Origin of the sequence: Daejeonella oryzae DSM 19973, assembly GCF_000422945.1 — a bacterium.
GTDB lineage: Bacteria > Bacteroidota > Bacteroidia > Sphingobacteriales > Sphingobacteriaceae > Daejeonella > Daejeonella oryzae.
In genome coordinates, this window is record NZ_AUHA01000002.1 from 519,041 (window position 1) to 576,711 (window position 57,671).

47 protein-coding genes and 2 tRNA genes (2 of these 49 running past the window's edge) are annotated in these 57,671 nt (G+C 35.4%); 11 read left to right on the forward strand and 38 right to left on the reverse strand.

The annotated features are described in order from the left end of the window. Positions 1-585, reverse strand: the 5' portion of a protein-coding gene (gene lipB / locus G521_RS0102605; protein ID WP_026897131.1) for a lipoyl(octanoyl) transferase LipB. 114 nt of this gene lie to the left of the window's left edge; only the first 585 of its 699 coding nucleotides appear in the window; the start codon lies at positions 583-585; its stop codon lies beyond the left edge, outside the window. After that, entirely contained in the window at positions 575-1,231 is a 657-nt protein-coding gene (locus G521_RS0102610) for a 4'-phosphopantetheinyl transferase family protein (protein WP_026897132.1), read from the reverse strand. The genes lipB and G521_RS0102610 overlap by 11 nt, the downstream gene beginning before the upstream one ends. A gap of 145 nt (positions 1,232-1,376) precedes the next feature. Between G521_RS0102610 and dcd the strand changes: the two genes are divergently transcribed. The 7 genes from dcd to G521_RS0102645 all read left to right on the forward strand — a co-directional run bounded on the left by dcd (position 1,377) and on the right by G521_RS0102645 (position 9,804). Then, a complete protein-coding gene (dcd, locus tag G521_RS0102615) occupies positions 1,377-1,913 on the forward strand; it encodes a dCTP deaminase (RefSeq protein WP_026897133.1) in 537 nt (178 codons plus the stop codon). Positions 1,914-2,001: 88 nt separating this feature from the next. Then, positions 2,002-4,710, forward strand: a complete 2,709-nt coding sequence (locus G521_RS0102620) for a TonB-dependent receptor plug domain-containing protein (RefSeq protein WP_026897134.1) — start codon at positions 2,002-2,004, stop codon at positions 4,708-4,710. A 112-nt stretch (positions 4,711-4,822) separates the two neighbouring features. Then, positions 4,823-5,584: an enoyl-CoA hydratase/isomerase family protein gene (locus G521_RS0102625; protein ID WP_026897135.1), complete on the forward strand. Its 762-nt coding sequence runs from the start codon at positions 4,823-4,825 to the stop codon at positions 5,582-5,584. Between the two features lie 5 nt (positions 5,585-5,589). After that, positions 5,590-6,474 carry an SDR family oxidoreductase gene (locus G521_RS0102630; RefSeq protein ID WP_026897136.1) on the forward strand — a complete coding sequence of 295 codons (885 nt, stop codon included), beginning with the start codon at positions 5,590-5,592 and terminating at the stop codon, positions 6,472-6,474. Positions 6,475-6,491: 17 nt separating this feature from the next. After that, positions 6,492-6,863: a RidA family protein gene (locus G521_RS0102635; RefSeq protein ID WP_245580821.1), complete on the forward strand. Its 372-nt coding sequence runs from the start codon at positions 6,492-6,494 to the stop codon at positions 6,861-6,863. A 44-nt stretch (positions 6,864-6,907) separates the two neighbouring features. Continuing rightward, positions 6,908-7,189, forward strand: coding sequence for an ATP-dependent Clp protease adaptor ClpS (locus tag G521_RS0102640; RefSeq protein ID WP_026897138.1), 282 nt, complete (start codon positions 6,908-6,910; stop codon positions 7,187-7,189). A gap of 122 nt (positions 7,190-7,311) precedes the next feature. Next, positions 7,312-9,804: a TonB-dependent receptor domain-containing protein gene (locus G521_RS0102645; RefSeq protein WP_026897139.1), complete on the forward strand. Its 2,493-nt coding sequence runs from the start codon at positions 7,312-7,314 to the stop codon at positions 9,802-9,804. Between the two features lie 122 nt (positions 9,805-9,926). Here the strand turns inward: G521_RS0102645 and G521_RS16315 are convergent, their stop codons facing one another. The 24 genes from G521_RS16315 to G521_RS0102765 form a co-directional block, all read right to left on the reverse strand. Continuing rightward, positions 9,927-10,367, reverse strand: coding sequence for a helix-turn-helix domain-containing protein (locus G521_RS16315; protein WP_051189401.1), 441 nt, complete (start codon positions 10,365-10,367; stop codon positions 9,927-9,929). 140 nt (positions 10,368-10,507) lie between these two features. Next, positions 10,508-12,430: a nucleoside-diphosphate sugar epimerase/dehydratase gene (locus tag G521_RS0102655; RefSeq protein ID WP_026897140.1), complete on the reverse strand. Its 1,923-nt coding sequence runs from the start codon at positions 12,428-12,430 to the stop codon at positions 10,508-10,510. A 28-nt stretch (positions 12,431-12,458) separates the two neighbouring features. Further along, positions 12,459-13,607 carry an aminotransferase class I/II-fold pyridoxal phosphate-dependent enzyme gene (locus G521_RS0102660; RefSeq protein WP_026897141.1) on the reverse strand — a complete coding sequence of 383 codons (1,149 nt, stop codon included), beginning with the start codon at positions 13,605-13,607 and terminating at the stop codon, positions 12,459-12,461. A gap of 252 nt (positions 13,608-13,859) precedes the next feature. Next, entirely contained in the window at positions 13,860-14,909 is a 1,050-nt protein-coding gene (locus tag G521_RS0102665) for a GNAT family N-acetyltransferase (RefSeq protein WP_026897142.1), read from the reverse strand. Between the two features lie 32 nt (positions 14,910-14,941). Continuing rightward, positions 14,942-15,976, reverse strand: coding sequence for a GNAT family N-acetyltransferase (locus G521_RS0102670; protein WP_036678024.1), 1,035 nt, complete (start codon positions 15,974-15,976; stop codon positions 14,942-14,944). A 33-nt stretch (positions 15,977-16,009) separates the two neighbouring features. Beyond that, entirely contained in the window at positions 16,010-16,555 is a 546-nt protein-coding gene (locus G521_RS0102675; RefSeq protein WP_026897144.1) for a GNAT family N-acetyltransferase, read from the reverse strand. Positions 16,556-16,592: 37 nt separating this feature from the next. Continuing rightward, the gene (locus G521_RS16320; RefSeq protein ID WP_051189404.1) at positions 16,593-17,234 is read right to left on the reverse strand and encodes a sugar transferase; all 642 of its coding nucleotides are present in this window, start codon (positions 17,232-17,234) and stop codon (positions 16,593-16,595) included. 57 nt (positions 17,235-17,291) lie between these two features. Beyond that, the gene (locus G521_RS0102685; protein WP_036678027.1) at positions 17,292-18,437 is read right to left on the reverse strand and encodes a glycosyltransferase family 4 protein; all 1,146 of its coding nucleotides are present in this window, start codon (positions 18,435-18,437) and stop codon (positions 17,292-17,294) included. Positions 18,438-18,595: 158 nt separating this feature from the next. Then, positions 18,596-19,711 (reverse strand): hypothetical protein, encoded by a 1,116-nt coding sequence (locus G521_RS17635; RefSeq protein ID WP_051189406.1) that lies wholly within the window; start codon positions 19,709-19,711, stop codon positions 18,596-18,598. Positions 19,712-19,738: 27 nt separating this feature from the next. Beyond that, positions 19,739-20,866, reverse strand: a complete 1,128-nt coding sequence (locus tag G521_RS17640; protein ID WP_026897146.1) for a glycosyltransferase — start codon at positions 20,864-20,866, stop codon at positions 19,739-19,741. Then, the gene (locus tag G521_RS0102700) at positions 20,856-21,413 is read right to left on the reverse strand and encodes an acyltransferase (protein ID WP_036678030.1); all 558 of its coding nucleotides are present in this window, start codon (positions 21,411-21,413) and stop codon (positions 20,856-20,858) included. Before G521_RS0102700 ends, G521_RS17640 begins: the two co-directional genes overlap by 11 nt. A 71-nt stretch (positions 21,414-21,484) precedes the next feature. Next, positions 21,485-22,471 (reverse strand): glycosyltransferase, encoded by a 987-nt coding sequence (locus G521_RS17645; protein WP_081675004.1) that lies wholly within the window; start codon positions 22,469-22,471, stop codon positions 21,485-21,487. A 14-nt stretch (positions 22,472-22,485) separates the two neighbouring features. Continuing rightward, a complete protein-coding gene (locus G521_RS0102710) occupies positions 22,486-23,589 on the reverse strand; it encodes a glycosyltransferase (protein WP_081675005.1) in 1,104 nt (367 codons plus the stop codon). 182 nt (positions 23,590-23,771) lie between these two features. Next, positions 23,772-25,418 carry a malectin domain-containing carbohydrate-binding protein gene (locus G521_RS17650; protein ID WP_051189409.1) on the reverse strand — a complete coding sequence of 549 codons (1,647 nt, stop codon included), beginning with the start codon at positions 25,416-25,418 and terminating at the stop codon, positions 23,772-23,774. Positions 25,419-25,612: 194 nt separating this feature from the next. Next, positions 25,613-27,334, reverse strand: a complete 1,722-nt coding sequence (locus G521_RS17655; RefSeq protein ID WP_051189412.1) for a malectin domain-containing carbohydrate-binding protein — start codon at positions 27,332-27,334, stop codon at positions 25,613-25,615. 243 nt (positions 27,335-27,577) lie between these two features. Beyond that, positions 27,578-28,630: an NAD-dependent epimerase/dehydratase family protein gene (locus G521_RS0102725; RefSeq protein WP_026897149.1), complete on the reverse strand. Its 1,053-nt coding sequence runs from the start codon at positions 28,628-28,630 to the stop codon at positions 27,578-27,580. Between the two features lie 58 nt (positions 28,631-28,688). Then, positions 28,689-29,906 carry an O-antigen ligase family protein gene (locus tag G521_RS0102730; RefSeq protein ID WP_026897150.1) on the reverse strand — a complete coding sequence of 406 codons (1,218 nt, stop codon included), beginning with the start codon at positions 29,904-29,906 and terminating at the stop codon, positions 28,689-28,691. Positions 29,907-29,982: 76 nt separating this feature from the next. After that, the gene (locus G521_RS0102735; RefSeq protein ID WP_162141781.1) at positions 29,983-30,900 is read right to left on the reverse strand and encodes a putative nucleotide-diphospho-sugar transferase; all 918 of its coding nucleotides are present in this window, start codon (positions 30,898-30,900) and stop codon (positions 29,983-29,985) included. A gap of 68 nt (positions 30,901-30,968) precedes the next feature. Next, the gene (locus G521_RS0102740; RefSeq protein WP_026897152.1) at positions 30,969-32,411 is read right to left on the reverse strand and encodes a lipopolysaccharide biosynthesis protein; all 1,443 of its coding nucleotides are present in this window, start codon (positions 32,409-32,411) and stop codon (positions 30,969-30,971) included. Between the two features lie 116 nt (positions 32,412-32,527). After that, entirely contained in the window at positions 32,528-33,568 is a 1,041-nt protein-coding gene (locus tag G521_RS0102745; protein ID WP_245580822.1) for an SDR family oxidoreductase, read from the reverse strand. Between the two features lie 25 nt (positions 33,569-33,593). Continuing rightward, positions 33,594-34,895: a nucleotide sugar dehydrogenase gene (locus G521_RS0102750; RefSeq protein ID WP_026897154.1), complete on the reverse strand. Its 1,302-nt coding sequence runs from the start codon at positions 34,893-34,895 to the stop codon at positions 33,594-33,596. A 10-nt stretch (positions 34,896-34,905) separates the two neighbouring features. Next, positions 34,906-35,433 carry a UpxY family transcription antiterminator gene (locus tag G521_RS0102755; protein ID WP_036678033.1) on the reverse strand — a complete coding sequence of 176 codons (528 nt, stop codon included), beginning with the start codon at positions 35,431-35,433 and terminating at the stop codon, positions 34,906-34,908. Positions 35,434-35,580: 147 nt separating this feature from the next. Then, positions 35,581-37,899, reverse strand: coding sequence for a GumC family protein (locus G521_RS16350; protein WP_036678439.1), 2,319 nt, complete (start codon positions 37,897-37,899; stop codon positions 35,581-35,583). Between the two features lie 22 nt (positions 37,900-37,921). After that, entirely contained in the window at positions 37,922-38,659 is a 738-nt protein-coding gene (locus G521_RS0102765) for a polysaccharide biosynthesis/export family protein (RefSeq protein WP_026897156.1), read from the reverse strand. A gap of 571 nt (positions 38,660-39,230) precedes the next feature. Here G521_RS0102765 and G521_RS16355 point away from each other — a divergent pair. After that, positions 39,231-39,614 carry a response regulator gene (locus tag G521_RS16355; RefSeq protein WP_036678036.1) on the forward strand — a complete coding sequence of 128 codons (384 nt, stop codon included), beginning with the start codon at positions 39,231-39,233 and terminating at the stop codon, positions 39,612-39,614. Between the two features lie 43 nt (positions 39,615-39,657). On the opposite strand, the gene G521_RS0102775 is transcribed toward G521_RS16355, so the two are convergent. The 5 genes from G521_RS0102775 to G521_RS0102795 all read right to left on the reverse strand — a co-directional run bounded on the left by G521_RS0102775 (position 39,658) and on the right by G521_RS0102795 (position 43,311). Next, on the reverse strand, positions 39,658-40,626 hold the full coding sequence (locus G521_RS0102775) for a zinc-binding alcohol dehydrogenase family protein (protein ID WP_026897157.1): 969 nt from the start codon (positions 40,624-40,626) through the stop codon (positions 39,658-39,660). A 248-nt stretch (positions 40,627-40,874) separates the two neighbouring features. Then, positions 40,875-40,948: transfer RNA gene (locus tag G521_RS0102780), tRNA-Asp, on the reverse strand. A gap of 61 nt (positions 40,949-41,009) precedes the next feature. Next, positions 41,010-41,082, reverse strand: a tRNA-Lys gene (locus G521_RS0102785). Positions 41,083-41,292: 210 nt separating this feature from the next. After that, complete coding sequence (prfA, locus tag G521_RS0102790) at positions 41,293-42,366, reverse strand: peptide chain release factor 1 (protein ID WP_026897158.1); 1,074 nt, start codon at positions 42,364-42,366, stop codon at positions 41,293-41,295. A gap of 162 nt (positions 42,367-42,528) precedes the next feature. Continuing rightward, the gene (locus G521_RS0102795) at positions 42,529-43,311 is read right to left on the reverse strand and encodes a UDP-2,3-diacylglucosamine diphosphatase (protein ID WP_036678038.1); all 783 of its coding nucleotides are present in this window, start codon (positions 43,309-43,311) and stop codon (positions 42,529-42,531) included. 208 nt (positions 43,312-43,519) lie between these two features. Here G521_RS0102795 and G521_RS0102800 point away from each other — a divergent pair, with 208 nt between their 5' ends. Continuing rightward, positions 43,520-45,562, forward strand: a complete 2,043-nt coding sequence (locus tag G521_RS0102800; RefSeq protein WP_245580842.1) for a prolyl oligopeptidase family serine peptidase — start codon at positions 43,520-43,522, stop codon at positions 45,560-45,562. A 55-nt stretch (positions 45,563-45,617) separates the two neighbouring features. Here the strand turns inward: G521_RS0102800 and G521_RS0102805 are convergent, their stop codons facing one another. The 3 genes from G521_RS0102805 to G521_RS0102815 form a co-directional block, all read right to left on the reverse strand. Next, complete coding sequence (locus G521_RS0102805) at positions 45,618-46,598, reverse strand: DUF1028 domain-containing protein (RefSeq protein ID WP_026897161.1); 981 nt, start codon at positions 46,596-46,598, stop codon at positions 45,618-45,620. A 53-nt stretch (positions 46,599-46,651) separates the two neighbouring features. Further along, positions 46,652-48,376 carry a S41 family peptidase gene (locus tag G521_RS0102810; protein WP_036678041.1) on the reverse strand — a complete coding sequence of 575 codons (1,725 nt, stop codon included), beginning with the start codon at positions 48,374-48,376 and terminating at the stop codon, positions 46,652-46,654. Positions 48,377-48,479: 103 nt separating this feature from the next. After that, positions 48,480-48,710, reverse strand: coding sequence for a hypothetical protein (locus G521_RS0102815; RefSeq protein WP_309425072.1), 231 nt, complete (start codon positions 48,708-48,710; stop codon positions 48,480-48,482). Positions 48,711-48,828: 118 nt separating this feature from the next. Between G521_RS0102815 and G521_RS0102820 the strand changes: the two genes are divergently transcribed. After that, positions 48,829-49,434 (forward strand): porin family protein, encoded by a 606-nt coding sequence (locus tag G521_RS0102820; RefSeq protein WP_026897164.1) that lies wholly within the window; start codon positions 48,829-48,831, stop codon positions 49,432-49,434. Between the two features lie 258 nt (positions 49,435-49,692). Here G521_RS0102820 and G521_RS0102825 read toward each other — a convergent pair whose 3' ends face one another. Genes G521_RS0102825 through G521_RS0102835 form a run of 3 tightly spaced genes read right to left on the reverse strand, consistent with a single transcriptional unit; the run spans position 49,693 to position 55,127 of the window. Beyond that, complete coding sequence (locus G521_RS0102825; protein ID WP_026897165.1) at positions 49,693-50,463, reverse strand: DUF4397 domain-containing protein; 771 nt, start codon at positions 50,461-50,463, stop codon at positions 49,693-49,695. Positions 50,464-50,472: 9 nt separating this feature from the next. After that, on the reverse strand, positions 50,473-52,041 hold the full coding sequence (locus G521_RS0102830; protein ID WP_026897166.1) for a RagB/SusD family nutrient uptake outer membrane protein: 1,569 nt from the start codon (positions 52,039-52,041) through the stop codon (positions 50,473-50,475). Positions 52,042-52,055: 14 nt separating this feature from the next. Continuing rightward, a complete protein-coding gene (locus tag G521_RS0102835; RefSeq protein ID WP_026897167.1) occupies positions 52,056-55,127 on the reverse strand; it encodes a SusC/RagA family TonB-linked outer membrane protein in 3,072 nt (1,023 codons plus the stop codon). Between the two features lie 466 nt (positions 55,128-55,593). On the opposite strand from G521_RS0102835, the gene G521_RS0102840 reads away from it, so the two are divergent. After that, a complete protein-coding gene (locus G521_RS0102840; RefSeq protein WP_026897168.1) occupies positions 55,594-56,337 on the forward strand; it encodes a DeoR/GlpR family DNA-binding transcription regulator in 744 nt (247 codons plus the stop codon). 65 nt (positions 56,338-56,402) lie between these two features. On the opposite strand, the gene G521_RS0102845 is transcribed toward G521_RS0102840, so the two are convergent. Next, positions 56,403-57,671: the 3' portion of a RagB/SusD family nutrient uptake outer membrane protein gene (locus G521_RS0102845; RefSeq protein ID WP_026897169.1), read on the reverse strand. Its footprint extends 30 nt past the window's final position; only the last 1,269 of its 1,299 coding nucleotides appear in the window; its start codon lies off the right edge, out of view; it ends in the stop codon at positions 56,403-56,405.

The following is a 57,671-nucleotide window of genomic DNA, read 5'->3' on the forward strand; positions in this document are numbered from 1 at the left end:
ATCAATGCCGCAGGGTACAATATTCTTAAAATAATCCAGATCGGGACTTACGTTCAAAGCAAAACCATGCATGGTTACCCACCTGCTGCACCGAACTCCCAGTGCGCAAATTTTACGTGCCTTTTCGTTATCAGCATCCAGCCAAACTCCGGTAAATCCGGTAAACCTTCCGGCAATGATTCCATAGTCTTTTAAAGTTAAAATTACGGCCTCTTCCAGAGTTCGAAGGTATAAATGGATATCTGTAAAAAAATTATCCAGATCCAAAATCGGATAACCCACCAGTTGTCCCGGACCATGGTAGGTTATATCGCCTCCCCTGTTAATTTTATGAAATGACGCATGTTTATCCAGAAGCTCATTCTCATCCAATAACAGGTTTTGAGGTTTACCGCTCTTCCCCAAAGTGTAAACATGAGGATGTTCCACAAAAATAAGATGATTGCTGGTGGGATGCTCTGTATTATTACTGCGGTTGAACTGTTTTGAACGAACAATGCCGGAGAAAATCTCTTCCTGTTTATCCCAGGCCGTCTGGTAATCAAGCATTCCCCAGTCATCAAATAAAACCTGCTTATTCTTCATTTTCTGCTTTAGCTACATATCCGATCATATAATCACCCAACTGATGATACTTCACGTCATATTTTTGTGTGGGAGTATTGGCTATCTGCAAACTTGCGGTTGTATTAACATCGATATCGCATTCGAAAGAATTCAAGCGGATGTTGTTTAAAAATGAAACCTGCTTTTTGCCCTGCAGTTTATAAATAGCTTCTTTAGCGCACCAGCACATATATAGATGTTCGGTTTTATTAGCCGGATCTATAAAGTCGAGCTCATCCTCACTCATAAATTTACGGGCAATGCGTTCAATTTTATTTTTCATCAATTCGATATCGATTCCTACTGCCTTATCTACGCTAATCATTACAGCCGCATAATCAAAAGAATGACTTAAAGAAATATGATGCGGGAAGTTGGCCAGATAAGGTTTGCCATGTTCATCTACCTTGCAGTCAATATACTCATCTGTTTGCAGCATTGTACGCAGCAAAACCCGGGTACTAAGCCAATGCAGATTCCGCTTTCCATTGTTTAACGAATCCAGATAGGTTAACTCGTGTTCTTTAAGCTGAAGCTGAGCAAACAATTCATCTGCAGTTTCTTCGATTTTCCAAAGAGCAAAGGAGGTTTGAGAGTCGATTTTTTTTTGATAAGCAAGTGCCATCTTTATAAATAAAATACCTGCAAATTTATCTCAAATATGTTATAATTTTAGAGCAATCTGGAGGCCGCGTTTATAATTTATATTACCTGTAATGAATATCCTGCCGATACTTTATATTATACAATGATAACCCTTATAATTTATTATGATACTTTCTGACAAGCTAATTCTCGAAGAAATTGAAAAAGGAACTATAATTATTGAGCCTTTTAGAAAAGAATGTTTAGGTACAAATTCATACGATGTACATTTAGGTAAATACCTTGCTACTTACAAAAACCGAATTTTAGATGCCAAATCTCACAATGAAATTGACCACTTTGAAATTCCCAAAGATGGTTTTGTATTACAAACTAATACTTTATATCTGGGCGTAACATTAGAATATACAGAAACCCATAGTCACGTTCCCTTTCTTGAAGGTAAATCGAGCACCGGGAGACTGGGTATAGATATACATGCAACTGCCGGCAAAGGCGACGTGGGATTCTGTAATACATGGACTCTCGAAATTTCATGCACACAGCCGGTGAGAATATATGCCGGAATGCCTATCGGCCAGTTAATTTATTTTGTGGTTGACGGCGATATCGAGACTATGTACAACACAAAAAGCGATGCAAAATATAATAACAAAACTACCCGCCCTGTAGAAAGCATGATGTGGAAAAACGCTTTTTAAATTACTGCGCCATATAAATATTGACTCTTTGATTATTCTAAAGCCTTAATTTTTTAGTAAATTAAGGCTTTAATTGTTTAAAAATAAGATGCAGATCCGCTCACTTTTCGTAATTTCCCTTTTCGCTGTTTTCCTTACTTTGGGATTTATTCAGGATGATGAGCCTCTGAAAAAGATTCTCGCTCAGCTGGAAAAATACCGCACAGAACATCCTCAGGAGAAAGTCCATATCCATTTAGATAAACCTTACTATGCCATTGGAGATAACATTTGGTTTAAAGCCTATGTTATGAATGCCGAGCATCATGATCTGTCTGGGCTTAGCAAAATTCTATATGTTGAGCTGATCAATGACAAGGATTCAGTTAAGCAATCTTTAAGACTTCCGCTTGTAGCAGGATTGGCTTTTGGCGACTTTGCTCTCAGCGACTCGCTTCGCGAAGGAAATTACAGGATCAGGGCTTATACAACCTTGATGCGAAATTATGGGGAAGAATATTTTTTCGACAAAACTATTCTTATCGGAAATTCCATTTCAAATAATGTATTTACGCAGGTTAAAAATTCATATTTTAAAGAAGGTGCTTCAGAAAAAGTTAAATCTGAGATCAGATATACCGATTTGAACGGAAAGCCCTGGGCCAATAAGGAAGTACTTTATAATGTACAACTTGATTTCAGGAATATTGCAAAAAGTAAGGGAAAGACTGACGAAAACGGGATTTTAAATATCCAGTTTAGTAATAATCAGCCATTCATTTTAAAATCCGGTAAAATATTTACAAGTATCAAAATAGATTCGCTTAGAACCGTATCAAAGGTTATTCCTGTTAAATCTACCTCGCAGGATGTGGATATTTATTTTTTTCCGGAGAGTGGAAACCTTATTTATGGTGTAAGATCTAAAGTTGCTTTTAAAGCAGTTAGCGCCGATGGTTTGGGCGTTGTGGTTTCCGGTTATGTAAGCGACAAAAATAATAACAAGGTTGCAGAGTTAAAATCAGAGCATGCAGGTATGGGAGTTTTTGGATTGCTTCCTGAAAAAGATAACATCTATAAAGCAACAATTATATTCGAGGATGGATCTGAAAAATTGGTAGACCTCCCTACTGTTCATTCAACCGGATATGTTCTATCTATAAATAATATAAGTTCAGAAAACCTGGTTGTTAAGATTGCTGCAAGTCCCTCGGTTACGCCGGATGATTCGATTACTTTAGTTGCTCAGTCTAACGGTGTTGTAAAATATGTTTCTAAAGGAAAAATGGAGAGCAGGGTTTTGAGTACCAGCATTCCGAAAACCCGTTTTGAGACCGGAATAGTGCAGTTTACTATTTTTAATTCCCGCAATGAGGCTTTAGCAGAGCGACTTGTGTTTATTTCCCATCCAAATGATCTAAACATCCAGATAAAATCTCCTGAATTAACAGAAAAAAGAGAGAAAGTTAAACTCGCTGTAAATGTTACCGACGCATCCGGAAAGCCGGCAATTGGCAGTTTTTCCATGTCGGTTCTTGATGAATCGAAAGTTCCGTTTAATGAAAATGACGAAGTAACTATTCTTTCCAATATTTTACTAAGCTCTGAACTGAAAGGTTTTATAGAGAAGCCAAACTATTATTTCAGCGGGGCTGATGAAGAAAGAAAACGTCATCTGGATATTTTGATGCTTACACAGGGCTGGAGAAGATTTGTTTGGAAAAACCTGATTGCGGATGCATTTCCGTCTGTAGTTTATAAACCCGAGCAAAGCATGCAGATAAGCGGCAAAGTTACCGCACCGAATGGCAATCCTGTAGCCGGAGGTAAAGTAACTTTATTTTCATCTATTGGTGAGATATTTTTAGCAGAAACTGTAACCAATCCGGACGGAGAGTTTAATTTCGAAAATCTGAATTTTAACGACAGCACAAAATTTGTCATTCAGGCACGCAATTTAAAAGACCGTAAAAATGTACGGATCGAACTGGATGTTTTACCTCCTCAGGTAGTTACTAAAAATAAAAATGCGGCTGCAATTGAAGTAAACTTAAACCAAAATTTAAACTCCTACCTAAATCACAGTCTTAATCAATATAAAGAATTGAGTAAATATGGTCTGATCAGGAAAAGCATAATTTTATCTGAAGTAAAAATTGTGGAGAAGAAACCCCTTGTTAAAACATCATCGAATTTAAACGGTGCCGGAAATGCAGATTTTATTATAACCGCAAAGGATTTGGAATACGCAAATGACATCACCCAATTTATACAAGGGCGGGTACCTGGAGTAATTGTAAGAAATGGCATTATTTATTCTGCAAGGAATTTGACTTCCTCATTTTCCGGTCCTGTTCCTATGCAAATTGTTATAGACGGAATGTTCGTAGAACCTCAATATTTAAGCTCAATAAATCCGCGTGATGTTGAAACCATTGAAGTATTGAAAAGCGGATTCAATACATCTATTTATGGCCTCCGTGGTTCAGGGGGACTTCTCATTATTTCTACAAAAAGAGGCAAGCAAAACCTCTCTTATGCCTCGTATGCACAGGGAATTATTAGTTATAATCCAAAAGGTTTTTATCAGGGGAAAGAATTTTATTCGCCTAATTACTTCGATCCAAAAACCAATACCCAAATGCTCGATCTCAGATCTACCATTTACTGGAATCCGATGGTGAATACAGATTCTTCCGGCAAAGCCTCTGTAGAATTTTACAATGCAGATTCTCCAGGATACTACAAAGTAATTTTGGAAGGTATTACCTCTGAAGGGAAAATCGGCAGAACTATTTACAGATATCAGGTAAAGTAAAGATTTCAGGATGTCTACTATTTTCATCTGAAATGAATACCTGATTATTCAAATCGATTATCTATTTTCGATATTAGAGTCTCCAGTCAATCTTAGTTTTTAAAAAAATTAAATGAATACAATTAAAGTAAGTATAAAAGATAAAACTGCCATTATTGGTTTAGATCGTGGAAAATCTAATGCTATTAACGCAGAAATGGTTGCCGAAATGCATCAAATGATTCGCAATGTAGAGAATGATGATACTATTGGAGGATTAATTATAACGGGAAAAGAAGGATTTTTCTCAGCAGGCTTAGACCTTATTGAATTATATGATTATGATGAAAATAAGATCAGGCAATTTTGGTCTGACTTTTTGGATTTTGTGACAGCGCTAACTTCATTTAAAAAACCATTGATTAGTGCAATTAGTGGGCATAGTCCGGCTGGTGGTTGTGTTTTAGCTATATGCAGTGACTACCGTATCATGGCAGAAGGTAAATATATTATCGGTTTAAATGAAGTGCCGGTAGGCATTATTGTGCCCGACAGCATTTTTCATTTATATTCATTCTGGCTGGGCAATGCGAGAGCCTATCAATTTTTATTGGAAGGAAAGCTTCTTGGCTGTGAAGAAGCATTAAAATTCGGTTTGGTTGACGAGGTGGTTAATCCACTGAGTTTAATGTCTGTAGCAGAAAAGAAAATGCAGACCTATCTTCAGCATGATCGAACAACCTGGCAGCAAAGTAAGGTTAACCTGAGAAAAGAACTATTAGTGCGGGTTGGAGCTGACCAGTCTGAATCTTTGGAGATAATGCTTAAACAATGGTGGGCACCTTCAACGCGTTCAATTTTAAAAACCATAATTCAGAATCTTCAAAAAAAATAAGCCTGATGTATAATCAACCAATGCTCCGCGATGATGCCTTAAAAGGCAAAACTATAATAGTAACCGGCGGTGGAACCGGACTTGGAAAAGCCATGAGCACTTACTTTCTAAAGCTTGGTGCTAATGTGGTTATTACCAGCAGGAAATTAGATGTACTAAAAAATACTGCATCAGAGTTAGAAAATGAAACCGGAGGTAAGGTGCTTCCGCTTGTCTGCGACGTTCGCAATAATGAAGAAGTTGAATCTGTATTAAAAAACTCATTAGAGATATTTGGCCGGGTTGATGGATTGCTAAACAATGCAGCAGGAAATTTCATATCTCCTACCGAAAGGCTTTCTTCAAATGCTTTCTCCACTATTATTGATATTGTTTTAAAAGGAACTGCAAACTGCACGCTCGCTTGTGGAAAACATTGGATAAAAGAAAAGCAACAGGGTACTGTGCTGAATATCGTAACTACCTATGCTTTCACAGGCTCGGGATATGTGGTTCCTTCTGCGTGTGCAAAAGGCGGCGTTCTGGCCATGACCAGATCTCTGGCAGCCGAATGGGGTAAATATGGAATCAGAACAAATGCTATCGCTCCAGGTCCGTTTCCTACAAAAGGTGCCTGGGATCGCTTGCTTCCGGGAGATCTTGCTAAAAAGTTTGACTTTAAAAATCGGGTTCCGCTAAAGCGGATGGGTGAACACCAGGAGCTTGCTAATTTAGCAGCTTTTATGATGTCTGATTTCTCGTCGTATATAAATGGTGAAGTGATAACTATTGATGGCGGAGAATGGCTTCAGGGTGCCGGCCAGTTCAATGGATTGGAAGCGGTTACATCAGAAATGTGGGACATGCTGGAACAGATGATCAGATCTAACAGTAAATCCAAAGAAGAATAGGTAGGATGATAAATCGCATGAATATTTCCTCCGGAGTTATATGGGAAGATATTGTGGGCTATAGCCGTGCAGTACGAATTGGCAATATCATAGAAGTATCCGGTACAACAGCAATGTCTGGAGAAACTATTATTGGAGAAGGAAATGTGTACGCCCAAACAATTTTTGTACTTCAAAAAATTGGTAGGACCTTGGCAGAGGCGGGAGCTACACTGCAAAATGTGGTTCGAACAAGGATTTATATTACAGACATTGAAAATTGGAAGGAAGCCGGAAGAGCTCATGCTGAGTTTTTTAATAATATTAAACCTGCGTCTACGATGGTCGAAATCCAAAGATTAATTCACCCCAAACTACTTGTAGAAATTGAAGCAACAGCAATTATTTAGCGGTTATTATCTTTACTTAAAGCTCTATTTACTATTTTTGCTGAATGGGAACACAGGTTCAGGAGGAAACTTTAACACTCGAAGAGGTACTTGCCGGCCTGAAACAAAGCCATCGCTTAATTTTGTGGAACGATCCTGTCAATACTTTTGATCATGTAATCCACTGTCTTATTAAATACCTTGATTATTCTGAACAACAGGCAGAAATGATTGCCTGGACAGTTCATACAGATGGTAAATGCACAATTCTTGAAGGCTCATTTACAGAAATTGAAGTTTATCGAAAAATTCTTCAGCAGGAAGGACTAACCGTCAGTACTGATTAGTTCTATATTCATTATTTAATTCTCATCTGGTTGTAACAAAATAGCCGACAAGCATTTTAGATTAAACCTTGATGCTTCCCGCCTGTCTTTAATAATTGTTCAATTCCCACTAAAATATATCTATGAGATTTTTCATACACAAATTCATTATTTTTTGCCTTTTTATATTTTCTTCATTTTCAATACTCGCTCAAAGCAATGCTCCATTATCTGGCCAGGGTTTTTCTGAAATTAACGGAAAAGTACTTGACAGTAAAACTAATTCAGCAGTAGATTTCGCTACAGTGTTGTTATTCTCTAATGCTAAACAGCCTGTAAAAGCAGGTCAAACGGATTTGGATGGAAATTTTTCATTTAAAAATGTAACCAATGGAACTTATAAATTAGAGGTAAGTTTTTTAGGATATACTAAATACAGCAGTGACAGTATTAAAATCTCTTCAAATTCATTAAACTTAGGCACAATTAAACTTAATCCAAGTAAATCAACTGTTTTACAGGAAGTGGTTATAGAGGGTCAGCGAAGCACCATTCAACTTGGAATTGACCGCAAGGTTTTCAGTGTTGATCAGAGTCTGATCAGCGAAGGTGGCTCAGCAACAGATTTATTAGCAAATGTTCCGTCTGTTTCGGTAGATATGGATGGCAATGTTAGTTTAAGAGGTACAGATAATGTAAGGGTTCTTATTGATGGTAAACCATCAGCAATTGGCGGAGGCAGAATTGCAGACATACTTCAATCTCTTCCTGCAAGTGCTATAGAAAGTATAGAACTGGTAACCAATCCATCTTCTAAATACGATCCCGAAGGACAATCGGGTATAATTAATATCGTACTTAAAAAGAATAAAAAAATTGGACTAACCGGTGGTGTATCATCTTCAATAGGATCTTTAAATAATTATAATGCGAGTACAAATTTAAGCTACCGCGATCAGAAAGTTAATTTGTATGGTAATTACAGTTATAGAAATGGTAATCGTGTTGGAGGCGGTTTTAATAATACTCAGTTCTTAACCAACAACGGCTTAGTTTCCAATAACTCAGAAAGTAACCGGAAAAATCTAAACAACAGTTTTAAATTAGGAGCAGATTATTATTTAAATCCTAAAACAACTTTAGGGCTCTCCGGTAATTTTAGCTTTAGAAATAATTCCAGTGCTGAAGATCTTAATTACTTAATCAGTGGATTTGCTTCGGAAAACGGTTCTAGCTTTAGGGAAACTGACCGTGACGGGGATGGCACAGGTTATGATCTTAGTTTGGACTTTAGCCGTGACTTTAAAAAGAAAGGTGAAAATTTGGTGGCCAATGTTTCATTCGGACAGGATAAAGAAAAAGATTTTCAATCCTTTAATCAAAAATTTTATACCCCGGAAGGGCTAACACGCGACACAACAGATAGTCGAAACAATTATAATAATGAGTTTACCAGCAGTTATAATCTGCAAATAGATTACACTCTTCCCTTAACCGAAAAACAAAAATTCGAAACCGGAATAAGAACCACCATTCGTGATAATGATGAGTCTCAATTATCAGAGCTATTCAGCCCCATTAATAATGCTTTTAACAGGGATTATAACTTAAGTAATTCATTTTTGCTTAATGATCAGGTTTATGCTCTTTATACTAATTACCAGAACCAACTAACCAATAGTTTCGGATTCCAGGTAGGCTTAAGAGCTGAACAGGCATATCTGAACACGGTATATAATGTTTTGGGGAATACTGCAGAAGGTGTCAAAGGAAACCTGAACTATTTAAGAGTATATCCAAGTGTGTTTTTAACTCAAAAATTAAAAGGTGATCAACAACTTCAATTGAGTTATACCCGTCGTGTTAATCGTCCCAGAGGATGGCAGGTAAATCCATTTGCAGATGTATCAGATCCGAACAATACTCGGGTTGGAAATCCAAATTTGCTTCCGGAAGACATTAACTCTTTTGAATTAAGCTATATTAAATATTACAAATCTCTAACTTTTACTTCTTCTGCATATTTGCGACAGGTAAATGATGTAGTTCAGGGCATACGCCTTCCCCAACCTGATAATAATGCAGCAACTATCACTCAATTTTTTAATTTAAGCAGAAGCCGCTCAAGCGGATTAGAATTTATTTCAAAAGCAGATCTATGGAAAGATTTTAGTCTGACTTCTAATCTGAACTTATTTTACAGCCAGTTTGAAGGTAATGAAGAATTTAATATTAAAAGCAATGATGGCTTTAACTGGAATGCAAATTTGACCGGTAATTTAAAACTACCTAGAAATATTTCTGCCCAGTTTAATATGATGTATATGGCACCGCAGGTAGGATCTCAGGGAAGAAGAAATGAAATTTTTGGAATGGATGCCGGACTTAGAATGGATGTTTTGAAGAATAAAGCAGGAAGTATTTCTTTTAATATGAGAGATATTTTCAATAGTAGGAGTTGGGGGCAGACAACAGAAACAGAATTTTTTCTTCAGGAATCGGAAAGAAGAATGATGGGTAGAATGGCTACACTTACTTTTAGTTATCGTTTTGGAAAGCAGGATTTAGGATCAAGGAACAAAAGAAACGCAAAGGACCAACCGAGAGAGTCAGGCTCTGAAGAAGAGATGTTCTAGATAATAAAATATTCAATTCCATAAAAAAACCCCTTAAGAAATAAATCTAAGGGGTTTTTAGTTATACGTAAGTCTCATTTTATTCGATATTTTTAAATTTAAAATATAATTATAAGATTGGATTATAAAGACATAGAATCAGATTCATAAACGTTTGTTGAAAAAGATTTGGTTTGTAACCTCTTTATATCCGCAACCGGATTCGAATCATTTTTTATTTGTTCATGGGCAAGTAATTCATTGTACTTTTCAAGGAGGGATATATATTTCACCATCCAGTAATGAACAGAGTTGGGATGACCTTGCTCAGTTTCATCCATAGAATCAACAATTTTCTCCATGAATGCAAAACCGCGTTCACCAAATGCATCCGGAAAATCCACCGAAAAATCATGGCCCAAAACATATCCAATTTTGCAGATAATATCCATTCGAAGAGTCTTTTGGTCAAACCAGTTATAAACAGATCTTCTATTTACCTGCATACGGCGGGCAAGCTCACTAATACTTACCTTATTTCTTCGAACAACGCGTTCTACAATTTCACCAGCATTTACTTCCATAATTGATTAATTTAAAATTTAAACTAATTTTTAAAATGCACATTTGAACTTTTTAGAGCCAAAAAAAGATGATTATTAACATCATCTCTTAATTATCCCTCTCCAATACTTGTAAATTACATTTACTTTATAAACTAAATTTAAACTATTAAATTAAATATATCAAGTTTTTCATACACAGAATTATTACTTTTAAACTCCGGAACAATCTCTTTCATTTTTTTAACTACCTCATAATCATCACCTAGATCATTCAAATCAACTAATTCATTGATAACCTGATCTACATAATGAAAAGGATAAGTGATTACTCTCGAAATTTTTATTTTCTGATGGTGTGTAGGAATACTATGCTCCTCTTTATTAAGTAGCTCCTCATATAATTTTTCTCCCGGACGCAAGCCGCTAAATACAATTTCGACATCTTTATCCGGTATCAATCCGGATAATTTAATCATGTTTTTAGCGAGATCTACAATCTTTACAGGCGTTCCCATATCAAAGACAAAAATCTCTCCTCCATTTCCAATTGCCGCGGCTTCCATAACTAATTGAACCGCTTCAGGGATGGTCATGAAATACCGGGTTATTTCCGGGTGTGTAACAGTAACCGGCCCTCCCTTTTCTATTTGAGACTGAAAACGGGATATTACGGAACCATTTGATCCGAGCACATTGCCGAAACGTGTTGTTATGAAACGAGTTTGCGAGGTTGGAACTTCATTATTTTTACCGGGTTTATTAAGAGATTGAATATATATTTCAGCTATCCGCTTCGAAGCACCCATTACATTAGTAGGGTTTACCGCTTTATCGGTGGAGATCATGATAAATTTGTCAACTTTATATTCGATAGAGATATCTGCCAGAATTTTTGTACCCAATACGTTAGTATTAATAGCTTCTGTTGGATTATTCTCCATCATAGGAACATGCTTATAGGCAGCAGCATGAAAAACGATCTGAGGCTTATAATGCTTGAACATTGCCCGTACGCGGCGTTCATTCTGAATATCGGCGATGTACATAGCTGTTTTTGCTCCCGGAAAATTATCTTCTACTTCCAGCTGCAGTTCATGCAAAGGAGATTCTGCCTGATCACATAAAATTACCTGCTGCGGATTATAGCTTAAAACCTGTCTGACTATCTCAGATCCAATAGATCCCGCTGCACCAGTGATTAATACTCTCTTACCTGTAATTTCATTTAAGATATTATTCTTTTTTAAAATAATAGCTTCCCGTTGCAAAAGATCCTCAATTCTTAGATTTCTTATCTGATTCAATTGCAGTTTGCCATATAGCCATTGATCTGCAGGGGGAACAGTTTGAACAACAATTCCCTGCTCCATGCATTTTTCAATTGCCCGCTTCTTGCCATCTACATTAAGACAATTGCTCATAACAACAAGGCTGCTTATCTTAAATTTCTTTTTTAATGTTTCAATCGAAGAAGTTGGATAGACTTTTTTCTGCTCGATGTATTTATTTACCTTATCAAAATCATCATCAATAAATCCAATAATCTCGAATCTATTTTGTTTTTTAACCTCTAAAGCTTGCTTAAGCAAAATTGATGAACTATCTGAACCATAAATCAAAACAACTTCTTTGTCGCCCTTCTGCATATTTTTGATATAGCCAAAAAAGCTTTTCACACCAATTCTTAACATTATAAGAAGTGATGTGGATATAAAAAAGTTCAGCACCACTACTAATGGAAATTGCTTAATTGCCAAATTGAAATAGGGAATGATCAATGCATTCACTACAACTGCGTATAATATGCTTAATAGCAGTACTGAGGAGAATATTCTGAAGATGTCTTCCGTATTAGAATATCTGATGATTCCGGTATGGATACGCATTCTGATAAAAACACAAATTGCGATTAAGGTGTATAATCCCGAATAGATAAAGAAAGAACCCCGAAGTATCTCATTAAATTCAAACTGCATCACTATAAAAAATGAAACAGCAAAAGCCCAGCTGATTATTATTTGATCAATTAAGAAGATGAGCCACTTTGAAAGCGCTCTTTCACCGTAAATAATATTTTTCATGGCAGCAGGATTAGAATAACGTGTAAACTTACTGGACGGTAGAAACAGTAAAACAGTTTTTAATCTTTGTTATAACCATACGAATTTCATATTCCGTCAGGTTTGAGCCTGATGGAAGACATAAACCAATACCAAAAAGGCGATCGCTTGTTCCATCTCCATAAAACGGATATTGTTCAAAAATTGGCTGCAGGTGCATTGGCTTCCAGATTGGCCTTGCTTCAATATTATCTTTTGCAAGGGCCAGTCTTAGTACATCAGTAGTGATCCGATCATCCCCATCTTTTAATAAAATAGCACTTAACCAATGATTTGAAAAATATTCTTCTGAAGGTTCCTCGTGAAATGTGATATTCGGGATATTGGCAAGCAATCTTTTATAATGAGTAAAATTCTTTCTGCGTTGATACACTCTCAATGGTAAAACCTCCATTTGACCGCGGCCGATACTCGCACAAATATTACTCATCCGATAATTATATCCAACCTGCGAATGCTGGTAGTATGGTGCGATATCTCTGGCTTGTGTTGCAAGAAACCGTGATTTAATTATCCAGTCTTCATTTTTAGAAATAAGGGCACCTCCACCGGAAGTTGTAATAATTTTATTCCCGTTAAATGAAAGGATAGCCATGTCACCAAAAGTTCCGAGTTTCTGACCTTGGTAAGTAGAGCCTAAAGCTTCTGCAGCATCTTCAATAACCGGTATCTCATATCTTCTTGAAATTTCCATAATTTTATCCATCTGAGCCGGCATACCGTACAGATGAACAACAATTATAGCTTTAGGCTTTTTACCCAATTCGATTCTATCTTTAATAGCGATCTCAAGAAATTCAGGAGACATATTCCAGCTGGTTTCTTCACTATCTACAAATATTGGTGTAGCACCCTGATATAAAATAGGATTTGCAGATGCAGAAAAAGTTAACGTTTGACAGAGCACCTCGTCACCGGCTTTAACACCTAAAATAATAAGTGCAAGATGAAGAGAAGCTGTACCCGAACTTAGGGCAGCGACATGTACATCATTACCCAGGTAAGTGGCAAGATCTTTTTCGAATCCATCTACATGCGGACCAAGTGGAGCAATCCAATTACTGTCAAATGCATTTTTGAGAAAGAGGAATTCGCTGCCCCCCATGTGAGGAGATGATAAACTGATTTTCTTATTCATCGAGGTAGAAATTTAATATTTTTATGTGTATTCCCGTTTTACCCAAATTGCCGGGGAGTTAATTTTTTACTTTTAAAAAGAAATTTTTCGAATTAAAGTTTTAATTATTTATACTTAAAGGTAGCTAACTTTCTACAAATTAGCAGAATATTAAAACTGAAATTCCTTTGATAGAGTAACTTGGCTCTTGAAAACTCTAATTCCTTTCTGAATTATATAGAATAGTGAGGGTCAATATTCCAAATAACTATATTATGATGTTTTTAATTGATTATCGTGCAGACGGTATAGCGGGAAAAATTGCTGATTATTTTCATCGGCTAAATTTTTACTGTCGACAAGATCCTTATAAGCATTCTTATTAGCAATAAATCTCCAGGTTTTAAAGTCTAAAAACTCATCAGAAAACCCGGCTTTCCAATTAAATAATGAATCATCATTTCCACCAACACCACCTCCCAAATGATAGTACTTCATATCATTGTCACGACCTATTAAACTTATTTCATCAACCAATAATTTTGCTGGAGAATCTTTCAAATAATCTTCCTTAGTACCTATTAAATGACCTTGTATTATCTGATTAGTACAGGTTATTAATGATCCGCAAACAGCCTCTTCATCAATATAAACAAGAATCAATTTACAATGTATTTCATCTGAATTCAAAAGATTTACAAAGTAAGCCTCATCAAAAAGATATTCATCTGTAGCACCAATCCGGGCCATATTTTCGGAATATATGCTTACAAATTTTCTAACACTCTCCAAATCATTGACTTCTTTGGTGTAAAATCCCTTTCTTCTTAGCTGGTTGATTTTCTCTTTTAAAGTTTTCCTGTATTTTGCCCGCTGCTCCTCAAGAGAAGTTTTAAGATTTATAACGACTGTCTTGCCGTTAGAGTGTAAACAGCAAAACTTATTTAGAAGTATTTCCTGATTCATAAAAGGATGCAACCTGGAGAACACGGAAACAATTTTTTCAGACTCTAAATACTCTAAAAAGGCATCTTTAAAATTATTTAGAAATACATTCGGCAGATCTTCAAATTGATAATTTGAAATTGGACCAACGTATCCATACGCAGATGTAATATCAAGATAACCCGTATCGAATATCGATCTTGTCAAGAGAGGCAGAGCAATCCATGTTTCGCCCTCAGAATAAAGGAATAATTTTGGAATACCATTTTTTTCAAGAGAATGATATACCCATGTATGGTAAAAGTCGTAAAACTCAGAATCCCGTATTACTTTCTTCCACTTTTCCTTATCTTCCAGAGTAAAAATTTCATATGCCATAAGAGCTTATTTGAGAGGTTAATAGCTTTACTTTAATTTACATATCTATATAAAGGAAAGTAATTTGAATTAGTACTTGCAATTTTTTGATCCTTTATTAAGGAAAAATATTTTTCTTCATTTACAATTAATCGCCAGGTTTTAAAATCCAGGAAGAAATCTGAAAATCCTGCTTTAAAATTAAAAAGGTTATCCTCGTTGCCGCCAACACCGCCGCCCATATGCATGTACTTCATTCCGTGGTATCTTCCTATTTTAGTTACTTCATCAATTAACAACTTCATAGGTCCTTCTTTTAGAAATTCATTATGAGTAGCAGCTAGATGAAATTGCATTATTTCGTTAGAAAATGTAATAATCGCTCCGGATGTCATTTTACCTTCGTGAAATGAAACAATCAGCTTGCTTTCAAAGTCAGAAGAATCAAGCATGCTTCTAAAATATTTTTTATCGAAAAAATAGTAAGAGGAAGCTTTTACCTTAACCATATTATCTGTATAGATTTGAATAAACTGATCCAAATCCTCTTCCATATTGGCTTCACGAACCGTAAACCCTTTAGTGTTTAATTGCTTAACCTTTGACCTTATTGTTCGCTGATAAAGCTTTCTTTGCTCCTCCAGTTCATTTCTCAGATCTATAGTTACTGTTCGGCCATGTTTAAATATACTGCCCAAATTATCCCAAACAGTATCTTCATTAATAATAGGATGCAACCTTGAAAAAACTGATATAATATTTACTGACTCAAAGTAAGTTAGCAATGTTTCTTTAAATTTTAAAACAACGCTTTCATCTAATATTTCTGCAGGAATATTAGTAATTGGTCCCGCATATCCATATACTGAAGTGCAATCAAAATACTCAGATTCATTGATCCGCCTCTTTAAAAGAGGGAGGGCAATGAAGTATTCATCATATTCATATACAAACAGAAATGGTTCACCCTCATTTTCCAACTGATGATAATACCATGTATGATAAAAATCATATATGTTAGACCTATTGACATAGGAATCCCAATCGGTTTTTTGATCTATAGTTACAACTTTATAATTTACTCTCATAATATCTTGATTTTTAAAAGAGAGGAATATGAATTATGAATTAGTGGTATTCTTATCGAAATAATCTTTTCTTAAGACCGACATAAGTACCATGTCTTTCATTTCACCCTCTAACCTTATTTCCTCTCTTAAAAGACCTTCTCTTTGCGCTCCTAACTTTAAATTAATTTTAATCATCGCTTCATTATCAGCCTGATGATAGCTGTACACTTTATTTAGATTTAAAAAATTGAAACTATAATCTAAAAGAACTTTTTTAGTTTCCAGACCAATTCCCTTGCCCCAGTAATCTATATTGCCAATACCTAAATAAGACTCGGCCTTAAGATTAACCAGATCTATATTCTTTATTCCACAAAACCCAATTGGTTCATCATTCTCCTGAAGACAAAGCATGAAATCTTTCCTCTTAGAATCTCCGGCAACTTTTTTCAACCATGCTTCAGTTGCCAGCAGAGATACGGGATAGTCTGAAAAACCTAAAGTCTTTCTAACTTGCTCGTCATTTAGCCATTTAACTTTAATGCGAACGTCCGCAATTTCCATCGGGCGCAGATATATATTTTTAGAATTAATCATTTTCTAAAGAGTAATTTCAATAACTTTTAACTCTATTTTATTCTATATTTTTAGTGCTGCTCTTCAATCCCATACTTTCCTGACGATAATCTTTTAAAGTCTTTGAAGCGGTGATTACAGTGATATCCTTAGCACTTAATACATTTTGTATGGTCTTGAATACTATTTTGCAATCATTCACAAACGAGAGATTTTCCACATATTGAACATCCAACTCCAGCCTTTCAGGTAATTTTAAATTATTTCTACCTGAAACTTGTGCTAACCCCGTTATTCCAGGTCGAACTGAATGCCTTATTTTTTCCCTGTCTATATAATACTCCAGATAACTAACCAATAAAGGTCTGGGTCCAATAAATGACATATCCCCCTTTAAAACATTAAAAAGCTGAGGAATTTCATCAATCGATGTTTTGCGGATAAATTTCCCCATAGAGGTAATTCGTTCAGAATCAGGTAACATTAGACCATTTTCATCAACCTTATCAATCATTGATTTCAACTTGAACAAGCGAAAGATTTTTTCATTCTTTCCAGGCCTTTTTTGGGTAAAAAATGGATTACCCTTATAATAAAATACCAGTATGATTACTATAACAAGGAAAATCGGAAAAATAATAATCAGCAGAAGGAACGAAAAAAGTAAATCTATTGATCTTTTAAAAAAATTTCTATACATCAGATTTAACTCTAAACAAACACTATACCACACTAAATTTTAGGAGATTGATTAATGCTAATGTTCCGTTGGTAATAGAATCTGAAGCATTTGCTTGTTTACCTGATGCACATCAAACTTTTGTTTGGCATAATTACGACCATTAATTCCATATTGAATAGCCTTCGGGGGATCCTGAATAAATGATTCCATTCGCGACACCAATCCTGCAACATCTTTCACAGGTACAAGATATCCGTTTGGAGAATTTGGATCATTGTTAATAGTCTGTCTGCAGCCAGCGGTATCTGTTGTGATAATAGCACGCCCCATAGCCATTCCTTCGAGAACAGATCTAGGTGTTCCTTCCCGATAGGAAGGTAAAACTACAACTGCAGCGTTCTGTATATACGGACGAACATCATCAACCCATCCCGTATAATCTATGAAATCGCTATTAATTATTTCCTGATATAAATCCGGATTTATACTGTCAATTTGAGTTTCATTAAAAGTTCCAACTACGCTGAATTTAACTGAAGGATATTTTGAATGAATAATTTTTATAGCCTCATAAAATTCCTCTACGCCTTTTGCTTTGATTAGTCTGGCAATCAGAAGAAATCTCAGGTTGTCTATATCCGGTTCGGTGTAAGTATAAAAATCCAGGTCAACTCCCGATCCGTTTACTACATATGTATTACTCTTTTGATCGATTATATTTTTACTCAATAATTCTCTGTAATCATCATCATTCTGAAAAACAATTTTTAAATCCCTGTTAAATTTCAAGCTGAATTTTAATAATTTTTGAGTGACCGTTTTGGGGAAACTTTTTGCCGTATCCGTAAAATTATAACCTAACCCGGTCAGCATGGCTACCTTATTCTTAACCCTAAATAGCGAGGCCATCACAGAACCAAAAATCAGAGGTTTAAATGTATAGGAAAAGAAAACATCGGGTTTTACTAATCTGATAACTTTGCTCAGGGCCATCAAATATTTCAAGTCAGAAGTGATGGTAATATTATTGCGTTGCAAGGTATTTTCATGAATTTCAATGCCCATTTGCGTTAACTTTACCCTCATTTTTTCATCGGTAATTTGAGGGGTAAATACGTAAACTATATTCTCTTTTAATAATTCTTCAATTAATTTCCCTCTGAACTGAATCAATGATCCGGGAGCACTACAAGAAATAAGGATTTTTTTTTTCGGGAGCATAATTTATATAAATTATAATAATAGTTATCTAAAGTATATACTTTAAATACCTGCTTATTTAAATAAAATAGATCTTTATTATTTTCTGAATAAATAACTAGGAGGTTTGTCTATAGGTAATGCCGTGATTCTAAAAACATGAAATTTATAAAAGAGATTTATTTATCCTCTTTATAGCTTACATAATAATTGGCATGAGAGTTTATATTTCCTTTACTAGTTAGCATTTTCCTCATTGCTTCTTTAGGTAAAGACTTGTTATTCATATCGACGATAGTAGGTTTAAAAATACTAATCTTTAAATCCTTTTGAAATAGGGCTGTTTGAAGCGGAACTTTAGAATTCTTAATCCAAACAGGATTACTAATATTGATACTACCTCTCACCTCTTCATTTCCCGATTTTCTCTTCGGATAACATGACGATTTTAAGCCAATATTTGATTTTAAATCAACATGATTAATGATTTCAATAGTTACTTTTTTATCAGCTTTACCATATAATTTGCTCAAACCTATGGATATGCCAGCACCTTTATTATATTCAGTTTTCGGATTGATAATTTTGATGTTTTGAACAAGATCTGTGGGATCATTGGGTTCCACATTAATACCAGCCATCGGAGCAATTCCATTTGAATGACCCGCATAAGGTGATTCTAGCAATAATCCACTAACCGTTATTATAGAAATAGCATCTCTTCTATTATTGATGCAATATGCGTTACTTATTTGAATGTTATTATTCGTTCCTCCGTTAGATTTTCCCAAATAAATACCATCTCCCCAACAATTGGAAATTCTTGGATTAACTATCTTAATATTATCAGATGAATAAATTCCAATTCCCATTCCCCATTCTCCAACTTTACCTATGTGAGAATTCCTGTCTCCTTTAATTACCGGATTAATTAGTTCAACATTTTTAACATTTCTGAGATGAAGAATATTATATATTTTTTTTGAAGAAGGTTTTAATCTTATTTCAGACCCCTTTTCAAAATATATTTTCTTATTCGAACCAATCCGCAATCCGTTATCATTTATTAATATTGGGAATCCCGGAAAAACTATCTGATCATTAAGTGATATAGCTTGCTGAATATAACTTGTGTAATCAACACTACCATCTTTTACATAATTGGAAGGTAAGCTTTTCCTTAAATCATATTTTAAATCCCTGTTTGTAGGCTCTACAATTTTATCAGAATTACTATTATTTAAACCACTTATAAAAACAAAAAAATATAAAATATTTACTAAGATTTGTACCATGATTAATTTCTAATGTTACCTAAGTACTCAATTAAGAGTTTCGGCTAGATCTCCTTTTTTAGTTATCCCCAGGTAAGAATGGATCTTGTGTATAAAATGATTAATATCTCTTTCATGCAATTGCTGATCAAATAATAATGAAAAATCCTCCGTATTATTTAGAGCTGTTTGTATAGATTGTTGAAGTTCTGAAACATTATTAGGTGAACAAGTAAAAACACCTTTTATTTTATCAATATCGCCTGCACATAAAGTTGAAACCACTTTATCATTTTGTGACATCATTTGAAGAAGAACATTAGGAAATCCTTCAATTCTGGAAGAAACTACACAAACTTTTGCATGTTTAAAATAATTATAAACATCCTTTTGAAACCCTTTTAAAAATACTCTTCCTTGTAAACCTAAAGTAATAATCAGAGATTCTAACTCCATTCTCTTGGGACCCTCGCCAAGAATTATAAGATCCAAAAATGGATATTGTTCAGAAATATTGTAGAAACTCTGTATTAAAAGATCAAAACCTTTTTCCTCGATTAATCTCCCGGCTGCTACTAAATAATTAGTTGAATGAGGTGCTGTCTCATTAATAGTTAAGTTTGCATCTTGCAAACTAATAGGATTAGGAATTACTTCAATTCGTTTTAACTTCGGAAAGAATTTTGGCAAAATTTTAAATAATTGCAATTTCATATAGTTGGTCTGACAAATGAGCAAATCAGTTGAGAGATATCCCATTCTATAAACCATCTTAAATCTTCTTAATCTGATACCGGTGAAACGGTCGTGAACAGAGGTAGATTCTCTTGCTATGAAATTGTTAATTTTTAAAAAATTTAAATTTCTTAAAAAGCCTATTAAGCCGGAAGTGTGGGCGTGCGAAGTATATGCAAATTCATAATTATATTTAGTTGCATGTTTCTTTAATTGAACTAATAACTGTAAAACTCCATACTTTTCTCTATCAGCCTTAGTATAAAATAAGTTTACGTTTTCACCAATTCCTTCCCAATTATTTTCTTTCTTTTTCTTTAAAAAAAATACATCCACTATATAATTATGTTGGGAGTAATATTTACCTATTTGCTTTAAAACCTGCTCAGCTCCACCAAGCGTATCATTAGGCAATAAGATTAAAATTCTATTATTTATCATTCAAATAGGCCTTATATGTATTAGTTGTAACTTTTCTAATTCGCTCTTCATAAGTTCCTTTTAAGGCTCTCATATCAATGTCAGAAATGTAATTATCAAGCATTTTATTTTTAATATCAGAGTACTTTCCAATAATTTTAGCCGGAACACCTGCAACCACAACTCCTGATGGAATTGATTTTGTAACTACCGATCCAGCAGCAACAATTACTTCATCATCAATTTTAACGCCAGGCATAATAATTGAATTGACTCCTATAAATACATGATTCCCAATATTAATTGGCTGATAAACATAGCGTCTTCCTTTATCATCACGCATTAGCCATCCTGAACCATCATGAGTTATAAAAGAAACTCCAGAAGTTACAGTTACATGATTTCCAATAGTGATAAGAAAGGGTTCAGAGCCAAAACTTGAAGTGTAGATTCTGCAATTGCTACCAACTTTTATGCCTACTCGCTTAAAATAAAGTTGCGGTTTACCGATAACTTTTGTAAATATTAAAAATAACTTGTTGAATATTATTTTTGAGATCTTTTTCATTTAAAGGATATTAGACGTAATAAATTAATATGGCTTTGAAATCTTTATAGATATCCAAATATAGTTAGCAATTAACCTTCTGCAGTTCCCTGATCAATCCTGAATAAATTTTTAACGAGGCTGGAGGGAAATAAGTAAATAAGAAACAAAGAAATATAAACCGGATATTTCTTTAACAGATTTTTTTCTTTTAATGCCTTGATCAAATATTTATAAGATACTAACAGTTTACCATTATTTAAATAAGCTCCATTTGCTAAACCCTTCCAATATTCAGCCATATAATAAGGTCTTGGGAATTGAAGGTTTGATGAAATATGAGTTTTAATAATTGCAAGCTCATTATTCACAGCTTCCTGATCTGCATTTCCGGAATAAATCATCTTTTTAACTTTGTTATACATACACTGTGCCTGATATTTTTTATCTGAAGACCGGGGAGCAGATCTGTAATAATAAAGTGGATCTTCCATAGTATGGAATTTTGCCTCATTTTCAATTAATCTGAGCCAAAGCTCACCGTCCTGAGAGTAATAGAAGCGGGAATCATATAATCCTGCCTTTAATAAAATATCTTTCTTTACCAAAACACAACCATGAGGAAAAATCGCTTTACAGTTTAATAGATTCTTATAAATATCTTTCCTTTTGGAGTAGGTATTATTTTCGTAAACAACCTCTCCATTTATATCAATAATATAACAATTAGAGCCAACCAGATCAATATCCTCGTTTAATAAAGCAAATTGAATTTGCTTTTCCAGACGATCATGAGCTGAAAGATCATCTGCATCCTGACGGGCTATATATTTACCTTTTGCAAGATTAATACCTTTATTTAGTGAACTAGCTAAACCAATATTGTGATCATTTTTTATGAAAACAATTCTGCTGTCTAATAACATATATTTATTGATGATGGCTTCTGTTCTGTCAGTAGAGCCATCATCAATAATTAAAAATTCAAAATCTTTATAAGTCTGGTTTAGTATTGAATTAATTGCATCATCTAAATATTTGTCTGAATTATAAACAGACATGAGGACGGTCACTAACATAATTTATTAAAAATTTAATTTTTTAGTAAGCTGTAAAAGTTAATCTCTTTAACAAGATTTTTGTTGAAATCACTATGTTCTTCAACCCATTTTCTTGCATTAAGTCCTAATTCTTTAGCTTTATATTCATTTTTACAAATTGAAACAACCACATCTGATACAGATGAAGAATCACCATTTACCAGCAATCCGTTTTTGTCATTATTTACACATTCTCTAATTCCGGGAACATTGGTAGCTACAGAAGGAATACCACAAGCCATTGCTTCTAATAATGCTTTTGGATTACCCTCATAATTGGACACTATTATAAAACATTTTGATCGGTTATAATAATCAGGCAACTCTATATTGTCAACTCTTTCTTTCCAAGTAATTAGATGATTTTGAGCCATTGCATCCTTCACTAAGGTCGATAGTGAACCTTTACCGATTATAAGAGCTTTTAACTTGGATTTATTAATGACAGATAGCAGCAGTTTTATATTTTTTACTTTCTCCAATCTACCCACAAATAATACATCATATTCCTTTATGGCATCTTTCGGTTTAAATATATTTAAGTCGATGCTGTTACAGAGACTTAATATTTTGTTTTCGGATATTCCGTAATTTTTAATTATAAACTTTGCAGCCTCAAAAGAAGTTGTAAGTACAAGATTACACATTCTGAATAGGATTTTTTCTTCTATTCTCTTTTTGAATGAAAGCTTTTTAAAATGAGAATGATAAAAACCCATTCTAATTACAAGAGGAATGCTGTAGACAATTTTTAAAAATAAGCCAAATTTAGCTGCTGAGAACTGATTGGTTTTAGATAGTTTTACCTTTTTAAAATAGTTCCTGTAAATAAATATTGAGGAAATATTATATATAAGATTTTGAATTTTAAAAGGAATACGTTTAGGAATCCAGGAATGCATGGATAAAACAGTGGCATTGGGAAAATTTCTTAGAAATTTATCATCATTTCTCCCATAACTGTATATAATCAAGTCTAAATCAGCCCTTTCGCATAATTCTTTATAATACCACATTTCTCTGGATAACTGACCCAACTTTTCCCATTTTTCTAGACTCATGTTGGGAGTCATCAACAATAAAAGTGATTTTTTCATGTAAGAATATATGTAACCCTTTTGGATTTTTGAATTTGAAATTAAACAGATCTAATAAATATCCGAGTGACGTATAACAAACCAAAAATGTATCGATAGGTTTTTTTACACTAAAAATTCAGGCGAACTATTTGATTGCCTGAATTTAAATATGTGAAGTATAAGGTTTTTTTAAAATTATGCTATTTCTTTATAATATGAAACGCATTTAGTTGAGCATAATTGATATCTGTTTTAAATTGCATATCCAGCTTGCCATCATTGACATTGATTGTTTTAACAATATCATGGGCATTATTTTTACCTGCAAATGCAAATAAATCCAAATTACTAATCTGTTCGGTTCCTTCAAAAAGAACATCAAATCGCCTTTGTGAAACTGATGAATATACTGTTTCTGCTAATTTGAGAGTTACTTCATAAATACCATTACTAACCGGAATTGAATAACTAAAGTTTCCATACCGCTCTTTTTGATATAGTACATCGTCTGTAGTACCAGAGATTGAACTGCTGCTAGAATAAACATTACCTCCTGTAAAATATCTGTCGGATAAATATTTTATCCCATTTGAAGCTGTAAATTCGCTACCTCCTGAGTTTATTGCTACAACCACAGAACTGGCAAGAAGCTCATTTAAAAATATCAATGAAACATTGCTGCCCTTATTGAAAAGGCGTGTCAACGTATTCGTAATTTCTAATTTGGTAAGATTAATACCAGAGGCTGTTTGTACGAAGGGATTTTTAAAAACAAGTTTCTGACTTGTCTCAAACAAGGCAACTGCAATAATATCATTGGTAAGCGGGTGTTGTTTCCAGGATGGATTATTATAAACAACATTAGCCGTTATAACTTCACTGCCAAGTCTTTTGGTTGGATAGCAGGACATTTTCATGGCCTTTTTTGATTGTTTATCAATGTGATTATTAATTGTAACATCTACAAACTTATTAGGCCCTCCATATAAATTAGAAAGACCCATCATAATGCCATATCCTAAATTCCCTTCTGTGGTCACATTATTAAAAACTATGTTTTTAAGTTCATCTGTTTTTGAGTTAGGTTCAAAGTTGATACCACATTCAGGTGTTGTCCCAAAATTATGCCCTGCATAAAAATTATCGAGTTTAAACCCATCTACAGATATAATTGAAATTCCATCCCTTCTATTGTAACTCGCAGATCCACCATTAATAATAACATTTTTACAACCGGCATTATTACTTATCCCCATATAAATACCATCTCCCCAGCAGTTTGAAACTTTAGGGTTTATTAATGTGATATTACTCGATCCCCTGATACCAATACCTACCCCTGCTTCTCCCCCCGTTGCGAGATGCTTATTTTTATCACCTACTACGACTACATCAATTAAAGTTACATTCGTAGCTTCCCTGATATCAAGTATATTATAAGTACTTTTTGAACTAGGCTTCAATCGTATTTCTGACCCGTTAAGAAACGTTAATCTTTTATTTGAACCTATTTTCAATCCCAAATCATTAATTAAAATCGGAAATCCGGGAAATGCTATTTCAGAATATTTGTCAATCGCTTGCTGAATATAAATAGTATAATCCTTAGAGCCATCTTTTACAAAACCAGAAGGTAATGCATTTTGTATATTGTAAGCTCCGCTGGGAGCAACAGTAGCAGCAAGTAATTCTCCGGAGTGTAGGGAATTTTTCAGTAATTTCTGATCTGAGGAGGCAATTGAAGGATCTGAAATTTCATCTTTTTTGCATTTACTAAATATGGATACAAAAAAAATAAGGAATAAATAAAGGAACGGTTTAGACGAATTCAGTTTCTTAAATATCATAGATTAATTTTATTTTATACATAACGTGTAACATTCCTGTTATGTTGCAAGTTGATAAAATAAATTTATAATATCTCGAGAAACTTATTTTTTTTCAAGTATAATTAATCCAATAATCTCTGATTTAAATTAAATAAAATATCTCAAACTGAACATTTAATGAATGTTCAGTTTGAGATATTTAAAGAGAATACTTACTTCTTAATAACGTGTAATGCTTTAAGAGATGAATAGTTGACATCTGTTTTAAACTGAATGTTTAGAGTGCCATCGGTTACCTGTATAGTTTTAACTATATCATTAGCTTTGTTCTTACCTGCTACAGCATATAAATCTATATTACTAACTTGCTCACTTCCTTCAAACAGAACATCAAATCTTCTCTTTCCTGTTGCAGAATAAACTGTTTCAGCCAATTTCAATGTTACTTCATAAGTACCATCAGCTAATGGTATGTTATAGCTGAAGTTTCCATATCTTTCTTTTTGATAAAGAACATCGTCAGACGTATTAGTTATAGAGCTTGAAGTTGAATAGGTTTTGCCACCTGAAAAATTTCTGTCTGACAAATATTTTATTCCATTCGATGCAGTAAATTCGCTACCACCTGCATTTACCGCAAACACTACTGAATTAGAAGATGCTGTAGGTGCAGGGGCTGGTTCAGGCTCTGGAGTAGGTTCAGGGGCGGTATTTGTATTGGTTGTTGTTGGCTCATCTGTAAAAGTCAGCAACCTGTTGGCAGTTTTATTAAACAAACGAGATAATAAAGATATAGTTTTAGTCTCTGATAAAGTAACACCTGCTGCAGTAATAACTTCAGGATTTTTTAATGTAATTTTTTGAGCTGGCTCAAATAAAGCTATCGCCATAATGTCTGTAGGAGTTAAAGGATGTTGTTTCCAGGAAGCATTATTATATACAACATTTGCTGAGATCACTTCACTACCTGCTCGTTTTGAAGTATAAGAAGAAAACTTCATAGCCTTTTTAGATTGTTTATCGACGTGATTATTCATTGTAATGTCGATATACTTATTACCTGCACCATACATATTAGTAAGACCCAATTGTATTCCATATCCTGGCTGGCCTTCTGTTGTAAGATTGTTGAATACAATATTCTTGAGATCATCTTTTGGTGAATTAGGCTCAAAGTTAATGCCGCACTGAGGAGAAGTACCTGCATTAAATCCTGCATAAAAATTATCCACTTTTAAACCGTCAACCGAGATAATTGATACTCCGTCTCTTCTGTTGTTTCTTGCAGATCCACCGTTAATTGAAATATTTTTTGTCCCAATTCCATTATGGACTCCCAAATATATTCCATCTCCCCAGCAATTGGTAACTTTAGCGTTAGTAAGAACTACATTGCTAGATCCGCGAATTCCTATACCTACTCCGGATTCTCCGCTTGTTCCACTATGACTATTTCTATCACCTACAACAACCGGATCAACTAAAGTTACATTGCTTGCACCTCTGATGTCAAGAATGTTATAGCTACTTTTCGAAGTTCCCTTTAGTCTGATTTCGGAGCCATTCAAGAAAGTAATCCTTTTATTAGACCCAATTCTCAAACCAAGATCATTAACCAATATAGGGAAGCCTGGAAAAGCAATTTCTGAATATTTATCTAAAGCATTTTGAATATATACCGTATAATCTCTGGAACCATCCTTAACATATCCGGAAGGTAAAGCATTCTGAATATTGTAGGCACCGGTCGGAGCTGTAGTAGCAGCTATTAGATCTTCACCAGGATACTCTGAACTTTCTATTAAGTTCTCAGTTACTGCAGTCTGTTCAAGTTGTAAAGGTTCCTCTTTTTTACATTGACTGAATAATAAAATTGATGAGGTTAGGCAAACCCCTAATAACAGTTTAGTCGCGGAATGGTTTCTGATCTTCATATTCTTAAATAGTTTTTTGGAGGTTTAACGTGTAACATTGTTGTTATGTTACAATTTCCAAAAAAAAGTTTTAAGACTTATTAAATCAGACTGTTAAGAAATAATCGTGTGAGTAATTTTTCAATAATCTATGTGACAATCCTACGATTAAATTCAACAGAAAAGAATATGTTTTAATCAGGAGGTACTAATTTATAACACAAATTAGTAAAATTAATTTTTTAAAAAAGTTAATTTTAATTGCTACTGTGCTATGGACTGTATATTATAATAGTTTTTGTACCAATCTATAAAGGCTTTAACTCCTATTTGTAACGAATATTTTGGATTATAATTAAACCTGGACCTCATATTTTCAATGTCAGCCCATGTTTGGGCTACATCTCCATCTTGCATAGGCATAAGCTCCTTAATGCAATTAATACCAAGGCAAGATTCCAGTTCCGATATAAAATCCATTAAATTTACCGGCATACCTCTACCTATATTATAAACACTGCTTAAAGATTCGCTTGAAGGCGTTTTATCAAATGTACCTAGTGAGATAGGGCCATCAATTACCTTTACAATTCCGTCAACGATGTCATCGATATAAGTAAAATCGCGTCTCATTTCTCCATTATTATAGATTGAAATAGGCAATCCTTTAAGGATTCGGTCTGTAAATGAGAATAACGCCATGTCTGGTCGGCCCCAAGGACCATAAACAGTAAAAAAGCGCAAACCTGTTGTTTGAAAATTAAATAAATGGCTGTAGGTATGTGCCATCAATTCATTACTCTTTTTCGTCGCCGCATATAAAGAAATAGGCCGATCCGTTTTATGAGATTCAGAAAAAGGCATTTCGTCATTTAAACCATAAACGCTAGACGAACTTGCGTAAACCAAATGTTTGATTTGATTGTCTCTGCAACATTCCAGGATATTCAAAAAACCCTGTATATTAGAATCTATATAAGCCTGAGGATTTATCAAACTATATCTAACTCCAGCCTGAGCAGCCAGATTACATATTACATCAAACTTTTCAATTTCACATATCTCTTTCAAATATTGCAAATCTGATAAATCAGCCTGAACAAAGCTATAATTTGGGTATTTTGAACTTATTGAATACTTTTTTAGCGAGACAGATTCCCTTGTGATGCCTGCTTCAGATAAACGACCATATTTTAAATTTACATCATAGTAATCATTTATGTTATCCAGACCAACAACTATGTCGCCTCGTTCCAATAAGTATTTTGTAAGATGAAAACCTATAAATCCTGCACTGCCTGTTACTAAAATTTTCATGTGTTAAATAAGATATAATATATTCGATATAGCTAACATCTTTAAACTATATACAATTCTAAAAATTTGGTTCTGTTTCAGCCTGAGCTGTTTGTTCAATAGATAATTGTTTACCTAGATGAAGAATACCAAAATACAAAAAGACAGTGGGACCATTTGCATTTAACAACCATGCATTATGAAATAAAGCATTTAAAGAAACGGCTAGAAACGAAAAACATAAACTAACCAATAACGCATTTTCAGGTTCACGGCTATAGTATAGAACTTTCTTAAATGACCGCCATATTGGGTAGTATAATAAAAACAATAACCCTATCCCGAAAAAGGGACCTAGATAGGTTATGAACATTAAATAGGCATTGTGAGATGTCAAACCACCCCTAAATGCCGGATTTCTATAAGTAACTTCTTCCCAATTTTTTCCATAAAAGATTAATCCAAAAGGGTGATCTGTTAGAATTTTTAAATTTTCAGTAACAAGTCCTGCCCTACTTCCTCCCCCTTCAGTCCTTTCATTTTTAGCAAGAATATTATCCTGTTGAATATCTGCGGTTTTTATTACATACGTATATAAAGCAAAGGCTGCTACCAGTGCAAATAAAATAATTATTACTGATTTAAATCTATAATAGATCAAAGAAAAAACTAGCACAGAGACTCCAAACGAAACCAAAACAGATCTTTGCAAACCAAAGTATATGCAAATAATACTAAAAAGAAATACCGACATAATCACGATAAGATTCTTTTTTTGAGTACATGCATAAATAAATATAAAAGTAACAACTGGTGCAAGCTGGTAACCAAAATTAAAAATTGTAGCTGTAATACCCGAAGGACTTTGTCTTACTGGAGCACCAATTAAAAGAGATCTTAAGCTATTAATTCGAACTCCTAAAAATTGATTAAGCAACATTATTATAGCTGAAAAAAGCAGAAAAGCAATGAAATATAAAATTGATTTTTTAAAGCGATTTGGATTTAATCCTACATAATAATTAAAGTATAATGCAGCTGTGGTTAGCACAAATAAATTAATGGAGAGTGCATTTAAATTATTACTGCCGATAAAATAATACAAAATCAAAGAAATTGTCAGAACAATAATTTCCTTTTTATATAGGAATGCGACAGATTTATCTTTAAAAAATATAATTAATGGGATACAAGTTAAGATGGGGGTAGGTATTCTAAAAAACCTATTCATGAAAATATCAAACGTTAATGTGTAAATAAATAGCAGCATTAACGCCAGCATTACAACTTTCCTCATTTTCGAATTCCGATATTATGAATTTTATAATTTAAATGTAGATTATCCAAAAACGCTAAGCTCAAAATTGTAATGATTAAAACTTCTTGACCTTATTAATAAATGAATTAAAATAACTTTTTATAATTACTTCTGAATTAGCGCAAAACTGAATGAAGCTATATTTAAAGTAATTTACCTCATATGATTTATTTAAATAAGATGGTTTTGAAATACCAAATTCACTTAAAGTAAGTTGAACATCTGCTTTGCTTTTTACAAAGTCCAAAGCCTCTTCAGCCATTTTAACATACAATATGTACATTTCCTTACTATCTGAAAGCGTTCTCTTCTTTGAAAATGTTCCGCCTTGCAATATCACTTTTTGCCATCCACCCTTGTAATGAATAATGTGAGTATGCTCAGTAATCCTCACAGAACGCGTTTCGTTAAAAAACTTTGAATCAAACCCTTTCAAAAGAGTACCATTAACATTATATTCTAAGGTATCTTTTTGAAAAGATAAAATAGTATGAAAGGCCATTTGATCTGGTCCTCCATAAGGATAATCATGGCTTTTTGCTTTTAAATAATTTTCCGGATTTCTTATATTAAGCAGGGATTGTTCTTTCCATTTTTGCATGAAGCTTAATACATTACTATTAAGTTTAAATAACATTACTCCAGTATTCAGAGGCCATTTTTCGTTTTTTATTGAAAAAGCTATATCAAATTTTTCATTGAAAAAATGACTGATATCTTTTAAAACCAGGGTATCTACATCCATAAAACAGACGTTTGTATGACCTTGCTGTAATAGTTCATTTGCCGCTAATTCCCAAAAAAGCATCTTACTGCCTCTTCGCTGATATTTCTCTTCTAGATTAAAATCAGTTTCTCTAAATTTTACTCTAGGAAATACAGACTTTACAATCCCGAAAGCTCGGCTATTGATATTCTGATAAAAGATATAAACCTCCGCATCGTTTGCATTTTTATAAATTGAATAAAGCAATGTGTGCAACATTCCGCTAAAAAAATTTCCAAAAACACCAATCGCAAATACCATATAATTATTTAAGATTATTTTTTTAATACTAGTTGACGAAAATCCTTAGCAGCCGATAATTTTATCAAGTGACTTATTCCCAGATACATTGTAAAATAAAAAATGCCTGCAAAAACTAGTCTTAAAAGATCCGAAAGTGCAATTGATTTAAACAAAAATCCATCCGCAGTCCAAGTTAAAACTCCAATTATCACTGCCAAACTTACGGATGGGATAATATCCTTAATTTGTTCAAAAATCGAGTAATTAATTAATTTCCCACCAAAATGTGCATCAAGATTATAGTCGAAAGCTGTAGAGATTAGCTGAAAATATAACAATCCGAAAATTCCAAATTGAATTGCTATTAATATTCCTGTAATTCCAAATATCTTTTTGATTATCGTCATTTTTAATGTGATATCCGTACGGCCTTTTACTTTAAAAATATTTGAATTATACGCCTGGAGAGGTATCAAGATTCCTGTAACACACAAAATCTGAAAATATGGAACCGCAGGAAGCCATTTTTCCGTCAATAAAAATCTAAAAAAAGGTTCAGCAATAACTATTAATAATATTAAAATAGGTACGACCCAAAACACAACCTGCTTAATTAGCTTTTTATAAACTTCTTTCAGTTTCACATCATCATTATTGATTGATGACAGAAGTGGATATGTTACCTTACCAAGTGCGATGGATAAATTGGAGATAGGTAATTGCCTGATTGACAAGGCACGATTATAAAAACCCAATTGTGCAGCAGAATAATATTTACCAATAATTATTGTAAAAATATTTTCATAAATTGTTTTTATAAGGCCTGAAAGTGTAATCTTATATCCAAAATCAAAGTGGTATTTAAATCGTTTCAAATCAAATTTTAGATCCGGGCGCCAACCGGAAAACATCCAGTGTTGCACTGATAATAAGAATGATTGTAATACATACATATAAACTAAACTCCATACTCCAAAGCCATTGTAAGCGAGAATTATCCCCAAAATTCCGCTTCCCACAACTGATGGAATTTGAATTAGCATTTGCAATCTGAAATTCATCTCCTTGGTTAGCTTGGCTCTTTGTACACCCATAAATGCTGACAAGACAAATGTGAGTGAATATACTCTAACAATATCTGTTAATATTGGATGGTTGTAAAATGCAGCTATATAAGGTGCAGCAAAAAAAATTATTGCATAAATAAGAATGCTTCCAACAATATTAATTACAAAGACAGTTGAATAATCGCTCTGATTCGGATCTTTAGTACGAATAATGGATGAAGTCATTCCACTATCCATCAAAGAACTTCCAACAGAAATAAAAACAGATAACATTCCTATTAATCCGAATTCAGAAGGCGATAGTTGCCTTGCTAAAATTATGGAGATTATAAAACTTATTATTTGAAGGCTAAACTGCTGAGTAAAGGTCCAGAAAAGTCCTGCTACAGTTTTTTGTTTTAAGCCCATATAAATATATTAGACATCACTTAATACTAGTATTCAATCTATTAAAAAATAATTTTCAAAGACCGATTTGAGATAATCAAATCGGTCTCATCATTTCATAGGTGAAATGGAATGTATTAGAAATTCGAAATTTCAGATTTAATATCTTTAGTACTAACGTAATAGGAAACAGCTTCCTTCAGCCCATTTTCTATTGAATACCGCGGCTGATAATCCAAAAGACTTATCGCTTTATCTACTGAAGCTAGAGAATGAGGAATATCTCCGTTTCTTAGTGGCCCATAAATAATTTCTACATTTTTTATTTTAGGATCGTAATCAGAAAGATTATTCTTTAAACTTTCCAGCAGCTGGTTCAATGTGGTACGCTGCCCGTAAGCAACATTATAAACCTGACCAACAGCTTCTACATTTTCAGATAGTGCAGCTTTAATATTCATCTGTACTACATTATCGATATATGTAAAATCTCTTGAATATTCTCCATCTCCGTTTACAACCGGACTCTGGTAATCTAGTAATTGAGAAACAAATTTGGGAATCACAGCAGCATAAGCACCATTTGGATCCTGCCTCTGACCAAACACATTAAAATACCTTAATCCAATTATTTCTAAATTATAAAGTCTGGAAAAAACATCTGCATACAATTCATTTACATATTTAGTAACGGCATATGGAGAAAGAGGTTTTCCGATCTTATCTTCAACTTTCGGAAGGTCTTTGCTGTCTCCGTAAGTAGATGATGAAGCGGCATAAACCATTCTTTTAACATTCTCATCACGGGCGGCAACCAGCATATTTAAAAAACCGGAAACATTTACTTCGTTACTGGTGATGGGATCATTTATTGAACGTGGAACAGAACCCAGTGCTGCCTGATGAAGTATATAATCTATACCTCTGGCTGCATTCTTACAAGTTTCTAGGTCACGTATATCACCTTCAATTAACTCGAAATTAGGATTATTTAAAAATGCTGCCAGATTCTTTTTATGTCCGGTAGCAAAATTGTCGAGTACTCTGACTTTACCGGCACCATATTTTAATAAATATTCCACCAGGTTAGAACCTATAAACCCTGCACCTCCGGTTACTAAAAAGTTATATTCTGAAAGATCCTTTTCTCCGTGATAAGGAACATCATACATTGCCATACTAATGTTTTTTGATTATTAATAATTATAAACGAGCATCTATCCTATCCAAAGGAAGCATAGATTTAATATCATAAATCACCGTATTCTCATTGCTGAGATTATCTATATTGATTGATTTAAATTCATCATGTGCTACGGCAAGTATAATGGCATCATATTTTTTATTCTGAGATTCGCCGTTCTGACACACAACCCCATATTCATGATTTACTTGTTCCGGATCAGCCCATGGATCATAAATATTTACATTGGCTTTAAAGCTCTCAAGACGGCGTACTATATCAATAACTTTTGTATTACGTACATCCGGACAATTTTCTTTAAATGTAAATCCAAGAACTAATATTTCACTACCTGCAACGGGGATTGATTTCCATAACATTTGTTTAATCAATTCATCTGCCACATAAGCTCCCATTCCGTCATTCACCCTACGACCTGCAAGTATAATTTCAGGATGGTAACCCATTTCCTGAGCCTTTTGGGCAAGATAATAAGGGTCAACACCTATACAGTGTCCTCCAACTAAACCCGGTTGAAATTTTAAAAAATTCCATTTTGTACCGGCAGCTTCCAATACATCATGAGTATCAATTCCTAAAAGATTAAAGATTTTTGAAAGTTCATTTACAAAGGCAATATTAATATCCCTTTGCGCATTTTCAATCACTTTGGCCGCTTCTGCAACTTTAATGCTAGTTGCTTTATGAGTACCAGCAGTAATTACAGAATTATAAAGCTGATCAACTCTTTCGGCAATTTCAGGAGTAGATCCTGAAGTAATTTTTAAAATTTTAGCTACGGTGTGATTTTTATCCCCAGGATTGATTCTTTCCGGAGAATATCCGGCAAAAAAATCTGCATTAAATTTCAATCCTGATTGCTGCTCCAATACCGGCACACATTCATCCTCAGTTACACCGGGATATACGGTTGATTCGTAAATTACAACATCCCCTTTTTTCAAAACCTTACCAACTGTTGTACTCGCTTTATATAATGGAGTTAAATCAGGACGGTTATTTTTATCAACAGGAGTTGGAACGGTAACAATAAAATAATTACATGATTTAATTTTATCTAAATCACTGGTGCAGTATAATCCAGTTTCTGAGTTATTATCCTCAACCAATACGGATTTAAGTTGTTCTGAAGTAATTTCCAGAGTACGATCTTTTCCCTCATTCAGTTCAGCTATTCTTTCATCATGAATATCAAAACCGAACACTTTATATTTCTTAGCAAACTCAACTGCCAGCGGGAGACCTACGTATCCCAAACCTATGATTGCAATTTGAGCATTTTCAACAGTATTATTATTCATCAGTAGATTGTTAATTTATAATTGAGATATTATTTACGTTCACTTTTGTAAGGAGAACACAACCGAGATGCTCTATAACCATTACAATATTTTTGCCTTCAACTTTTAAAACTTCACCATGCTTATCACAAAATATGCCATCTTTAATTCTAACCCGATCGCCGGAAGCTAATTCTTGTAAACCAACAGTTTCCATATCCGGACAAATGTCAAGGTATTTTCGAATATCTTCTAATACAGCGTCTCGGATGATAGCTGGTTTATTCTGATAATAAATAAAATTAATTACACCATACACTTGACGGACTTTAAATTCTTCCACAGGTGAAAGGCGTACAAAAACATATGAAGTAAATAAAGGTATGTCAACAACTTTTTTCCTGTCCGCCCATTGCTTTTCTACTCTTTTAACCGGACAATAAGCTTCAAAATGATTTTCAATTAAAACTTGCTCGACTTTTTTTTCCCACCTTGCCCTGGTATAAATTACCATCCATTTTTTAGCCTTTGCAGATCGAATTGTTTTTAAGGCTTCCATTAGAGTAAAAGCTGTAAAGTTATATTAAAATAATCAGGCATGGCAGAGCTTCGCTAACTCAGTTACATAACTGATTATTTATACATTTTTTCTGTTTAAAATACCAGAGTAAATTAATTGCTTACACTGATTACAGTTCATCATTAATTAGCTGTAAGCTTTTTTCTCCGATGTGGCATATCCATAACCGCCATAACCATAACCTTTAAAGTTATCTCCTTTAGAATCGTTTAACACAACCATCGGATTTTTAAGCTTATTGTTATCGAAAATATCTTTTAAAATGTTTAGCTGCGCTTTATCAGTATAATTATATCGTACCAGATAAATGCTTGAATCAACATATGGAGCCAAACTGAAAGCATCAGCAACTTGTCCTACCGGAGATGTATCAATGATGATGTAATCAAATCGTTCTCTTAGTTGCTCAAAAAATTCCGGCATCTTGGCGCTCATTAAAAGCTCTGCTGGATTTTCTGGAATGGGTCCGCATCCAATAACAGATAAATTAGGCTGGTAATTGGAAGGCTGAATTATATCATCCAAACTTACTTCAGAATTTAAATAGTTCGTAATTCCTTCAGAATGTTTAATGTTTAAATTATTGAGTAAATCCGGCTTACGTAAATCAAATTCAAGCAAAACTACTTTCTTATCCACAAGAGATAATGTGGCTCCCAAATTCACACTAAAAAATGTTTTTCCCTCACCCTTCATGCTCGACGTAATAAGCATTACTTTATTAGCTTTATTATCCGTCATGTAATTTAGGTTGCTTCGAATGTATCTGAACAGCTCAGATATAGTTGTGCGGCTTGATTTGTTAATAACCATAGATCCATCATTATCCTTGTGGCTCAACTCTCCCAAAATTAATGCTCCGCTGATATGCTCAACGTCTTCCAGGTTTTGAACTTTAGTATTTAAAAGATCTTTAACAAATATTCCGGATGCAGGAATTGCAAGGCCTAGCAGAAATGCAATTAAATATATGAAGGATACTTTTGGACTAACCGGACCTGAATCTGCTGCAGGTTCATCAACAACTCTTGAAGTAGGTAATGTCGCTGAAAGTGACAAGGCAGTCTCTTCCCGCTTTTGCAGTAAATAATTATATAAACCTTCTTTAACTCCCTGCTCACGATTCCGCTCAGACAAACCTCTCTCCAGGGTTGGAGCAGTTCTGATTCTGGATTCAAACTTTGAAGTATTGGAACTCAAATTATTTTGAGTGATTGTTAAACCTCTTTTAATATTTTTAAGATTTTCGCTGATGTTGCTTTTTAATCCACTCAGCTGCTCATTAATATTTATAACAAGAGGATTATCAGGTTGCGCAGTTCTTAATAAACGTTGACGCTCTATTTGCAAGTTATTATATTTTTCTGTCAGATCGTTTAAAGTGGCATCTGATAGTCCAAGTGTACTCGGAACTAATTCATACCGACTTGCGGGACTATTAACATATTTCTCCAGAGACTCTACCACACTTTTCTGAACTGTTACAGCATTAAGCTGCTGACTATATTCACCGGCAAGCTGTAAATTCTGCTGTGCATCAGAACCTACGTCAGTAACCATATTTTCCTGCTTGTACTTTTCAACATCCTGACCTGCTGAAGACAGATCCCCACCCAGATATTTTAATCTATTATCAATAAACTGAATTGTATTCAAAGCCAGCTTATTTTTATGATTGATGTTTTCGAGATTATAAGTTTCAATTAGTTTGGAAAGTACATCTACGCCACGTTGTGGAATTGGATCTACAAGACTTAAAACTATAGTATTTGATTCCTGAGATATGGGTGCAATTTGCAATTTGGTTTTGCTGTACTGCTCAGCTAATTTGCTCAGATTCTTAAACTGAATGAATACAGGTTCAAAATCTTTTGTAAAAGATGAATCTTTAACCACCTTAATAGAATATTCCGGAGTTTTAATAAGATCTCCAAAACGGTAGCTCTTTACATTGTCACCATCACTCAGTTCAAATGAAGAATCACTTAATGGTTTTATAGAATATTCTTTCTGATATCCAAGAGAGTTAACATTTAAAATCTGAACCTGAAAAGGCAATTCTGAGCCATATAATTCCGAACGCTTAAAAGTTCCTTCAACAAAATAAGAAGTACCCATATTCAACTGGGTAAGTACTTTTTGAAGTAAAGCACGGGAGCGAAGTGCTTCTATCTCATTATCTACCGTTACAGTAGTAGTGAACATATCCAGATCACTGAAAGCAGTCCCCTGCATCACTCCTTCACCTTTTTTATCTACTTCTATAAAAAGTGTACTACTTATATTGTAGGCCGGAGTTTTGGTTTTTAGATAAAAATAAGCGGCTGTCAAACTTAAAGTAATACAGGCCAGAAATATATACCAATATTTTAAATACCCCGAAAGCATATTTAAAAATTGATCTTTATCAATTCCACTTGTTGATGCTAGCTTTGAATAGCTCATGTTTGAATTTACTTTAGACATACTAATTGAATCGCAACAACGCTTGAATTATAACAGATATTACTGAAATAGAAGCCGTGATAATTGGAATTGTCCTGTTAGATCTGCTAACAGATAATGCTTTAGCCGGATCAGGCTCTACGTAAACAATATCATTTTGCTTTAAATAGAAGTAGGGCGAGTTCACAACATCCTTATTATTAAGGTTAATTCTGGTCATTGTTCTTTCACCAGCAGTTTCTCTTATAATTAATATATTTTCACGTTTTCCATACGCAGTTAAATCGCCGGCGAGGCCTAATGCCTCCAGTAGATTAACACGCTCATCTGCAATAGTGAAGCTCGAAGGCTTATTCACTTCTCCAATCACTGTAATTTTAAAATTCAAAAAATCAACGTTTACAATTGGATTTTTAACATACTTTTCCAGATCTGTGCTTATTTTAGCCTGAGCTTGCTCCAGCGTCATACCATCCAATTTAATAGTACCTACCATTGGAAAATTAATACTACCGTTATTATCTACCCGGTAACCTGACTGATTAGCGGCAGTATTAAACATACTATTTGACTCTACACTTAAACTGCTTACGGATATTTTAAGAAGGTCATTAGATTGGATTTTAATTTCAGCATTACCAAGGTTTATTCTGTTATCTTTTGGTGAATCCCCCTCACTAAAATAAACAAGGTTTCGCTGTGGTTCACAGGAGCTAAACAGTAAAATGCAAAGGATAAAATAAATGTAGTTTGATTTCATTATATAAATTTTAAGTTAGCTTTCGTAGTTATCAGAACATAGCAACAACAAACGTAATTAGTTGTTATAAAAGAACTCGATGTTTTTTAAATTTGTGTAGATGAGTGAGAAATTAACTCTATTATTTCACACTTTAGTATAAAATTTTTACAGGGTTTTTTACAAATCGTAATTTTTATCATTTAAAATCCCGCCCGTTTCCTGTTTTAAATTCTGGTTTTTAATCTCAAATTTTTAAAAATGGTGATTTAATCTTTTATTTATCAACCATTTAACTTCATTTAAAAAACCTTTCTCAATCATATTATCCTTGTAGTAAATAAACTATCTCTTAATTTAATGATAAAATTTGACATCTGGAATTTAACATCTGTTACTATGCGCCGCTTTACTTAAAAATTCACTGAACTTAAATTCCAAATTTCCGTATGTATAAAATAAATAATGGCAATTATTATTACATATAGATTTACTACACCCTTTATTTTTATATTTGAATTGACTTCTAAAGGGATAATGAAAATCCTGAGAGAGCAATCTGAAAATTACTGAGAATTAATAAGTATACTGCATGAGAAGAGTTTTAGTTTGTGATGATGATATTTCAATTTCAGAGGTTGTAGCAATTGTATTAACAGATTCAAAACTTGGGGAGGTTTATACCTTGCCTGATTGTGATAATATTATTGAACAAATTGACACTATCAAACCCTCTGTTATATTTATGGATGATAAAATTCCAACCGACGGAGGTGTTAAAGCAACCCGGCTTATTAAAAACCATCCCGAACATAAAAATATACCGGTAATTTACTTCACCGCTAATAATGACATTCATATTCTTGCAGAAAAAGCAGGAGCTAATTACACATTGGCAAAGCCTTTTAACATAAGTCAACTAGAAGATGTAGTTCAGCAAGCATTCCGCGGATTCCAGGATCCAGAAACTGTATAATTAAAAGACGCGGAGAATTCAATAAGATATCTTAATGATCGCTTTAAGTAAGCACCACTATCTTCCCTGCCGCCATATTACTTTCCATAAAACGATGTGCTTCAGCAATTCCATCCAGCCAGTACGAAGCGCTGATATTTAAATGAATTTCCCCATTCTCCACATCCCGGATAAATTGCTGAAAGTTTTGATGATCCACTTTGATCTGCCCGCTATCGTAAACCTTTAGATTAACAGTTGCCGGAATGAAATCCATGGGTGAAAAATCAGCAATAGACCATTGCTCGGCCAGCATCCCGGTCATACAAACGGAGCCGCCGGGGGCAGTACATTGCAATGAATCTTTCAGGCTGGAAGTCCCGATCAGCTCAAGCACCTTATCCACTCCCATCGGATAAATACCTTTAACTTTTGTTGCTAAATAACCATCATCAATCAGTACATGGTCTGCACCATTGCTAAAGAGCAGTTCTCTTTTTTCCGGTTTCCTGCTGGTTGTGATGACGGTAAGGCCCCTTCTTTTTGCCAGCTGCGTGGCCAGCATGCCTATTGAAGAAGTTCCACCCCTTATTAGCAGGGTTTCTCCTTTTATAATTTTTAAACCAAGATATAATGAGCCATATACGGTTTGGAACATTTCGGGCATAGATCCAAGCTGCTTCCAATCCAAATGACTTTCAAATGGATACAGCAAAGATATGGGAACAGCAATATATTCTGAGTAGCTACCGTCAAAATCCCGGCCCATCCCGCCCATAAACGCAGCTACTTTTTGCCCGGGTTTAAATGCTCCTGATGGATCGCATTCCACTTCTCCCACACATTCTATACCGAGCACTCTGGGAAACTTGACATCCGGGGATAAACCTTTTCTGGTCATAAGTTCTGACCTGTTTATGCCGAAGGCTTTTACTTTGACTAATACTTCTCCGCTACCTGGTTTGGGCAGTGGCCTCTCCTCCAAGACAATGTTTTCCGGTCCTCCGGGATGATATACTACAGCCGCTTTCATGAAGGCAAAGTTAGACAGGGCAAAAGCGCCCTGAGGTAGAGAGTAAATATCTGAATTTTAATTGTAGCAAATCTATCCTATCATGTCCTATGCATAAGTTAGGATTAATTGTTGCAGAATTTGAGCGAATAGATAGTGGACTTCTTACTGTATTAATTGAGGTAAGGTATGCAGATCAATGCATTAATTTAAACTGGGGGTTTATAAAACAAAAAAGCCTCTCAGATTTCTCTGAGAGGCTTTACCAGCGGTCCGGACGGGACTCGAACCCGCGACCCCATGCGTGACAGGCATGTATTCTAACCAGCTGAACTACCGGACCGTTTTACCATTTGTATCTGCTGGAAGACCAACATCGTTGGCCAAGATACGTTTTATTTTTGTGATCCCGCTGGGATTCGAACCCAGGACCCCAACATTAAAAGTGTTATGCTCTACCAGCTGAGCTACGGAATCATCTTTGTTTTAGAACTTACTCTTTTGGTTTTCCTTAAAAGTGAGGCAAATATAGGGTTATAAACCATACAGTGCAACAATAATATTTATTTAATTCAACTTTACTCTTAAACACTTCATTCTCAATTCAAAATATTTTAAAGTCTCGTTTCTAAAAACATCAAAAAGACAATATTTCCAAATTTTGACATGGAAAAATTATCATTTTGATTAGGCAACGGTGCCCTCTTTCATTTTTTCGGCGTTCTCAGCTAACTGCAATTGGTCAATAATCTCCTGAATATCGCCATTCATTACGTTGGGAAGATTATAAATTGTTAAGCCGATACGGTGTTCTGTAACTCTTCCCTGTGGATAGTTATACGTTCGTACTTTAGCAGAACGATCACCCGTTGCCACCATTGTTTTACGCTTTTTAGATTCTTCTTCCAGCTTCTTTGCCAGCTCCAACTCATAAACGCGACTTCTTAAAACACCAAAAGCTTTGTCAAAATTCTTAAGCTGTGATTTCTGATCCTGGCACTGCGCAACTATCCCGGTAGGTAAATGCGTTAATCGAACTGCCGAATAAGTTGTATTTACTGACTGTCCCCCAGGACCAGAAGAGCAAAACAGATCTTTCCGCACATCATTCATGCTGATCTGCACATCAAACTCATCGGCCTCGGGAAGTACTACCACAGACGCCGCTGAAGTATGAACGCGTCCCTGTGTTTCAGTATCCGGCACACGCTGAACACGATGTACGCCAGACTCATATTTCAACTGTCCGTATGAATCATCTGCAAGCACATTGAAAACTACTTCTTTATACCCCCCTGCCGAACCTTCGGTAACATCTACAACTTCCATTTTCCAGCCACGGCGCTCACAATAGCGGGTGTACATCCGGTAAAGGTCACCAGCAAACAAGGCTGCTTCATCCCCGCCGGTTCCACCGCGAATTTCTACAATTGCATGTTTTGAATCTTCAGGATCCTGCGGAATAAGCATCAAACGAATCTTATTCTCAATAATTTCCTGTTGCTCCAGCAATTCATCGAGATCAATTTTGATCATTTCCCGCATTTCATCATCCTTTTCGGTAGAAAGCAATGACTTATTTGTTTCGATATTGCTTACAATATTGCTGTAAATGTGATATTCCTCCACAATCCTGGAAAGATCCTTATACTCTTTATTAAGCTGGGCATAACGCTTCATATCTCCCATAACATCAGGAGAACTTAACTCTCGTTCTACTTCCTGCCAGCGTTCCTTTATAAATTCTAATTTCTGTAACATATTTATTTAATCCTGAAAACAATTGAGAGGCTTCACTTTTTCACGTATCTGAAAACATTGGCGACTCTGAAATTAAACCCATACCTAATCCGGATAAGTTAAACGGAAATGTCATATAAGTTTTTATGCTTAAAAAAGCCTACAAAAATAGTGCTTTTTCAGTTAATTTAAGGTCATCTTATCAGGAACAGATGCTGATTCAAAAAAGTTTAAATCAAGATTAATTCCATCAAAAACTGCATAGGAATTGTAATTAATCCATTCTCCCAAATTCACGTATCTGCTGCTATTACTTAGTGTAATATCCAACGGCACATGTCTGTGCCCGAAAATAAGATAATCAAAATGCTCTTTCTTAATGAGTTCTTCTGAATAATTGAGCAACCACTCCTGTTCATTATCATTCACCTGCTCCTTAACATTGTTTGCAATGCGGCTTTTTCCGGACCAGTATTGAGCCAGTCCCAAACCAAAATTGGGGTGCAGCCGGGCGAACATCCACTGACAAAATTTGCTCCTGAAAAAAGATTTTAGAAATTTATAACCCGGATCGCCGGGGCCTAAACCATCCCCGTGGTGAAGATAGAATTTTTTAGAATTCCGTTCAATAACCAGCTCATCGGAGATGATTTCGATTCCCAATTCTTTTTTAAAGTAATCAAACATCCACATATCATGGTTGCCTTTGAACATGTAAACACGAATACCTGAATCTGTCAGTTCTGCCAGTTTACCCTGCAGGCGAATAAATCCTTTGGGAATTACTGTAGAATATTCAAACCAAAAATCAAAAATATCGCCTAATAGAAAGACCTCTGAAGCATCCTTTTTAATTTCGTCTAACCACCTTACAATCCGATCTTCACGGTTTCGGCTTGAGGAGTGATCCGGAACACCCAAGTGAAAATCAGAAGCAAAATAAATTTTCTTATTACCTGCTGGCATAGCTGCAAAAATACATAAAATTTCACATCAGCTAATTTTGCTGAATCATTCCATTTTAAGATTTCGGCTTTTGCAGAAAGTTTTATTATTTTTAAAATCAACCAAAAAACTGAACATGAAACAACATGCCTATATTTGCCTCGCCACTGCGGTATTTTTCATATCCGGCAACGCAATCGCTCAACATTCAAGTAGTATTCCTGATAAAATGACCTATCCCAAAACAAAAAAAACCGATGTTAGCGACACCTATTTTGGCACCACAGTAAAAGATCCCTACAGATGGCTCGAAGATGACCGTGCTGAAGATACCAAGGCCTGGGTAAAGGAAGAAAATGCGGTTACTCAAAATTATCTTTCAAAAATTCCTTTCCGGAATAATATTCAAAAAAGGCTTGAGAATCTGTGGAATTATGAAAAATTCTCAGCACCATTTAAAGAAGGCGATTACACCTATTTTTATAAAAATGATGGATTGCAGAATCAATATGTTCTTTACCGTCAGAAAGAAGATTCTGAACCCGAAATATTCCTCGACCCGAATAAGTTTTCAAAAGACGGAACCGCTTCACTGGCCGGAATAGAATTTACAAAAGACGGAAGTATGGCTGCTTACCAGATATCAGAAGGTGGTTCAGATTGGAGAAAAGTCATCATCCTCAATACATCCGATAAGAAAATAATCGGGGATACGCTGACTGATATCAAATTTTCCGGATTGGCCTGGAAAGGTAAAGAAGGATTTTATTACAGCAGTTATGATAAACCTTCCGAAGGAAGTCAGTTATCGGGTTTAACCCAATTCCATAAATTGTATTATCATAAACTGGGAACTTCTCAAAAAGATGACCAGATTATATTTGGAGGCGAAAAAATGCCCAGAAGATACATTGGCGCCGGAGTTACAGAAGATAGTCGCTATCTGATTATATCTGCTGCTGAATCAACTACAGGTAATGAACTTTATATTCAGGATTTAAGTGAGCCCAATAGCAAAATAGTAAATATTGTTACTGGTTTTAAAGGAGATCACAGCATTATTGATAATCAGGGAAGCAAATTATATATACACACCAATTTAAATGCTCCCAATTATAAAATTGTAACGGTTGATGCATCAGCAGCCGGACCTGCAAACTGGAAAGACCTCATTTCTGAAACAGAGAATGTTTTAAGCGTGAGCACCGGAGGAGGCAAAATTTTTGCCAGCTATCTTAAAGACGCTACTTCTATGGTGATGCAATTCTCTATGGATGGAAAAGCTGAACGAACCATTCAGCTTCCGGGTGTAGGATCTGAAGGTGGATTTAATGCTAAAAAGCAGGAAAAAGAACTCTATTACACCTTTACTTCCTATATCTATCCTCCAACTATCTTCAAATACAACATTGCGGATGGAAAGTCTGAAGTATTTAAAAAATCGGCTGTTGATTTTGATCCTAGTAAATATGAATCGAAACAGGTTTTCTACAATTCAAAAGACGGAACCCGCATCCCGATGATTATTACCTATAAAAAGGGATTGGAAATGAATGGCAAAAATCCCACTCTTTTATATGGTTATGGTGGTTTTAATGTAAGTCTTACTCCTTCATTCAGTACTTCCAACATTGTTTTACTGGAGCAGGGGGGAATTTTTGCTGTCCCTAACTTACGAGGTGGCGGAGAGTATGGAGATAAATGGCATAATGCGGGGACAAAATTGTTAAAGCAAAATGTATTTGATGATTTTATAGCAGCAGCTGAATATCTCATCAGCAATAAATATACTTCTACAAACTACCTGGCCATTTCCGGCGGATCAAACGGCGGTTTACTGGTTGGTGCGGTAATGAGCCAGCGACCTGAATTATTTAAAGTTGCTTTTCCGGCAGTAGGAGTTTTGGATATGCTTCGTTACAATAAATTTACTGCCGGCGCAGGATGGGCCTATGATTACGGAACTGCCGAAGAATCTAAGGAAATGTTTGAATATCTGCTTAAGTACTCTCCATACCATGCATTAAAGCCCGGAGTTACTTATCCGGCAACATTGATCACAACAGCTGATCACGATGACCGGGTTGTGCCGGCACATTCATTTAAATATGCCGCCAGACTGCAGGAATTTCATAAAGGCACCAGTCCTGCACTTATACGTATTGAAACTAACGCGGGTCACGGAGCAGGCAAACCAACAGGAAAAATAATTGAAGAGCAAGCCGATAAATGGGCATTTATGCTTTATAATATGGGATTAACTTTCAAATAACTAAATAACCAGGACTTACGAAGATTACTATGCCTTCGTAAGTCTTTAATTTTATTTACAAGGCCATAATTTTAGCGAGATCCTCCGCACTTACATTTAGCAAGCCTGCAACCGGCAGTCTTCTCGTTAACTCCTTCCAGTTCTTATCGGCCTTAAATATCTTTTTAAACATGGGCAAAGCTTTATCCAATTGTTTGCTATTGGCTAATGTAACGGCTGTCCAGTATTGCATTTCCAGATTTTCAGGCTGCATTTCCATGGCGGTTCCGTATTCTTGCATGGCTTTTTGCATGTCATTAACCTCAACGGCCAGATCCCCGTTATTCATGTGTTCATAAGCCTGCTGAACTCTCAGCAATCTCCCCAATTCTTTTAGTGGTTCATCATTATCGTCTACGCGGAGGTCTATACTCCGCTCATTCCAGGGCTCTCCGTTAGATTTAGCCGGAACCAGTAAAAGAGCAGCAGATTGTTTTCCGCGGATATCACCTCCTACCGACTGAGCGGCGTTTAATGCAGCCAGAACCCGCTCGGCCAAAGGCTGGTCGGAATTTGCAGTATATGCTTTACTCATAGCTGCACATACCTGATCTATTAACATCATATTGCTCTGAACTGAAAACTGATCTCCTGTAATATGATCAGCAAACTGAATACATTTCTTGCCTGTGTGAGCGGCTACATTTCCGTTATTATCAACAATAGCTACCTGCCGAACATCTCTTCCCTCATCAGCGGCCAGCAACTCATCCAGAGTTTGCTGAGCAGTTTTCCCCTCTTTCAATAATTTAAGCCCCCTGATCCCAAAAGATTTATTTGTAAAAGACTGGGTGGCTATTGCTCCTACACCGGCTTCAGCCCAGGAAACAGACGTGCCAACCGAAAACCAATGACTCTGAACTGCAACCGCCATCTCGCCGGTTTTGGCATCACGGGCCACAATAGAAAATGTATGAGCAAGGTCTGATGGCTTTAAAGATTGTGCAGTCGCACTAACCGCTGTTAATAAGCAAATCATCACAAATATTTGTTTCATACTATGAAATTTAGGATGTAAAAAAACCCGCCGGGGCGGGTTAAAAATTTATATTAATTACCTGTACTGGCCGAAAAATCTTCACCGGGTTTTCCAATTGTTTTATAGCTTCCTTCACCTTTAAGAATAGACGCCAACATGGATTTATTAGAAATAACTTTTAGGGCTTCATTTACATCTTCATCATATTTAAAGCCTTGTTCAACTCTTCCTTTTTGAAAATAATACCGTGAAACAATTTCATTTTCAAGCACCCGCTTAATTTCCTCTTTAAACTGGGTGAGATCATTTTTCTTACTGAAATTTACCTTAGACTTTAATGCATCCAGCTCATTTTTAATTTCAGATATTTTATTTTCTTTTTCTGCTTCCTCTCCCAGATCGCTTAAGATACGTTCAGTTTTGGTTTTGTAATTGTAATCCTTATCAGACAGGTAGCTTATAAATCTGGCATATTCTGCATCTGACAATTTAAAGTTTTCTGCCTCCGGAACTACCGGATTTTGAATACGGTAATTGGTAGCATAATCAAAAATAAAATATTTCCCCGCCAGGGTTTGGGTAATCATGTTGTACTTAACAGGCTTTACAAACAAATCAGGATAAATGCCACTGCCGTCATATACAAGGCGGCCTGTTTTAGTCCGGTATTGAGTAATTAATGAATCAGCAACTTTAACAACACTGCCTTCCGAATCGCGATGCGTATAATCCAGAGCCTGAATACACCGGCCCGAAGGAGTATAATACTTGGCCACGGTAACTTTTACCAGACTGTTATAAGGCAGATTAAATGTTTGCTGAACCAATCCCTTTCCAAAACTCCTCTGGCCCACAATCACGGCTCTGTCCAGATCCTGTAATGAACCGGCTACAATTTCTGAGGCCGATGCAGATCGATTATTTACCAATACAACTAATGGCAAATTAGGCTCTGCAGGCTGAGTAAAGGTTTTATAGGTAATTGTCTTTTCGCGATTTCTGCCCTTTTGAACCACCACATTTACGTCTTTATTTACAAAGAGATTTACAATTTTAACAGCTTCCTGCAAAATACCGCCGCCATTGTACCTCAGGTCTATCACCAAACCGGTGAGGTTATTTTTTTTAAGTTCAGTAAGCGCATCTTTAACTTCCTGAGCAGAATTTTCAAGAAATTTATCCAGCTTGATATACCCTACATTATTTGGAAGTATGCCATAATAGGTAACATTATCCTGTTTAATGTCTTCCCGCAAAAGCTTTTTTTCAATATTTTTTTCTGTACCGGGACGCTTTAAAAGCAAACTCACGGGACTGCTTTTCGGGCCTTTTAACATTTGGCTTACTTGTTCATTGGATTTTCCTTTTACCGTTACTCCGTTAATTTCAAGTATTTCATCTCCAGAGCGGACATCTGCTTTCTGAGCTGGAAAACCTTCGTAAGGTTCTGATATGATTACTTTCCCGTCGCGGTTTAAAATTGTAGCGCCAACGCCACCATATTGAGTACTAATGTATTTTAGTTTATAATCCTCGATATCAGATTCGGGTATATATTCGGTATAGGGGTCCAGCTCATCAAGCATGGCATCAATGCCAGTCTTCATCATTTTAGATGAATTAACATCATCTACATAATTTATATTGAGTTCTTTATAGACAGATGCAAAAATATCCAGGTTCTTTGAAACCTGAAAAAGATCATCAATAAAAGCAAAAGAGAACACGCTTACCAGAAGGACACCGGTAAAAACAGATCTTTTAATTTTACTATGTGAAGGTTTAGAATGATTCATATCCTAGGGATTTTGTCTTTCTAAAATTACAAAAAAGCCATTGGATACTGCAAGTAATATAAATGTTCCTAAAAAGGAACAGGATCGCTGATTTGCAAAATGCTTACAGGCGGTTGGTGTCTAAATGCTCCATTCCTTTTTTCAGGGTAAATACAACGTATTCCCGGTTGCGTTTTAGCCTGTTCATTAACCGCTGAATGAGTTCCTCTTCCTGGCCCGACTCGTAAGAAAGGTCTTCGTCAGTTAAATGGTTGTACTTGCGTTTAACTTTTAATTTTAAACGAACCCATTCCGTATTGCTAATGCTGATTTCTGCCATGATTGTAATTTCCACAAAAATATATTTAATCAGGGAATTTTTGAGCGCAATTACTATAATTTAAACTGAAACAATATTCTTGCACACTTTTTGTTTAATAGCATCATCTTTAAAAAATTAATACATATCCATTATGAAGAAATATTTTTTAATCGCAGGACTACTTTTGACTACATCTGTAGCTGCACTAGCACAGTTACCTTCTTTTACCGGCGGACTTAAAGCCGGAGTAAATTATTCTGAATTGAAATCTAAAGAAAGCCTGACAGATGCAAATAGCATTTTAGGTTATCAGTTTGGAGCATGGACCCGAGTAGGCGGAGCAGGTTTGTATCTGCAACCTGAAATTTATCTGGGAAGCAAGGGCGGAGAAAATCCAATTGTTATTGATAATAGCGGAAATGAAACTCAGGTAAACGGAAAAGTAAAATTTACAACCCTGGATGTTCCTGTATTATTGGGAACTAAATTTGGACCCAGTAAATTAAACTTTCGTTTGATGGCCGGTCCGGTAATTTCATTTATTGTAGATAAATCAACTACCACCGAAGATGCTTATGCAAGCATAAAAGATTATAAAGATCAGGCTATCGGAGCTCAGGCAGGTGCCGGAGTGGATGTAGGGAATATATCTGTAGATCTTCGTTATGAAGCCGGTTTAAGCAATATCAGTAAAAGCGAAAAATATGATCAGAAACAAAACCTGTTTCATTTAAGTTTAGGATTTAAATTATTCTAAACAGAATAATTTAAAAAAAACCCTGAGACTAAATTAGTCTCAGGGTTTTTTTATGGAAGAAATTTTATGAACTTATCTGCCTAAGGCAACATTCTACTATACTAGAATCAAACACTTAGCTAAATACTTGATGTCTCAAGAATAGAACATCAACACTATTTACAAAAAAGCCGGAAAACTTTCGTAATCCGGCCATCACCTATTATTAGTCTACCTATTAACTAATATCATTATGACTATTTAACAATTTTGATAAACTTATCTGTTTAATGTATTATCCAGAAAAGGTCTGTTTACAAGCGTAGTAGATACAATTGTAATGTCACCTCTGCTGCCAATTGTATATACTCTTCCCTTAGAAAATGATACCGATAATCTGCTTATTACATTGGTAGCAGAACCGGCGTAACGGGTGCTCAGGTTATAAACTCCGTTTGGCAATGCAGTAAAAGCACCACCAGCTTTGTAGGCAACATCAGAACCAACTGCTATTTCTTCTGATGTTAAGGTATTTTTAGCATACAGAGTCATTGGATTTGAGTTTGAAATCGCATTTACAAATCGTACATAGGCTTTACCGGTATCTAAAGCAGGCAACTGATCTTCAATGATAAAACCATCTACAGTTTTATCAGTAGCATTGAAAAAACCACTCTGATATACAGAATAACTCTTACCCGTCTCAATTGTACCTGCAATATTAGAAATGGCAAGATCCTTATCTATTTCTGCAGCTATCTTTCCTTTTAAAGTATATTGTCCTGGTATAATAGCAGAGTAATACCCACCGGAACCAACACTACCATAACCCACTCCCAGCAAAGATTCTACTCCTGTAACGGAGCTTACCGCTGTCATTTTGGTATCATTGGCGTAAAAGTTTACCGGCGGTGCATTCACACCAAAGTTGAAGAATTTTATCATCGACTGAGGAGGATCTCCTGTTATATCCTGAACCGCATTCTTTTCGCAAGAGATTAATACTGTTGCACATAACAGTATCATCATATATATATTGAATTTTTTCATATTATCTAATTAAGGTTGAGTGATCCATAATGGTTTTGTATGGTAATCAAGGGCAAGACCTCCAATAGCATCTAAACCTGGTCTGTTCCAAACATATTCTGAATTATATCTTGGTCTGATACGTTCAACTACTTTTCCACCATTATCAGGGTACAAATCTACTGGAGGAGTAAATCCAAGAAACACTTTATTTCCCGTTACAGGATCGGTATCAGTATAATGATATCTTCTTAAATCCATCCAAGTTTCATTATGTCCCCAACCCCACTGAGCGATGTACTTCTGAGACATGATTTGCGACAGAGTTAATTCTTCTGCAGTAGCCGGAACAATTGCAGGAGATGCAAGGAACGCTGCTTTATCCGCCGCACTTATCTGTGTTGGAGATTGACTATTATCTAAATTTCTGGCATTCACAAAATCAATGTGTGATGAAATTGCATTACGGTAAGCAATTAGTGCAGTCGCTTTATCGCCCATTTTATAAGCTGCTTCTGCCTTAATAAATTGCAACTGAGAATAAGTCATCAAAGGCATTTTTGCCTTATCATCGAATAGATAACGTCCCGGAGACTGCAATCCGCCCGTACCAGGGTAACCATGAAAATTGTTTGGAATTTGTGCTGCTGCCAATGCGCCATTACCAGCTACGTTAATATCCAAACCGCGGTATAATCCATCAGGTGATGGAGCTAATGTACGGCTCATCCGTGGATCAACCACGCCACCAAACTGAGTACCGTTCATTAAGTTAACGATAAACTGCGTTTGTCTGTAGTTGTGAATATTACCTCTGGTTCTTCCCCAAAAGTTAATATCATCATTCTGGCTGTTAGGGTAAGTTAACAAAGGATCATCTGCATTGCTTGCAAACGACTTATCTACAGCAGCAATAATTTCAGCCGGATTGTAACTTGCCTTATTTGAATAGTGATTTAAGTTTAATGCCAGCATTCCGTAAGCAAGCTTTGTCCACTTGGCACGATCGCCATTATAAATTTTATCTGTTCTTGCCAGGTAAGCCTGATCCACGCTGCCATCTGTTCTTTGTAAGTTAGCTATAGCTGCGGTCAGTAATTTCTGAACTTCAAGATAAGCATACTCCTGACTGTCATAATTGAAAGTCAGTTTGGTCTGGTCAATGGCTTCTTTCACAATAATCTCACCATGCGTATCGGTAAGTACCTGCCAGCCCCAAGCTTTTAGAATCTGACCAACACCTAATAAATCCCAACGCTGTTCTGCTTCGGCAAGAGTGTTCATGTCAACCAGGTTCTGACCTAATGTCCAATAAACATCTCTCCATTGTTGTGCACCATTATCTGTTGACGGATCGTAACCCATTCTATCCCAGGTGCTGATTGAAGTGCCAGGTAGATACCAATTTTGTGTATATCGCCCTATCTGGCGTCCCTCATACTGAGGAGATGTTACCATCCAGTGCAGCATTGGCGACAAATAAAGGTTTGCCGACACTGTTTGCGGAGCATTTGGATTAGTGTTTACATCTAAAAACTTTTCGCAACTGGTTGCTGATAATAATAAAGCGCCAAGTACTAAACTATATATTTTTCTCATATTAAATCCTCCTGTTATAATCCTATTTTGACACCAAAGTTGATTCCTTGTGGTATCGGGAAGTTACCGTAATCAATACCTGCCGCTCCTGATCCTCCAACAGCTGCACTGTTACCATTCACTATCGGATCAAGTCCTGAATAATTGGTGAATAATAAAAGATCAGTACCGGTTACAAATACAGATGCTTTCTTAACGAAGTTCTGCTTTTTAAGCAGAGACGCCGGTAAAACATAACTTAATGTTACATCTCTTAATCTCAACCAATTGATATCTTTCTCAATAAATAATTCTTCGCTTATTGCAGTATAATAAGAATTCTGCACGCTTGGAACTACAACAATATTGTTTTGAGTAGGTGTACTTGTATTCTCTTTACCATCTCTAAGTACGCCTTCGATAACTCTTGGCTCATTTCTGTCCAGAGTACGCATACTTAAACCTCTTGCAGTAAGAAACTGCTCGGTCGCATTCAATACATCACCACCTTTTCTGATATCAACCAGGAAATTTAATGATAGATTTTTATACTTAAACGTGTTTGTTACACCAATTGAGAAGTCAGGCTGACGATCATAACCGCCATCAACAAATATTGAAGAACGCAATGGCAAACCAGAAGTCGGATCGATCAGCATTTGTCCGGCAGTATTTCTAAGATAATATAATCCGGTTAATGAACGGGTTGATAAACCTGGTGCAGTACCGTTACGCACGTTACCAAAAAGCCATGTATCAGAAACATATGACTCCGGCAAAGCATTCGGCAATGCCAAAACCTTACCTCTTGCACTTTCAAAATTGGTTAATATATCCCAGGAGAAATTAGCATTCATTACCGGAGTTCCTCTCAAGGTAATTTCCAAACCTTGATTTCTTGTCTCGGCTCCGTTTAAATTGAACAGGATAAATCCGGTTGCATAACTTCCTCTGATATCATTTACAATCTGATCCTGAGTTTGCTTGCGGTAAAGGGTTAAATCAATACCAAGTCTGTCTTTTAAGAAACTTAATTCGGTACCAACCTCGTAAGATTTTGCAAACTCTGGTCTCAGATCCAGGTTCGGACCAGTAAATCCATAACCGTATCCACCATTAGAAGTAGTTTTATATTCTAAAGAAGGACGGTAAGCATATGGTCTCGCATCTTTACCAACCTCTGCGTAAGCAGCTCTCAGCTTACCGGTCATAAACTCGCCCAATGAGGGGAAGGCATCTGTAAAGATGAAACTGGTTGAAATTGACGGATAGAAGAATGAATTCTTATCCTTAGGTATAGTTGAAGTCCAGTCATTTCTTCCTGTAACGGTAAGGTAAAGGAAATCTTTGTAGGCAACAGTAGCACTACCAAAAGCACTTACCAATCTACGCTGCGCAATTCTCGTCTGATTTGTGCGCAGAGATGTATTATTTACAGAAACAAAGTTTGGATCAAGAAAATCCTGACCTTTTATCGCATCTGTATTGGATTTAAAATCCTGAATTGAATTACCTAATAAACCGTTTATAGTAATATCTTTTGCAATTTTCTGACTGTTGAAATTAAACAAAGTCTGAGAACTGATATTACGGGTTACATCATTTGCCACATCAATTACTCCGTTAAAAGTATTGCCATAAGCACTTTCAGGATGACGTAAAAGCATATTCTGGTTGATGTAAGCATCAACACCTAAATTTGTTTTAAGATTACCAAATTTAAACGGAGTGATAACCAAACCAAGATTAGATAAAATGCGATTAGTCTTGGATGTAATGATATTCTTTTCTACGTTAAAATATGGATTATCCACTTCAGAGCTGGCTGATAAATTCGTCAACCGACGTCTTGTACCAGCAGCAGTAAGATAATCTTTTGCATCATCTGTTTGAGGCCAAACCAACAAACCGATTAGCGGACCACCCACACCTTTAAAAGACTGATCGTTCTTTGCATAGGTATAACCCATTGAAAGATCTGCTTTTAACCATGAATTAACCTGTGCCCCGGAAGCTCCGGTTACATTTATTTTATCGTATAATGAGTTTGGAACTACACCTTCCTGGTTAGTAAAGGAAGTTGCAACCCGGTAATTGATTTTATTATCAGGAGCGGCACCGCTAAATGATAAATTGTGTTTTTGAGTTAATGCAGTTTGGAAAAAACCATCCACGTTATCAAAGAATTGTGTTCCCTGAGCATATGGAGCACCGTAATATAAGAATGTGGTACTTCCTACGGCACTTGGACCATAAACTTGCTGAATTTCTGGTTTTGCACGGGTATTTTCTATTCTTAAGCTGTTGCTGTATTCAATGCCACCCACGCCTGCTTTGCCACGTTTAGTGGTAATTACTATTGCACCATTTGCCGCATCAATACCGTATAAAGCCGCAGCTTCAGGTCCTTTCAATACAACTAAGCTTTCAATATCATCGGGATTTATATCGGCCGATCTGTTTGTAAAATCTACTCCCCTGTTACCAAAAGCGGTAAGAGAATTCGCATCAGAAGCCAAAACGCCGGTATTCAGTGTTTTGTTATCCATTGGCAAACCATCAATAATCATTAATGGCTGATTGCTTCCGCTTATAGAACTTACCCCTCTGATAGTAATTGATGAGGAAGCTCCGGGAACACCGGAAGAGCTTGTTACATCAACACCTGCAACACGTCCCTGTAAAGCATTGATAAAGTTCTCTCTCTGTGTCTGAGCAATATCCGCTCCTTTTACACTCTGCTGAGCAGTAGTTATAGATCTCTTATTAGCAGTTTGCCCTAATGCAGTAACTACTACCTCATTAAGAGATGTTGCATCAGTTCTTAGGGTTACATTTATAACTTTGTCCGCTCCTACGGTTCTCTCCTGGGTTACAGTTCCTAAAAAACTGAAAACCAAAACCTGTCCCTGACTAGCTGAGATTGAGAAATTTCCATTCACACCGGTTTGAGTTCCGGTATTCGTTCCCTTGATCTTAACAGATACTCCGGGTAAAGGCAGTCCATCTTCATCAGATACCTTACCGCTAACGCCGGTTAATTGGGCCATAGCTTGTACGGTTACGAAGAAGATACCCAGGAACAACATGAGTAGTCTTTTTTTCATACTTTAATTTTTAATTACGTTGGTTAATTGAATTAATAGGCATTAAAATTTTATTCAAATTCCTTAAAAGAATCTCAATATTCAATCTCCTAAATTTGGATTAATTGCAGATATACGCAAGGATTTTTTGTAAAAAACTTATAAAAACGCAATAAAATTTTGTTCTAATACAGATTTTTCAAAGTGTATTTTTAACACAATGATTTGTTTTTTAGATCATAAAAACAAAGCCATAACATATTTAAACACATATTATTAACTTTTATGAATAATTGAAAAAATCACAAGGCCCAGCTTTTCTCAAAAAAAATATCCTGCAAAGAATTGCATAATTTTTATAATTAATAATGTAATTTTCATGTTAATTAGAGAGTTTCAGGATAACATTTTAAAATTGAAAATTACAATCCTGCATAAAACAGCAAACTAATAACAAAAAATAATGGAAGAGCAAGGCAATTTGACTATGCTGAAAAAAGAAAGGCACGCTTTTATTATTAAGCAAATCAATTTGCATAATAAGGTTCTGTCCTCAGATCTGAGTGTTCAACTGCAGGTTTCAGAAGATACCATCAGGCGGGATTTAAATAATCTGGCTGAAGAGGGCAAAATTCTGAAAGTTCATGGCGGCGCCCTGTCTAAATCCTTTCATTCTCCTTACCAGCTTAATGAGATTTATGCCAAGGATTCTAAAAAAGAAGTAGCGCAAAAAGCAATAGAGCTTATATCCGAGGGAATGGTTGTATTAACAGGTGGCGGAACAACCATGGTTGAAATGGCCCGTCTAATTCCCGATGAACTCGAAGCAACATTTTTTACCGTTAGCCCGCTGGTAGCACTTGAACTTTCTGAACATCCCAAACTAACCGTAATACTGATGGGCGGTCAATTAAGTAAAAACGCACATATTAATATAGGTTCCAAAACCGTAACTGATTTAATGGACATCAAAGTAGACCTTTGTTTTTTAGGCGCTAATGGAATTGATTTAAAGGAAGGGATTACTGATTCTGACTATGAAGTAGTTCAGGTAAAAAAGGCAATGATTCGTTCTGCGGCAAAGGTGGCTATTATGAGTATTTCTGAAAAATTGGAGTCGGTGCAGAAAATGAAAGTTTGCAGTTTAAGTAATCTGGAATATCTGATTTCTGATCTTAATCCGGATGATCCTAAATATACCGCCTACAGTGAGTTTGTAAAAGTGATTTAAACTTATTTATTCAGTTATTTTAAATAAGAAAAGCCGTTCTCGAACGGCTTTTCTTATTTAAGGTTTTAAAAAGTCGGATCTTTTGGTGTATTCGTATTGTTATCTCTTTCGGTAAAAGGATAAGGAAAGAAACTTCTCTTACGTTCTGTTACCGGTCTTTGCAGTCTTCGCATATCTTCAAGTCTTAAGCCAGACATAAAAAGCTCTATTGAACGCTGCTTATAAATCTGCTCCAACAGTTCTGTTTGAGTGAAAGTACCGGTTAAAGCAGGTAAATCTGCACCAATTCCAAATGGATCGCTTGCAGGAGTTTTGGTAATTACTTTATTTAATTCAATTAAAGATGCGGAAAGGTCCGGCTGACGAGCCAATACTTCAGCTTTAATTAAAGTCATTTCTGAAGGCAAATAAAGTGGAATCGGTGTAATTGCAGTTGCTCCAAAACCATTAATCCTTACAAGAGGAGCTATTGTTGGGCTCAAAGAAGTGTAAAATGGAATCCGCTTATCTGCCGCATCAGGCTGAAGTGTACCGGATAAGCCCAGATTGGCATTAATTGGCTGGAAAACGTTATTTGTTGAAGTCGCAATCTGAAAAATTGGATTTAATGAAACTGCATCAAAAATAAATACAGAACGTTTGCTTAGATCCACACTATTTGCAGAAGACAAAGCCAGAGCATAATTTCCGGCAAATAAAGCATAGCGTGCTTTAAGAGCATACAGCGTATTAGGAATATCAATTCCTGCAGGCATATTGGTAATAAAACTCGGACTAATTGCATTTGCGCTAATAACCGCCAATGCTTTATCTATAGCAGCTATAGCTTGATTATATCCTTCTATGCGTGTAATAAAGGCAACATTCGGCTTTCCCACTTCGGCAGGAACATTATCCCAATAAGTTGATAAATTGCCAATTGCCAATGCTTTAAAAATACTTGCATAAGCAATTAATCCACTGGCATAACTTTTATCAGTCAGTAGTTCTGCGTTATTAATAACCTGGTCTGAATCGTAAATAATTTTATTTGCGTTGGTCCAGAGTTGATTCAAAATAGAATTTGTTCCGTCAATTGTTGTTCCTCCGGTGCTTAATTGAAGCTCGGGAATATTACCGGCATTTCGCAGTTCAAGCTCATTGGACACAAATCCGTTGGCCGTTACCGAATTAAATATTATTCCGGTACGTCCCAAAGTGTACAATCGCTGTATACCAACTGTTACTGCCGTTAACCCGCGTGGTGAGCTTAGTGCAATCGATTCATTCGCTTTCTGCGGATCTATATAATCTTTTGTGCAGGATGCGCTAACAAGCAGTAAAACTGCTAATGC

Coding starts and splice junctions, on each gene's coding strand:
- G521_RS0102840 (WP_026897168.1), top strand. CDS start 55,594: ATGCTGAAAAAAGAAAGGCACGCTTTTATTATTAAGCAAATCAATTTG.
- G521_RS0102710 (WP_081675005.1), bottom strand. CDS start 23,589: ATGAAAAAATCACTTTTATTGTTGATGACTCCCAACATGAGTCTAGAA.
- G521_RS0102620 (WP_026897134.1), top strand. CDS start 2,002: ATGCAGATCCGCTCACTTTTCGTAATTTCCCTTTTCGCTGTTTTCCTT.
- G521_RS16350 (WP_036678439.1), bottom strand. CDS start 37,899: ATGAGCTATTCAAAGCTAGCATCAACAAGTGGAATTGATAAAGATCAA.
- G521_RS0102625 (WP_026897135.1), top strand. CDS start 4,823: ATGAATACAATTAAAGTAAGTATAAAAGATAAAACTGCCATTATTGGT.
- G521_RS0102750 (WP_026897154.1), bottom strand. CDS start 34,895: ATGAATAATAATACTGTTGAAAATGCTCAAATTGCAATCATAGGTTTG.
- G521_RS0102630 (WP_026897136.1), top strand. CDS start 5,590: ATGTATAATCAACCAATGCTCCGCGATGATGCCTTAAAAGGCAAAACT.
- G521_RS0102725 (WP_026897149.1), bottom strand. CDS start 28,630: ATGAAAATTTTAGTAACAGGCAGTGCAGGATTTATAGGTTTTCATCTT.
- G521_RS0102660 (WP_026897141.1), bottom strand. CDS start 13,607: ATGAATAAGAAAATCAGTTTATCATCTCCTCACATGGGGGGCAGCGAA.
- G521_RS17640 (WP_026897146.1), bottom strand. CDS start 20,866: ATGATAAATAATAGAATTTTAATCTTATTGCCTAATGATACGCTTGGT.
- G521_RS0102675 (WP_026897144.1), bottom strand. CDS start 16,555: ATGATTAATTCTAAAAATATATATCTGCGCCCGATGGAAATTGCGGAC.
- G521_RS0102810 (WP_036678041.1), bottom strand. CDS start 48,376: ATGAATCATTCTAAACCTTCACATAGTAAAATTAAAAGATCTGTTTTT.
- G521_RS0102795 (WP_036678038.1), bottom strand. CDS start 43,311: ATGCCAGCAGGTAATAAGAAAATTTATTTTGCTTCTGATTTTCACTTG.
- G521_RS0102655 (WP_026897140.1), bottom strand. CDS start 12,430: ATGAAAAATATTATTTACGGTGAAAGAGCGCTTTCAAAGTGGCTCATC.
- G521_RS0102825 (WP_026897165.1), bottom strand. CDS start 50,463: ATGAAAAAATTCAATATATATATGATGATACTGTTATGTGCAACAGTA.
- G521_RS0102805 (WP_026897161.1), bottom strand. CDS start 46,598: ATGAAACAAATATTTGTGATGATTTGCTTATTAACAGCGGTTAGTGCG.
- G521_RS0102800 (WP_245580842.1), top strand. CDS start 43,520: ATGACCTATCCCAAAACAAAAAAAACCGATGTTAGCGACACCTATTTT.
- G521_RS0102745 (WP_245580822.1), bottom strand. CDS start 33,568: ATGGCAATGTATGATGTTCCTTATCACGGAGAAAAGGATCTTTCAGAA.
- G521_RS16355 (WP_036678036.1), top strand. CDS start 39,231: ATGAGAAGAGTTTTAGTTTGTGATGATGATATTTCAATTTCAGAGGTT.
- G521_RS0102740 (WP_026897152.1), bottom strand. CDS start 32,411: ATGGGCTTAAAACAAAAAACTGTAGCAGGACTTTTCTGGACCTTTACT.
- G521_RS0102830 (WP_026897166.1), bottom strand. CDS start 52,041: ATGAGAAAAATATATAGTTTAGTACTTGGCGCTTTATTATTATCAGCA.
- G521_RS0102665 (WP_026897142.1), bottom strand. CDS start 14,909: ATGGCATATGAAATTTTTACTCTGGAAGATAAGGAAAAGTGGAAGAAA.
- G521_RS0102765 (WP_026897156.1), bottom strand. CDS start 38,659: ATGAAATCAAACTACATTTATTTTATCCTTTGCATTTTACTGTTTAGC.
- G521_RS0102700 (WP_036678030.1), bottom strand. CDS start 21,413: ATGAAAAAGATCTCAAAAATAATATTCAACAAGTTATTTTTAATATTT.
- G521_RS0102730 (WP_026897150.1), bottom strand. CDS start 29,906: ATGAGGAAAGTTGTAATGCTGGCGTTAATGCTGCTATTTATTTACACA.
- G521_RS0102755 (WP_036678033.1), bottom strand. CDS start 35,433: ATGGAAGCCTTAAAAACAATTCGATCTGCAAAGGCTAAAAAATGGATG.
- G521_RS0102775 (WP_026897157.1), bottom strand. CDS start 40,626: ATGAAAGCGGCTGTAGTATATCATCCCGGAGGACCGGAAAACATTGTC.
- G521_RS17650 (WP_051189409.1), bottom strand. CDS start 25,418: ATGATATTTAAGAAACTGAATTCGTCTAAACCGTTCCTTTATTTATTC.
- dcd (WP_026897133.1), top strand. CDS start 1,377: ATGATACTTTCTGACAAGCTAATTCTCGAAGAAATTGAAAAAGGAACT.
- G521_RS0102610 (WP_026897132.1), bottom strand. CDS start 1,231: ATGGCACTTGCTTATCAAAAAAAAATCGACTCTCAAACCTCCTTTGCT.
- G521_RS0102645 (WP_026897139.1), top strand. CDS start 7,312: ATGAGATTTTTCATACACAAATTCATTATTTTTTGCCTTTTTATATTT.
- G521_RS0102670 (WP_036678024.1), bottom strand. CDS start 15,976: ATGAGAGTAAATTATAAAGTTGTAACTATAGATCAAAAAACCGATTGG.
- G521_RS0102835 (WP_026897167.1), bottom strand. CDS start 55,127: ATGAAAAAAAGACTACTCATGTTGTTCCTGGGTATCTTCTTCGTAACC.
- G521_RS0102635 (WP_245580821.1), top strand. CDS start 6,492: ATGAATATTTCCTCCGGAGTTATATGGGAAGATATTGTGGGCTATAGC.
- G521_RS0102685 (WP_036678027.1), bottom strand. CDS start 18,437: ATGCTCCCGAAAAAAAAAATCCTTATTTCTTGTAGTGCTCCCGGATCA.
- G521_RS17645 (WP_081675004.1), bottom strand. CDS start 22,471: ATGTTAGTGACCGTCCTCATGTCTGTTTATAATTCAGACAAATATTTA.
- G521_RS0102640 (WP_026897138.1), top strand. CDS start 6,908: ATGGGAACACAGGTTCAGGAGGAAACTTTAACACTCGAAGAGGTACTT.
- prfA (WP_026897158.1), bottom strand. CDS start 42,366: ATGTTACAGAAATTAGAATTTATAAAGGAACGCTGGCAGGAAGTAGAA.
- G521_RS0102820 (WP_026897164.1), top strand. CDS start 48,829: ATGAAGAAATATTTTTTAATCGCAGGACTACTTTTGACTACATCTGTA.
- G521_RS16320 (WP_051189404.1), bottom strand. CDS start 17,234: ATGTATAGAAATTTTTTTAAAAGATCAATAGATTTACTTTTTTCGTTC.
- G521_RS17635 (WP_051189406.1), bottom strand. CDS start 19,711: ATGGTACAAATCTTAGTAAATATTTTATATTTTTTTGTTTTTATAAGT.
- G521_RS16315 (WP_051189401.1), bottom strand. CDS start 10,367: ATGGAAGTAAATGCTGGTGAAATTGTAGAACGCGTTGTTCGAAGAAAT.
- G521_RS17655 (WP_051189412.1), bottom strand. CDS start 27,334: ATGAAGATCAGAAACCATTCCGCGACTAAACTGTTATTAGGGGTTTGC.